This is a genomic window from Actinomadura sp. DC4, assembly GCF_030406325.1.
Classification (GTDB): Bacteria; Actinomycetota; Actinomycetes; order Streptosporangiales; family Streptosporangiaceae; genus Actinoallomurus.
On sequence record NZ_JAUEQY010000004.1, the window covers coordinates 113,014 to 170,684 of the forward strand.

Here is a 57,671-nt window from a genome sequence, read left to right on the forward strand (position 1 = left end):
GCAGGAGACCGGGGACAGCTGGGGCCGGCCGTCGCCGCGTGTGGTCGACAGTAGGCCGTGGTGGCGTGGGCGGAGGAAGTCGAGCAGCTCGGCGCGCTCGACGTGGTCGGCGGTTGCGATCTTCGGAGCCATCTCTGTCGCCCTCCTAAAAGGTCAAAAGTGACGTATGTCTCGATAGTGTCACGTCGGGAAGCCGCCCCGGTCCACCGGGGGCCGGGACGGCTCCACCCGTCAGCGGAGCGGGCGGAAGAACGTCCGCAGGTCGGTCGCCAGCATCTCGGGCTCCTCCAGCGGCATGAAGTGGCCGCCCTTCGTCGGGCCGCGCCACTGGCGGATGTCGCTGAAGGAGCGTTCGGCCAGTGACCGGGGGAAGTCCCGGTACACCGGCTCGGCGCTCATCGTGACCCCCACCGGCACCGTGACGAGCGGCCGTGCCGGACCCGGGGTCCAGTCGTAGTACTGCCGGAACGACGAGCCGATCGTGCCGGTCGCCCAGTAGAGCGTGAAGACGGTCAGCAGGTCGTCGCGGTCGAACCGGCTCTCCAGGTCGCCGTCGCACCAGTCGTGGTACTTGTCCACCAGCCACGCGGCCAGCCCGGCGGGGGAGTCCTGCAGGGCGGCGGCGATCGTGTCCGGCCGGGTGCACATGATCTCGCTGTAGCCCCGGTCACGCTCGTCGAAGGCGTCCAGCGCCGCAAGGAAGGCGCGTTCGGTGTCCGAGAGGGGCGGGTCGTCCACGTTCGCGGGCATGCTCGGGTGGATGAGGTGGATCCCCGTGACGCTCTCGGGATAGCGGGCCGCCAGCCAGCCCGTCACCCCGGCGCCGATGTCACCGCCGAAGGCCCCGTACGCCGAATAACCCAGAACCTCGGTCATGAGCGTGTGCCAGATGTCGGCGGTGACGTCCCTGGTCATCGGGCGGCCCGCCGGCAGGTCGGAGTAGAGGAACCCCGGCAGCGACGGGATGACCACGTCGAACGCGTCGTCGGGGTCACCGCCGAACCGCGCGGGATCGGTGAGCAGGGGCACCAGCGGAAGCATCTCGACGAAGCTGCTCGGCCAGCCGTGCGTGAGGATGAGCGGCAGGCGCGGGCGCCCGGCGGCGCGTACGTGGATGAAGTGGATGCGCTGCCCGGCCACGTCGGCCAGGTGATGGGGCAGCAGGTTGAGGTCGTCCTGGGCCTTGTGCCAGTCGAACCCGTCGGCCCAGTAGTTCAGCAGGGACCGCAGGTAGGCCGGGTCGGTGCCCGCCTTCCACGGCTCGGTGGCGGAGGCCGGGGTGAAGCGTGTACGGCGGATGCGCGTACGAAGGTCGGTCAGGACGTCGTCGGAGACGTCGAGGCGGAACGGTGAAACAGACATGAGTCCTCCGGATGGAGGGTGCCTCTCCGGCCGCGCGGTCAGCGAAGGAAGACGGCGAGAGGGGACACCCGGATGTCACGAATGGCGATCATCGGGGTCACCTCCTCTGCGGGCTCTTGCTGACGAGCCCGATCCTGCCATGATCCACCCGGCCACGCGACCGGATAACGAGGCGGCTCAGAACTGAGACGGATCCTGCGGGCCCGGAGCCGGGCCGGGACCCGGACCGGGGCCAGGGCCGGGCCCAGGACCGCCCGGGCCGGGGGCGGGACCGGGCGCGGGCGGCGTGCCCTGCTTGCGGCGCCGCCGTACGAACAGGCCCACGACCGCCAGGACGGCCACGACCACGACGCCGACGATGCCGTAGAGCAGGCCGTTGCCGCCGCCCGAGTCCTTGTTCGCCGCCGTGACCGGGGCGGCGCTGGGCGCGTCGGTGGTCGCGTCCGCCGTGGGCTCGGTGTTGGGGACGCCGGAGGTCGACGGCTTGGCGCCGGTCGCGACCGGGTGCTTGCCGCTCATCAGGTCGAGGAAGGAGATCACCTCGGACGGCGGGCTGCCGGCCTGCTTGGCCTTGGAGAGCAGGCCGTTGACCTTCGAGCCGGACAGGTTGTTCGAGACCGCCTGCAGGCGGCTGCCGCTCAGGATCAGGTAGGTGGCCCGGCGGTTCGGTTCGTGCAGCAGCCGGGTGATCACGGGCTGGGTCGGCACGCCGGCGGGCAGGACGACGACGCCCGCGCGGCCCGCGTCCTCGATGGCCTCGCGCAGCTTGTCGAGGCTGGCGTCGGACTTGAGGTAGGACGCGCTGGAGTCGACGTAGTAGCCGTCCTCGGAGACGGACTCCGCGACGAGCTCGGGGTCGACGCTCGCGGCCCGGGCAGGTACGGCGTGCCAGCCGAGCAGCAGCATCAACGCGGCTGCCAGGAAGGCCGGTACCAAGGCGCGGCGTACGCGCATGTCCATGGGGGGTCTCCTCGTCAGTCTCTCAGGTAGGCGAGCCTATCCATTCCGTGGCCGACTCGCCGGGCAATACGCCCTAACCGGCCTTCCGGTGACGATGGATGCCGAAGGCGATCAGGCCGGTCAGGATCACAGCGGCGGGGGCGCCGCCGGCCAGCAGGGGAAGGCGGGAGCGGCGATGGGGACGCTTGGCGCAGTCGCCCAGGTCACAGGCCGTACGGGCGGCCAGGGCCGGGGCGGTCGCGATCGAACGCCAGGCGTTCAGCGCGTCCGGCGACGTGCGGTAGTCGAAGTTACAGGCCGAGTTGACCTTCTGGCCGGTGTGCCGGTCGTCCCAGTAGAGGGCGGCGCGGAACTGCCGGTACGGCGATGAGGCCAGCAGCCGGGCCATGTCGCGCAGCCACTGCGCCTTGCGCCCCGGGCGCGAGGGATCCTCGACCGAGCCCCATTCGAGCAGCATGAGGCCCTTGCCGGGATGCCGCAGCCCGAACCTGCGCTCCGGGTCGACCAGCTGGGACGGGCTCTGCCACGTGCCGGACGCCGAATGACAGGTGTTCCAGTTGTAGCTGTCGGCGGCGATGTCGTCGACGTAGGCGTCACCCGGGTAGTACTGGTCGGCGCGGGTCAGCCCGCCACCGGCCTTCGCGGTGAACGCCCAGCCGGTCATGGTCCACACGAAGCGGGCGTTGCGGACCCCGGCGGCGCGGTAGGTGCCGACGACGTGCCGCCAGGCCGCGACGAAGTCGGCCGGCCCGCCCATCGGTGCGGAGGTCCTGGCGTCGGGCTCGTGGTTGAACACGACGTACACCAGCGCGCCAAACTGCTTGATCTCGTTCGCCTGCCGCTGCATGTCCGACCACAGCGGGCTGCCCGGCCGGGCCGTGGCGATGTCGTGCCACTTGAGCTTGGCGCCGTTCAGCCGCCGTGACTTGATCGACAGGTACACGGTGTGGCCGGTCTTCTTGGCCCACTGCTGGTTGCCGTCGAAGAGCCGTTCGTCCCAGCGCCGGAAGACGCGTACGCCGTCGAGCCGGTGGCCGGTCTCGATCTCGCGCTGCTGGGTCTCCTGCCGGGTCTGTCCTGTGGCGCCCAGCATGAGGCGATGGTCAGGCGAAGGTGAGCCGGAGACGACGCCGCCCGCGAGTACCAGCAGCGCCGCGACCATCCTCATGTGCGGATACAGGCGAACAGGTGCCGTCCATAGTTGTCGGCGTACGGCGGGCGGGCGTCGTCGTCGGGGCCGAGGTCGATGATCTCGCCGAACGTCGTGTGCCGCCGCAGGAAGTCCGCGATCGTGCCTGCGTTCCAGCCCTCCAGGGACGTACGGAACCAGGCCTCGTTCTCCTGGCCGGTGTCGAGGAACAGCACCTTGCCGGTCGCCCGGTCGAGCAGCTTCACGAGCGCCTCGGGGCCGACCGAGCCCCGGCCGAGGACGAAGTGGTGCAGCAGGCTGAAGCAGGACACGACGTCGTACACGCGGTCGCTGTAGGCGAGCAACTCCACCGCGTCACCGGTGCCGATCTGCCCCTCCCGCAGGCCGTAGGTCGCGCGGCCGAGCGGGACCGCGAGCGGGTCGCGCTCCAGCCCCTGCGCGTCGAGACCCGTCCTGCCCATCTCCGCCACGAACCAGCCGTAACAGCTCGCCACGTCGAGGTAGGAGCCGGTGATGCCGCGCTCGGCGAGGAGTTTGGTCATCTTCTCGAGCCGGTCGGTGCAGCGGCGTACGGTCGTCCAGCTCTGCTCCAGCTCCGGGGCCTCGATCGGCTGGTAGAGCTCCTTGGTGCCATCCAGCCAGCTCATCCGCAGCAGCAGGTCCTGCAGGGGCGTGGTGACCGGCAGCCACTTGGTCACGACGCGCGCGGTGGTCTCCCCGCGTACGGCCGCGTGGGCGAGCCGGTGGTGGCCGTCGAGCACCTGGTAGTGGTCGGAGCCGCGGATCGGCGCGACGAGGATCGGGTCGAGCCGCCCGCTCTGCTGCGGGCGCCGCTCGCGCGGCTCGCCGGACAGCAGGCTCCGTGCCCCCGCGACGATCCCGGCGTCGTCGCGGGCGCCGAAGTAGTGGCCGCCCGCGTCGATGCAGCGACGGGCCAGCCGGCCGTACGGGGAGGCCAGAATCTCCTCGTCGGACGGGTCGGTGCGCCGGAGCAGGTCGACGTGCGGTCCGTCGATCAGCCGCGTCGAGGGCCAGAGCAGGTCGTCGGTGCGCTCGGCGAACTCCCGCGCGGTCCAGCCGCCCTGGGCGCCGAGCAGCAGCCGGTCGATCGGAACGGTGATGTGGCCGGGACGCCGGAGCAGGACCGTGGACAGCAGGACGCGCGCCTTGGGGGGAATGGGCACCGCGCGACCGGCGTCGGCCAGCCGGCCGTAGACCGGGCCGGCGGGCGCCAGGCCCGCCTTGCGGAGCGCCTGCTTGGCCCGCCTGCCGGTGCTCCGCAACCGTCGGGGATGCAGACGCCGGCGTACCTCATCAAGCATTGTTGACCATTCCTTCAGTGGCTCTGCGCCCGGGGAGCAGAGCGGCGAACGCGGTGAGTGCGAGGCGGGCACGCCCGGCCCACAGTAGCCCGGCGTAGCAGCCCGCGCCGAGAACCAGGCCTGCCAGCGTGGCGGTCGTGCCGAACGTCAGCCGGGCCAGCAGGGGGAGCGCGCCGAAACAGGCGAGCGCCGCGCCGGAGGCGAAGCCGAGCCCGGCCCCCGCGGGGGTCATGCCGAAGATCCGGTGAACCTGCACGAGCGGGAGGACGTTGCGGATGGCCAGGGCGGCGGCCCACGCGATCGCGGCGCCGGTGATGCCGAGCCACGGGATGAGCACGGCGTTCAGCGCGAGGTCCACGATCAGCGCGGCGGCGTTGTTGGCCAGGCTCAGCCCGCTCCGGCCGCCCATCAGCAACATCACGTCGACCGGGCCGGTGCCGCTGGCGAGCAGCATGGCCAGGGCGAGGATGATCGTGGCGGACTGCCCGGAGCCGTAGCCGTGCCCGAACAGGGACAGGTAGAGCGGCGCCGCGACCGCGACCGACAGGTGGACCGGCCAGGTGAGCGCGACCGTCCACGTCGTGCAGCCGGCGAAGACCCGCGCGGTGCCCTCGCGGTCCTCCAGCGCGATCAGCCGGCTGACCGCGGGCTGCATCGCCTGCTGGACCGCCTGCGTGCCGAGCTGGCCGATGACCATGAACCGGGTGGCCGCGGTGTAGATCGCGGCCTCGCGCGGCGAGGCCAGCGCGGCGATGAGGACGATGTCCGCGCGCTGCAGCGCGGTCTGGCAGATCTGCGCCACCGAACGCGGCGCGGTGTAGCGCCAGAACTCCCCGGCGAGCGCCCGGGTGTCGGCGGGCCCGGTCGTCAGCCGTCCGGCGATGCCGAGGTACCAGGCGACGGCGACGACCAATCCGATGAGGTACGGCAGCGCCCAGGCGAGCGCCAGCGCGACCGGGCTGGTGCTGACGACCGACACGGCGAGCACGCCGGCGACCTGCGCCACCTGGCGGAAGATCTTCTCGATCGCGACGGTGGGCCGCATCGTGCCGTGCCCGCGCGTGGCGGCCAGGAGCGCGTCGTGCGCGGCCGCGACCGGGAGGAAGACCGCGAGCACCCGCAGCATCGGCGCGACCTGCCCGCCGCCGATGCCGCCCGCGAGCGCGGGCGCGGCGACGAACAGCGTGAGGGCGCCTGCGCACGCCACCGCCACGACGGGCACGAGCGCCACCGGCACCGTACGCCGGGCCGCGCCGTGGTCGCCGAGGGCGAGGTGGCGCGGCAGCCAGCGCAGCAGTCCCGCGTCGCTGCCCAGCCCGGCGACCGCGTTGAGGATGACGAACAGCGAGGTGGCGGCGAAGAACGCGCCCGCGACCTTCTGCGGGTAGGCGTGCGCGACCGCGAACACCAGCGCGAACCCCATGAGGCCGGCCGAGGCCGCACCGGCCAGGTTGAGGGCGCCGCCCCGGGCGAGCCGGGACAGATGAGGCTCAGACGTCATGCCTCAATCGCTTTGTGGACGGCGGTCTCCGTCGAGTCGGAGGTGTCGGAGGGCGGCTGCGCCGGTGCCTGCGGCTGAGCCGGTTGCGACTGCGGCTGCGGCTGTGATTGCGACTGCACCTCGTCACCGCTTGAGAACCGGGACCAGTCGGGCGACGTGGAGGTCACGCTGGCGTTGCCCGTGGCGGGCGGCGTCGGGGCGCCCTGCGGCTGGTCGCGCGAGCGCCGCGCCACGGCTGTGCCGGGGGAGTAGTCGGGCTCACGCTGTTCGCGCGGCTGCGGAGTGGAGCCCGAGGCGTGGTCACCCCGGCGCGAGGAGGACCGCGGCGTGCTGTCGCGGCCGGTGCCGGCCCGGCGTACGCGGCTGTCCTCGATGACCGTGCCGATCACGATGGCGCCGGCGCGCTCGGCCTCGGTGTAGGCCTGCTCGATGTCCTGCCGCGTCGTCTGGCCGAGCGTGACCACGATGAGGACCGCGTCGGCCAGGGTACAGAGCGCCTGGGCGTTGGCGTCGTGCACGCTCGGGGCGTTGATCAGGATGTACTCGGCCTTGTCGCGCAGCAGGCGTACGGTCTCGCGCATGCGCGGGCCGCTGAAGCGCTCGGCGGCGGCGCCCGCGCCGGGACCACGCGGCAGCAGCCGGAGCTGGGAGTCGGCGTGGACGAGCAACTGTGTCGGGTCGGTGCCCCGCATCAGCACGTCGGACAGGCCCTTGGACTGGCCCAGGCCGAACAGCGCCGACGGGCTCGTCTCGGAGAAGCTCGCGTCCACCATGATCGTGGCCGAGCCGGCGTGCGCGAGCGCGACGGCGAGGTTGGAGCTGGTCAGCGTCGCGGAGGCCGCCGGGGTCGCGCTCGTCACGAGCAGCGTGACCGGGCGTTCGGAGACCGAGGCGACCACGGCGGCGCGCAGCCGCCGGTACGCCTCTCCGGCCCGGCTCTTGGGCGCGGTCACCAGGACCAGGCCGCCCGCCGAGGAGACCGTGCTGAGCACCGGGACGCCGAGGCGCTGGACCGTGCGCACGTCGCGCAGCCGCCGGTCGGAGCGTTCGAGGGCGAGGGCGATGAGCAGACCGGCGAACAGGCCGACCGCGAGCCCCGCCCCGCCGAACATCGCGGCACGCGTGGTCAGCGAGCCGTTGGGCGGCTGGGCCGGCGTGATGACCGAACCGGAGGTGACGGGCGTCGCGGCGATGTCGTTGTTCTGCTCGTCGATGACGCCGATCTGGTTGTTGTAGGCCGAGATCCGCTGCCGCAGGAAGGTCTTCTGCCCCGGCGTGGCGGTGGCCAGCCGCTTGGTCGTGGTGGCGAGCTCCTGCTGGACCTTCTTCTCCTGCTCGCGGAGCTTGTTGGCGCGGTCGGTCAGCACGCTCTGCGCCCGCTGCGAGCGGTAGGTGAGGTAGCCGTTGGCGAAGGCCTGGGCGCCGTCGCGCGCCGCGGTGGCGCTCGACCCCGTGTAGGTGATCAGCAGCACCTGCGTGTTGGGCGGCACGGTCACGGTCACGCGCGAGCGGTCGGCGGTGCGCAGCTTCTGGCGTACGACCTGCTGGACCGCGTCGGCGCGGACGAGCTGCGCCTCCGACTCGAGGTTGGTCAGGTCGTCGCCGCGGCCGTTGGGGGAGTACGGGTTGCCGTCGAGTGGGCTGATCAGCACCGTCGCCGTCGCCTTGGCGCTGGCCGGCAGCAGCAGGCCGCCCAGAACCCCGATGACCGTGGCCGCGGCGGCGAGCGAGCAGATGAGTTTGAGGTGGCGTCGCGCCACCCCCGTCAATCGGCCTTGTGCGTCCTGATCAGCCGCCATGCGCTGGTCTCTCCCTCGAATAGCACCCCTGCCCAGGGTCATCTGCTCGGCACGACACTATCCTCAGTTCCCAAATCGGTCGTCAGGTCTTGAAGTTCCGTTTACATTGATCGGCATGTCGGCAGACCGGGAGCACATTCTCCTCGTGGCCTCCAGCGGAGGCCACCTCGCCCAGCTCCTCGCGCTGCGGCCGTGGTGGAACGAGCGCGAACGCACCTGGGTGACGTTCGGCACCGAGGACGCCCGTTCCCAGCTCGACGGCGAGAACGCCGTGTGGGCGCATCACCCGACGACGCGAAATGTGCGCAACCTCATTCGCAACTTCTCCCTCGCCGTGCGCGTCATGCGCCGCGACCGCCCGGACGTCGTCGTCTCGACCGGGGCCGCCGTCGCGTTCCCCTTCTTCGTCGTCGCCAAGGTGATGCGCGTGCCGACCGTCTACATCGAGGTGTACGACCGGCTCGACTCGCCGACGCTGACCGGCCGGCTCTGCCGCCCCATCACCGACCTGTTCTGCGTGCAGTGGGAAGAGCAGACCCGGTTCTACCCCCACGCCCAGGTCATCGGGAGCCTTCTTTGAGCTCGCTCGTCTTCGTCTCGGTCGGCACCGACCACCACCCGTTCGACCGGCTCGTCCAGTGGGTCGACGCGTGGCTGCCGGAGGGCGTGCAGTGCGTCGTGCAGCACGGCACCTCGGCGCCGCCGCGCCGCGCCGAGGGCGTCGCCTACCTCGACCACGGCGCGCTGACCTCCCTGCTGGACGAGGCCGCCGTCGTCGTCTGCCACGGCGGGCCGACCACGATCACCGAGAGCCGCCGGCACGGCCGCCGGCCGATCGTCGTCCCGCGCTCCCCGGCACTGGGCGAGCACGTGGACGACCACCAGCTGCGCTTCTGCGCCCGCATGGAGGCCAAGGGCCTGATCAGCACCGCCGTCGACGAGGACGCCTTCCGCAGGATCCTGGACCGGGCGCTGGAGGCCCCCGACGACTTCGCGGTGGTCGCCGACGGCGGCGACGTCGCCGCGTCGGTCGCGAGGTTCGGCGGCCTCGTCGCGGACCTGCTGGCGCGCAGGAGCTGATCAGATCCCGCGGCCGGTCGCGTGCGCGAGCCGGAGCACGCGGTCCGCGCTGAGCAGCCGGAACGACACCAGCAGGGCGAGGTACGCGCGGCGCTCACGCCAGGAGTTGCGGAGCGTGCGCACCGCCCAGGAGCGGGCCGCCGGGCGTTCGCCCAGGGCCGCGTGGGCGAAGGCGATCTGGCCCTGCACCCGGGCCAGGCCGCGCGGGTCGTCGGCGAACCCCGGGTGCTTGCGCAGGAGATACTGCAGCGCGTCGCTGATCGTGCGCCACTTGCGGTTGAAGTGCGACGTCCGTCCCCACAGGACGGTGACGAGCGGCTCGGCCACGACCGCGATCGGGCCGGCCTCGGCGGCCCGCAGCATCCAGTCGTAGTCCTCGGCGTAGCTGCCGGGGATCTCCTCGTCGACCAGGCCGATCTTGTCGAGGAACGCCGCGCGGCGGACCACGACGGTGGACGGATGGGCCTCCATCACCCGGCGGCGCAGCAGCTCGGTGTGCGTCACGTCCTCCGGGCGCGGCACTCGCGTGATCGTCTTGTCTCCGTAGCTGACGTGGATGCCCGACACGGCGACGTCGGCGCCGGTCTCGGCGAGCCGCGCGGCCTGGAGCCGCAGCTTGGCCGGCAGCCACTCGTCATCGTCGTCGCAGAACGCCAGGAGCTCGCCCGAGGCGGCCGCCGCGCCGGCGTTGCGCGCGCCGGCCAGGCCCGGGGTACGGGAGTTCGTGACGACGGTGACCGGGCGATCGGAGTCGTCCCGGGCCAGCGCCGGATCCGGCTCGGCCTGGTCGAAGACCACGACGCACTGGACGGACGCGGGGTAGTCCTGGGCGCGTACGGCCGCGATCGCCCGCGCGAGCAGCTCCGGGCGGTCGTGCGTGGCGACGATGACGGAGACGGACGGGAACTCGGGGCTCACGACGCTTCCTTCGACTGAGTGATCACGATCCCGCGCGGGGGAGCGCCGGCGCTGATGAGGTGGGCGATGGCCGCGGTGAGCGGCCGGTCGGTGACCTTCTTGAGCGCGATGGTCACCACGGTGATGTCGGACAGGGCGGCCAGCGTGACCGCCTCGGCGGTGTCGAGCGGCGGGCCCGAGATGACGACCACGCCCGCGCCCTGGTGCGCCTGTTCCACCGCGTCGGCCAGGCCGCGGTCGCCGTAGTTGACCGCCAGCGCGACCACGCGGAAGGACCCGAGCCCGTCGTCCTGCTCGCCCTCCCACGGGTCCTCGGGGGGATGGACGGGCAACTGGTCGTCCGCCACCCGCAGGAGGGTCGTCGGCGCGCCGCCGTGCGCGAACGCCGCGGCCACGCTGACCGCGACGGCGTCGGCGGTGTCGCCGGGCATGCCGGTGAGGAGCACGGTCCGCGCGTCCTCGGCGAAGGCCAGGTTACGCAGCCGCCGTCCGGAGTCGGCGAGGTCCTCCCGGCCCGTGTCGGTCAGGATCGGCACCGGGATCCGCCGTCGTACGTCACGGGCGAAGCTCAGGCGGCGCGGGCGCCGGTCGCGGACCAGGCCGACGACGATCCCGGCGAGCAGCCCGATCCCCATCCCGGACGTGCGGTTGACGTCCGAGCCCGGGTCGTCCGGGTGGGTCGGCTTCTTCGCGGTGCTCACGACCTCGGCGAACTGGTCGGTGAAGCGCAGCTGCTTCTTCGCGTCCATGATCTGCCGCTGGATCGCCTGGCGGCGGGTGCGCGCGGTGATGCGGCTCATCTCGTACTTGTTGGCCGGTAGCACCTTCAGCTCGGCCTCCAGGACGGTGAGCCGCCGGTTGACCGTCTGGCGGTCGCGGGTCTGGTACTGCCCGATGACGCGGTCGCGCAGCTTGATGAAGCCCCGCGCCAGCGTGCGGGCGCCCTGCCGCGCGTTGCTGGGCCGGTTGGCGCGGACGCCGATGACCAGGACGCGGGAGTACGCCGAGGCGGTGACGGTCACGCGCTCGGCGAGCTCGTCGCCCGAGACCTTGAAGCCCGGCACGCGCTTGAGCTGTTCGAGCACCGAGCCCGACTTCACCAGCTGCGCCTCGGTGTCCATGGTGTCGAGGATGGGCTTCTGGTCGATCGCGGCGTACGGCCCGTCCGCCAGGGGCGGCAGCCCGGACTCGATCGCCACCGGCGGGCACAGCACGCTCACCGTCGCGGTGTAGGCGTGGTGCGAGGTCGCCGAGCGGACCATGCCGCCGACGGCCCCGAGCGCGAGCGCGAGGAGCAGGACCGGCCACTGCCGGCGTACGAAACCGGAGTAGCGGCCCAGGCGCACGGCGTCGACCGGCGCCGGCTCGTCGGCGGGGGTGACGAGCGGCGTCTCGCGTACGGGCGTCAGCGACGCCACGGGGGGACCTCGCCCAGCAGGGCAGTGAGCCGTGCGTCGTGTGGCGCGAAGTAGTCGGCCAGGCGCGTCTGCAGCGCTTCGGAGAGCGGCGAGCCCGGCCGCGCGTTGTGCCGCTCGAACGTGGCCGGCCGCCAGCGCGGAAGGTCCAGGAAGTCGACGATCCCGTCGAAGCAGGGCTCGGGCTCGGAGAAGAAGTCCTCGGCGAACGCCACGTGCACCCGGTCGCGGCCGAACAGGTCGAACAGCACCTGGAGCTGGTCGGCGTAGTGACCGCGGTCGAGGTAGGAGTGGTGGCGGTGGCTGTAGCTCACGTAGCCGGGCTCGGCCTTGATCCGCTCGACCTCGCCGGCGAGGCGCTCGGGCTCGAGGTCGAGGGCGCGCTCGAACGAGGTCTCGGTCTCGAAGCCGCGGGCCACCTCGTGCTTGTGCGCGGAGTAGGCGCGCTCGACGGGCTCGCGGAGCAGGACGAGGAGCTTCACCCCGGGCAGGTCGGCGGCGATGCGGTCCGGGGCCAGCGGGTGGTGCATGTAGTAGCCGGCCGACTCGAACGCCAGCCGCGAGCCGCGGCGCACCGGGAAGTGCCCGCGATACCACTCCTGCCCGCGCCCGTAGTTGACGTCGAAGTAGTGCACGCCCTTGTGGAGGTTGGGCTGGGCGACGTCGGGGTGCCCGGCGAGCGCGCGGAACAGCGAGGTCGTGCCGCCGCGCTGCGTGCCGACCAGCAGGAACTCCGGCAGCATGCGGATCCCGGAGCTGAGCCGCCCGGCCGTACGGGTGAGCGTACGGCCGCCCTCCTTCATCCACTGCGGTGCGTCGCGTCGCGAGATCATGCCGTCCTCCCGGCGTTGGCGTACAGCAGGTCGAGGAGCGCGGCCGCCTGGGCCCGCAGCGGCTCGCCCAGGTCGCCCTGGGCGGCGCGGAGGTAGCGGCGCGTGAGTTCGAGGACGTAGAGCTCGGTGGTGATCGCGGCGGTCCGCCCCCGCTGGCCGAGCGGGGCGAGCAGGCCCGCGTCGGGCCAGGCGTCGTACCCGCCGCCGGTCTGCGACCGGTAGTGCAGCAGGTCGAGGCCGGCCGGGACGTCGGGGTCGTACCGCTCCCAGTCCCAGAGCTGGAGGCGGCCACCGTGCCAGGCCATGTTCCACGGGGTCCAGTCGCCGTGCCAGGCGCCGAAGTCCACCTCGTCGCCGCCGTACGCCTCGCCGATGCGCCCGGCCGCGTCGGCGAGCCGTTTGCGCTGGTCGGGATCGTCGAGTGGCACGTCGGCGAACCGCGGCCAGAAGGAGCTCGAGGCCAGGGGCACGCGGCGCGTCGCGCCGGTCAGCTCGCGCATCGCCGCGACCGGGGCGCCGGGGCGCGGCCGGAGCGACAGCGCGCGGGTCGGCAGGGGAGTGAGGACCAGCAGGCTCATGTCGCGCCACTCGCCGTGGTGCAGGACGCGCGGCACGCGGAGGCGCTCGAAGGAGCGCCCGGCGAGCCGGGCGAGCGCCGCGGCCTCGCCCGCGATCAGGTCGCGCGCCATCTCCGTGTCGCCGACCTTCACGAACGCGACCGGCTCGCCGCGCGGCGTCAGCGCGTGCAGGATCGGCTTGCGGTTGGCCCGCGCGGAGCCGAGCCCGACGCTGATGACGACCGGCCGGCCGAGCAGCTCGCCGAGGCGGTCCTCGATCGACGCGCCGGCGCCGGTGACGAACAGCCGGTCGCGCAGCATCCGGTCGGCGAGGCCGGCGCGCACCGCCGTCGCGGTCGCCGCGCGCGTCACCCGCGCACGCGGGCCGAGGTCGTGGCTGTACCGGCGCAGCGCGCCCGCGGCGGCGGCGGGGAGCCCGGCGGGCAGCAGCAGCCGGGGCCGGTCGGCGCTGGGCAGGAAGACGAACGCGCGTACGGCCTCCGGATCGGGTCCCTCGCCGACCTCGGCGTCCGGCCACAGGCGTGCCACGGTCTCGGCCCACGGACCCGCCGTCGTACGGCCGCTCACGCGGTGACCTCCACGCCGTCGGCCTCCCGCCGGGCGCGCCACATCAGCGCGACCGCGATCATCACCGTGTACAGCGGGACCTCCACCAGGTCGTAGATGAACAGGAACAAGCCGAACGCGAGGAGCACACAGCAGCCCGCGACGCCGTATGCCGAGCGTTCTCGCCAGTGCCGGGCGAACCGGGTGATGAAGAAGACGCCGAACGCCACCGTGCCGACGAGCCCGTTGGCGAACAGGAGCAGCCAGAGGTGGCCCTGCGTGCCGAGCGGCGGCGCGCCACAGGCCTTGCAGCCCGGCCGGTCGCCGCCGGTGAGTGAGCTGAGGTTGCCCTGCACCGCGCGGGTCGTGCCGAAGCCGACGACGGGGGAGCCGGTCAGCGAGCTGCGGACGCTCTGCTCGGCGAGGAGCGTACGGCGGTTGTTGCTGTGGGGGTTCTGGATCCGCGCCTCGATCATGCTGGGCAGCGGGGAGACCACGAACACGAGCACGCCGACGGCGAGGCCGCTGACCGCGAGCCGCAGCGCGCGCCGGCCGCCCCGGGCGACCATCTTGAGGCCGGCGAAGCACATGATCATGCCGAGCGCGATCCACAGGCCGCGGTCGAGGGAGTAGACCACCGGCCACAGCGAGGCGAGCAGGACGGCGATGCCGGCGACGCGACGCCACCGGTCGGCCCGCCAGATCCAGGTGATGACGAAGAACGGCAGGAAGAAGGCGTACGCGGCGCCCCAGGTGTTGGCGTACGCGAACGGCGCCATCGGGCGCGCCTGTTCGTACCCGAGGATCGTCGCGACGTCGGCGGTCTTGGGGTGGATCGCGTCCAGCAGGAAGGTGTTGTTGGTGTGCAGCAGCATCTCGACCGGAGAGGTCAGCTGCAGGTGCGGGGCGAACGTGCCGAGCAGGCCGCCGGCGGTCGTGACGATGAACATGGAGCCGAGCAGCCGGCCGACGCGGTCGGCGGGAAGCTCCTCGTCGCTGAGGTTGGCGATGTAGAGCAGGACGATCGTCGCGGCGGCGTACCAGGCGATGCGCCAGGCGAAGGGCAGCAGGCGTCCCATGCTCCCGCCGGGCACGGCGCCGGGGGCGTTCGCCCACAGCACCCCCGCACCGAGGAGCACCCAGCAGCAGAACAGGATCCAGGCGCCGAACCCGCGCGGGGCGAGCAGCCGGGAGCGGCGCTTGTAGAGATGGACGGCCATCGGCACGCTCATGATCAGGAAGATCAGCATGCCCAGGCCGAGCAGCCACCAGACCGGGAAGCCGAGGAAGATCACGGCGAGCGGCCAGCCGGGTCGCGGACGCCATACGGCCGGCCGTGCCATCACCTGGGGAGGGATGACCCTCGTTGTGCCCAACCTGACGCCCTGTTCTCGTGTCGCCTGCGGAAGTCCGAGACTAACCCGCGACCGCCGGTGCTCAGCGCCTAACGTTGAACTCCGGCGACTTGCCGAGCGTGCGGAAGGCCTTCAGCGCGGACGGCGTCGCGTCGATGCTCGTGTTGCCGCCGTCCGGCATGTTCACCGCGTGCGTCGTGTTGTAGTAGGCCAGCGCCTTGACGCGGGGGAAGTTCGCGAACTCCTTGGCGACGTTGCGGAAGAAGGCGGGCTTGCGGCCCGGGTCGCCCGGGGTCTCGAGCACGGCCCACTCCGAGAGCATGAGCGGCTTGTCGGGGAAGTACTTGTTCGAGTAGTCGTAGAAGCCCGGGAAGCCGAGGCTCTGCTGGGGCGCGGCGACCTTGTTCAGCAGGCCGGGGAAGTCCTTGATGTTGGACTTGGCGAACGGGTCGAAGCCCACCCAGTCGACGTAGGAGTCGCCGGGGTACAGGTCCTTGAACCACGGCTTGACCATGTAGCCGCTGTAACCCATGTAGACCATCGTGAACAGGATGTTGCGCGCGCCCTGGGAGCGGAACTCCGTGACGACGTGGCGGAACATCTTGCGGTAGTCCTCGGCGGTGTATCCGGAGTTCAGCCCGGTCTTGACCTCTTCTTCCGGCTCGTGGTGGATGACCAGCCAGAACTTCTTGGTGAAGTGCGACTTGAGGTAGGCCGCCTCGCGGTCGATCTGCGCGTCCGCCGCGCCCGCGGCCACCTGCCGCCAGGTCTTCCCGCTGTCGGGCTTCCAGTTGAGGACGAGCATGCGGTGCCTGCCGGACTCGCGGGTGAGCGCGATCTCGCTCGCGGTCGGGAACAGGTCGTTGGTCGAGTGGTAGCCGTGGTAGATGTCCACGGGACGCCCGATCTGACGCTCGTAGGCGTGGACGATCGAGGAGGGGTCCTGCCGGGCGCCGACGGCCGGGGTGACACCCCACCAGGCACCGCAGGAGGGGACGAGCTTCGCCGACACGGTGCACTTGTCCGGTGTGGCGGACGCGCCGCCGCTGCGGTCGGAGAGCCCTGGGAGGTCGTCACCGCCCGGGCCGCCGCCACACGCCACGAGCGATGTCGCCGTCGCCAAAGCCAGGAAGGCGCGCCAGGGCATACGTCTGTCCATGGTTGCGCACTATAACGACCGCCGCCCACTGCAGGCGTAGAAGGTGCGTAACGGATATAAGAGACCACAAGGTGGCTCAAGTGATGACATCGCAGCGTGTGGTGCCGTTACATTGCCTTGAACACGTGAAACAGCTCCCTCGGCGGCCGCCCCCGCTTGGCCGGGTTGAGGGCGCGCGGAAGAGGAGTGCCACGTGCGCCTTCGCAGTCTCATCGTCAGTGGGGCCGCTCTGTTGCTGACGGCCGGGCTCGTCACGACGACGGCCGGTACGTCCGCGCGGGCGGACCCGCCCCAGACCGGCATCGTCAATGCCGATCCGGCCGGCTTCACCCCCGACCTCGTGGACGGCGACGTCCAGTCGGTCGTGCAGATCGGCGACCGGATCTTCCTCGGCGGCAACTTCACCCAGGTGAAGGAGGCCGGGTCGTCGACGGTGATCACCCGCAACCGGGTGCTCGCCTTCAACGCGACGACCGGCAAGATCGACGAGAACTTCCATCCGTCCGCCGACGGCGAGGTCAGCGTCCTGCTGCCCGCGGCCGACGGACACTCGATCTACCTGGGCGGCCTGTTCACCCACATCGACGGCGTCGCGCACAAGGTCCTCGCGCGCCTGGACGTCGACACCGGCCAGCCGGTCGCCGGGTTCACGCCCAACGTGGACGCCCGGGTCAAGGACCTGCGGCTGGCCGGCGGGCGGCTGTGGGTCGGCGGCAACTTCGACCTGGTGGACGGGGTCGCGCAGAACGCCCTGGCCACGCTGAACCCGGACACCGGCCGGCGGGACGCGTTCCAGAGCCTGCCGTTCGCCGGCACCCAGAACGACGGCACGACGCTCGTCTACAAGATGGACGTCACGCCGGACGGGTCCAAGCTCGTCGCGGTCGGCAACTTCACCTCGGTCGGCGGCCAGTCCCGGCCACAGATCGTCATGCTCGACCTGACCGGCACCTCGGCGAGCCTCGCGGACTGGCAGACGAGCCGGTACGCCGCCCAGTGCTCGGCCTCGTTCGACTCGTACATGCGCGACGTGGACATGTCGCCGGACGGCAGCTTCTTCGTGGTCTCCACGACGGGCGCGGCGGGCGGCACCTCGAAGATGTGCGACTCGCAGTCACGCTGGGAGACCTCCGCGACCGGATCGAGCCTCTCGCCGACCTGGATCACCTACACCGGCGGCGACACGACGTACGCGGTCGAGGTCACCGGCTCGGCGGTCTACATCGGCGGTCACTTCCGCTGGTCGAACAACCCGTTCGGCTCGGACGCGCCGGGGCAGGGCGCCGTGGAGCGCTCGGGCATCGCCGCGCTCGACCCGGCGAGCGGCATGCCGTTCCAGTGGAACCCCGGGCGCACCCGGGGGGTCGGCGTCTTCGACCTGCTCGCCACGCAGCAGGGACTGTGGATGGCCAGCGACACCGACGAGACCGGCGGCGAGACCCACCAGAAGATCGCGCTGTTCCCGACCTCCGGCGGCGAGACGCTGCCCGCGCAGTACACCGGGACGCTGCCGGGCGACGTCTACTCCGGCGGCACGGCGACGGTGAACCAGCTCCAGCACCGCTCCTTCGACGGGACCACCGCGGGCTCGGTCACCAGCGACGGCACGGGCGGGATCGACTGGCGCACCATCCGCGGCGCCTTCATGATCAACGACAGGCTGTACACCGGAACCTCGGACGGCAGCCTCAACCGGCGCACCTTCGACGGCTCCACCTTCGGCTCGCCGAGCGTGGTCAACGGCGCGGACGCCCTGGTCAGCGAGACCGACTGGCACAACCAGGTCAAGTCGATCAAGGGCATGTTCTACGCGAACGGCCGCATCTACTACACGCGCGGCACGTCGGCGCTGTACTACCGCGGCTTCAACCCCGAGAGCGACGTCGTCGGCGCGCTGGAGACCAGCGCCACCGGCAACCTGCCGGGCGTCGACTGGAGCACGGTCGGCGGCATGTTCACCGCGGGCGGCAAGCTGTACTACGTCAGCACCGCGGACGGAAAGCTGCGGAGCCTGGACTTCACCGGCGGCGTGCCCTCCGGCACTCCGGCGGTCGTCGACTCCGGCGACTGGCGCGGCCAGGGCGTCTTCCTGTACGCGGGCGTGCCCAACAGCCCGCCGACCGCCGCGTTCACCTCCAACTGCGACCACCTCGCCTGCGCTTTCGACGGCACCGGGTCCAGCGACAGCGACGGCACCATCGCGTCGTACGCCTGGGACTTCGGCGACGGCGCGACCGGCACCGGCGCGACGCCGCAGCACACCTACACCGGTGCGGGCACCTACACGGCCAAGCTGACCGTCACCGACAACCGGGGCGGCACCGCCACGGTGTCGCAGCAGGTGCACCCGGCCGCGGCGAACATCGCCTACGTCGGCACTGACGTCTACAACGGGAACACGACGAACGCGACGGTGACGGTGCCCGCCTCGGTGCAGGCCGGCGACGGGCTCCTGCTGGAGTTCACCGACAACGACACGACCCGTACGGTCACGCCGCCCAGCGGCTGGCAGCAGGTCGGCACCCAGACCAGCGGCACGGCCGTCTCCACGATCTGGCAACGGGTCGCGACGACCGGGGACGCCGGGCACACGGTGTCGGTGGGTCTCAGCGACTACGCGAAGGCCAACCTGCGTGTTCTCGCGTACCAGGGGACCAGCGCAACGGCCCCGGTGGCGGTCGCCGCCAAGACCACCGACGCGGCGACGTCGACGTCGCACACGTCGCCGACGGCCACGGTCACGGCGGCGGGAAGCTGGGCGGTGACGTACTGGTCGGACAAGTCCTCGACGACGGGGGCATGGACGGCGCCGGCCGGCGTGACGTCGCGCGGCAGCTCGGTGGGCAGCGGCAGCGGCCGGGTCACGTCACTGACGGCGGACAGTGGCGGGACGGTACCGACCGGGACGTACGGCGGGCTGACGGCGACCACGGACGCGGCCAGCAAGGCGCTGACGTGGACGATCGTCCTGGCGCCGACCTCGTGACGCGCTAACGGTCCGAAGGGGGCCGGGTGGTGGGGCGACGCCCCACCACCCGGCCTTCGTCTTCGCCGGGGGCTCTCGGCGGTGCAGGCCGGGCGGCTTGCCGGCGGTGTCGCGCGGGGACGTGGTGAGGTGTCGTGGTCGCGGATACCGGTGGGGACCGTCCGTACCTGACAGGCGGGGGGACCACATTCCTGCGGACGGAAAGAAGCCGCTGGACCTTAAGGTCCAGCGGCTTCGATCGGGTACGAGGCGAGGCTACGGAAGCGGGAACATCCCGACGCGGCCGTGGTACTCGTGGCCGAGCTCGTCGGTGTCGCTGCCGACGAACAGGCCCTTGGAGGTGGCGACGAGGGTTTCGACGCCGTGACCGCGGGTTCGGGTCGGGTTCCAGGACAGGGCCTTGCCGCCGGTCGGGTTCAGCGCCGCGATGCCCGGGCGGGACACGGCGCCGGGGCCGGCGCTGTCGTGGCCCTGCGGGTTGTCCTGCCAGCGCTGGTGGCCGCCGACGTAGATCGCCTTGCCGGTCACCGAGACGGACAGGAGCGTGTCACCGCCGGTCCAGTTCACCCAGGTGGGGTTCTGGCCCGTGCCGGTCTTGCTGCTCTCCCAGCGCGCCGCCGAGTCGCACAGCTGCGTCGTGCCGTGCGGCGCGCCCGTGGTGACGACCACGAAGTAGGAGCCGTCCGGGGCGAAGTCGATGCCGCGCATGTAGGTGTCGAAGGAGGAGCTGCACGGCGTGGCGTAGCGCTCCGTCGCCCAGGTGGACAGCTTCGGCGTGCCCGAGGTGGTGATCATCGCGATCTGGTAGCGGCGCTGGCCGCCCACCTTGGTGAACGTGCCGTCGATGACCAGCTTGGTGTCGCTCGGGTCGACCGCCAGCTTGTAGATCTTGAGCGCGCCCTGGCGCGGCGTGGTGACCGAGATGTTGAGCTTGGCGTCGGCCTTGCCGGTCGTGGCGTCCACGCGGGCCAGGGGCGCGTGGGTCGCGCCGGCGATCGTGGTGAACTCGCCGCCGATGTAGACGTGGCTGCCGCGGCGGATCATCGCGAAGATCAGGCCGTGGCCGACGCGGGCGTTGAAGCCCTTGACCGCCTTGCCGGTGGCGACGCTCAGCTTGGTCAGGCTGCCGAGGCCGGCACCGTTGGTGTTGGTGAACGAACCGGCGACGTAGACGCTGCCCGAGGTGCCCGGCTGCAGCGCGTAGACGGTGCCGTCGATCTTGGGCACGAACTTCGTGTCGACCTTCCCGGTGGAAGAGTCGAAGGAGAAGATGTTGTGTCGCGCGATGGACGTACTCGACCCGGCGTTCTTGACGTGCTCGAAGTTGCCCGCGACGACGACCTTCGTGCCGACGACGGCGATCGCACGGACGGTGCCGTCGGTCACGTTCGGCGTCGTGTTGACCGGGTTCGTAGAAACGACCGCGCTCTGACTGATGTCGGCTTCGGCCGCGGGCACGACGGCCCCTGCGGTGACGGCTGCGGTGGCGACAGCCACACTTAGCACGCGTCGGCGCATGGTTTTTGCTCCCAATTTTCTTCACCCGTGAACCGAGCTTGTCTATCACAGGGCAATGGCGGGGTCTGGCGTGAGGATGGGGATCGAGACCTCATTGTTGCCGGTGATCGTCATCCTCGTCCGGAAGTACGAAAAATGGTTCGGACGGGTTCACTTCGGTCAACCCGAAAGAGCGGTCAGGGCCGGGCCGCCGGATCGCGTCGCGGAGCGTTCTCGCCGGGTCCGTCCGCGGCCGGCCGGTCGAGCAGGGCGATCGGGCGCAGGCCGTGCGCGACGCGGAGCAGCATCCATGCCGCCGCGACGCCGGCCACGGCGGCGACCATGGTCCAGACCATCGCGATATTTCCGACGCCGAACATCTTCAGCGCGGACGCCAGCAGGACGAACGCCAGGATCCGGCGGATCAGCCCGCCCGGCGCGCGGGCGGAGATCAGGGAGCCGATGATGACGCCCGGCACGGAGCCGACGAGCAGCGCCGCCGTCACCTCCAGCCGGAAGTCCCCGAACAGGATGTGCCCCAGCGCCGCGGCCCACACCAGCGGCACGGCCTGCAGCAGGTCCGTGCCGACGAGCTGGTTGGCCTTCAGCGCCGGGTAGAGCGCCAGCAGGGTCACAATGATCAGCGAACCGGAGCCGACCGAGGTCATGCCGACGCTCAGCCCGCCGACGATCCCGACCAGCACCGTGGGCACCGGCCGTACGGCGATGACCGGGGGCGGCTCCGAGGCGGGCGAGCCGGGCTCGGCCGTACGGCGGTCGGGGCGGCGCGAGGCCCGGTCCTTCATGGCGAGGTATCCGCGGACGGCCAGGCCCGCGGCGGCCATCAGCAGGGCCACGCCCATCGCCTTGCCGATGACGTTCTGGACCTGGTCGCCGTCGCCCAGGGCGCGGGCGATGAGGACGCCGCAGAACGCCGATGGCACCGACCCGGCGCAGAGCCACCCGACGAGACGGAGGTTCACCGTGCCGTGCCGCAGATGCACGAGGCTGCCGATCGGCTTCATGATCGCGGCGGCGACGAGGTCGCTCGACACCGCGGTCAGCGGCGGCACGCCGAAGAAGACGGTGAGCATGGGGGTCATCAGGGCGCCGCCCCCCATGCCGGTCAGGCCGACGATGACCGAGACCAGCAACGCCCCCGCCGCCAGCGTCAGATCGAAGTGCATCGCTATGTCCTACCGGTAAACCGGGTAATTTACCCAGAGTCTATCTACCGGCGAACGTGAGCCCTCGAATCACACCTCGCGCACCCAGCCGCCCTCGGCGAGGTACTCGAAGACCCGAGCGACGGCGTCCTCCTGGCTGAGCCGTGAGGTGTCGATGGTCAGGTCGGCGTCCTCGGGGGCCTCGTACGGGTCCGAGATGCCGGTGAACTCCGGGATGATCCCTGCTCTGGCCTTGGCGTACAGGCCCTTGCGGTCGCGGCGCTCGCACTCCTCCAGCGGCGTGGAGACGTGGACCAGCACGAAGTCGCCGGCCGCCGTCACCATGCGGCGGACCTCGGCCCGCGTGCGGGCGTACGGCGCGATGGGCGCGCAGATCGCCACGCCGCCATGCCGGGTGATCTCCGCGGCGACGAAGCCGATGCGGCGGATGTTGAGGTCGCGGTCCTCGCGGGAGAACGTCAGCCCGGCCGACAGCATGCGGCGTACGACGTCGCCGTCGAGCAGGGTGACGGTGCGTCCGCCGCGCTCGACCAGCGCGTCCGCCAGACCGCGGGCGATCGTGGACTTTCCCGAGCCGGACAGGCCGGTGAAGAAGACCGTGACGCCCCGGCCGTGCCTCGGCGGGTGGGCGCGCTGGAGCTCCTCCGCGACGGCGGGCGTGGTGTACCAGTCGGGGATCGGCTCGCCGCGGTGGAGCAGGCCGGCCAGCTCCTCCTCGGTCGGCTCCTCACGCACGTGGTCGGGGTCGATCTTGGAGGTGGGCCGCCACACCTCGAGGCTCTCGTCGTAGGCCCACGGTTCGGGCTCGGCGAGGGTCAGCGGCGCGGCCTCCTCGTCGGCCGCGGTGAACGAGGGCGTGAACAGGTGCGTGGCGCCGTAGGCGGCGGCGACGTGCGCGCTGAGCAGCAGGTCGCGGCCCGGCCGCTCGGCGAGCGGGACCGGCACGACCAGCGTGCCGGGCGGCAGCTCCCTGCGGACGCTCAGCACCGCGCGTACGAGCGAGTCGTGGTGCCCCTCGCCGAGCAGCGGCAGGATCAGGACGCGGGCGGCGAGCTTTTCGGCGAGCCGCCGGACCTGGCCGAGGTGACGGCGGTGCAGCGGCGTACGGGTCGCGACGGCGAGCGTCGTGGCGCCGCCGAGCTCCGCGCGTACGGCCTCGGGCGGCAGGCGCAGGCTACGGAACGCGCCATGCTCGGGCGCGCTCAGCGGCGTGACGGGGCCGGCCACCCGCCAGCCGGCCGCGGCCGCGTCGCCCTGCGGGTCGGGGAGCTCGCCCGGGGACTGCCACGCCTCGGCCGCCCGCATGACGGCCAGCGGCACGCCCTCGGGGTCGGTCAGGACGAGGCGCTCTTCCTTGACGAGGTCTTCGGGGACGGTGAGCGTCACCGGCACGGGCCAGGGCGTCCCGTCCGCGAGCCGTCCGGCCGCGGCCACGGTCGCCGAGTCCACCGCGCCGAGGAACCCGGTGAGCGGATGGAACGCGCCGTTGAGCAGCAGCTCGAGATCGGCCAGCTCGGCCGGGCCCGGCGTATGGGTCGGCAGATCGCGCAGATCGCCGTCTTCGGTGGTCAACGCGGACTCCGATCGTTTTCGACCGCCTGTCCATTGCACTGTACGCGTTGCACGTGACACCTCAGATAATGCGCGCGAAGCGGTTTTCCGGCTTGCGGATCACGAGCGTGACCTCGCTGTACGCCGACGTCAGCCGGTTGCGGCTGAGCAGTGAGAGCGCGCGGACCACGACGCCCATGAACCGGCCGAAGCCGGTCATCGTGTCGCGCGAGGTGTATTCCTCGGCGATGACGAGCCCGCGCATCATGCAGTACCAGCGCATTCCCTCCATCGAGACGATCCGGTCGTAGACCGCCGGGGGCGCCTGCTCGTGATGCCACAGCAGGTGGCGTGGCCAGTGGGGCAGGCTCCGGTCGAGATAGCCGAAGGCGGTTTCGCGGTCGCGGAACCGCACCACCATCAGGCCGCCGGGCTTCAGCGCGGCGACGAACCGGTCGAGCACGAGCTCGGCGTGCGGGATCCGCTCGATCAGGTGCAACGCGCGGACCACGTCGTACACCCGTGGCGGCATCGGGACGGTGCGCAGGTCGCCGAGCTGCCAGGTGTCGAGGTCGCGCCGGATCCGCGTGTGCTCGCACAGCGCCGGGAGGTCGTCGTCGACCCCGGTGATGACGCACTCGACGGAATCCAGCTCGATCTCCTCGGCCCAGCCGCAGCCGGCGTCGAGGATCGACAGCCGCTGCAGCGGCCGCTCGCGGGCGTACTCCTGGACTCGTGCTGGGAACAGGCCACCGTCGTGAATCGGCGGTGTTCGCAGGTCGGTCACAACTCCGGAGCGTAGTCGCATGGTGGTGGATCGTGTTCGCAATCAGCTTTGTCCGTGTGGTGCGTTTCGTCTTACCCCAGTGGATAGGCCTGCCCGCACTGTGGTAGCCGCTCCGGTATCCGGGGGCGCGTAGGGTGGTAACCCCCGGGGTGCCACCGCTCCCGGGCACATCGTGCTGCCATACCTTTGATGAGCTCATGACCCTTTCCGGACTGCTTGACGTAGCCGCCGCCGACCCCGCGCTGGTCCAGGCCCTCGCGGGCGGCGGTCCACGGCTCGACCTGGTCGCCCCGCCCGCGCTGCGGCCGCTCCTGGGCGCCGCCTTCGCGCGCGACCGGGGGCGGACCGTCTTGATGGTCACCGCGACCGAGCGGGAGGCCGAGGACCTCACGGCCGCCCTGACGAGCCTGCTCGACCCCGCGGGGGTCGCGGCCTTCCCGGCCTGGGAGACCCTGCCGCACGAACGGCTGTCCCCGCGCTCGGACACCGTGGGCCAGCGCCTCGCCGTGCTCCGGCGGCTCGCCCACGGCGACCCCGACGACCCGGCGGCCGGGCTGCTGCAGGTCGTCGTCGCCCCGGTCCGCGCCCTCCTGCAGCCGATCGTCTCCGGCCTCGGCGACCTGGAGCCCGTACGCCTGCGGCCCCAGGACGAGGCCGAGCTGGACGACATCGTGCGCCGCCTGGTCGAGGCCGGCTACGACCGCGTGGACCTGGTGGAGAAGCGCGGGGAGATCGCCGTACGCGGCGGCATCCTGGACGTCTTCCCCTCCACCGAGGAACACCCGCTGCGCGTGGAGTTCTGGGGCGACCAGGTCGAGGAGATCCGCTACTTCAAGGCCGCCGACCAGCGCTCTCTCGAAGTCGCCGCCGACGGCCTGTGGGCGCCGCCCTGCCGTGAGCTGCCGCTGACCGAGTCCGTCCGCGAGCGGGCCAAGGACCTCGCCGGCGAGCACCCGGCGCTCGCCGAGGTCCTCGACCAGATCGCCGACGGCGCCGCGGTGGAGGGCATGGAGGCGTTCGCGCCCGTGCTCGCCGACGACATGGAGCTGCTGCTCGACGTGCTGCCCGAGGGGGCCTCGGTGGTCATCTGCGACCCCGAGCGCATCCGTACGCGCGCCGCCGAGCTGGTCAGCACCGGCCAGGAGTTCCTGGAGGCGTCCTGGGTGAACGCCGCCGCCGGCGGCGAGGCCCCGATCGACCTCGGGGGCGCCGCCTACCGGTCCCTGGAGGAGGTCCGCGACCACGCGACCGGCCTCGGCCTCCCGTGGCGGACGATCACGCCCTTCATCAGCGGGCTGGGGGTGGGAGTCGAAGGCGGGGTCGGAGGCGGCACAGTGACGCGCACCCGCCGGGAGTACTCCGACGCGACCGGCGAGATGTCCGAGGTGACCGAGGTCCTCGACGAGCAGGACGCCGACGCGCTGCGCATCGGGGCGCGCGCGGCCGAGGCCTACCGCGGCGACACCCAGCGCGTGATGGCCGACGTCAAGGGCTGGATCCACGACGGATGGCGCGTCGTGCTGGTCACCGAGGGCCACGGCCCGGCCGAGCGGCTCGCCGAGGTCGTCCGCGAGGAGGGGCTCGGCGCGAAGGTCGCCGACCTGGACGGGCCGCCCGAACCCTCGCTCGTGCACGTCTCCTGCGGGCGCCTGGACCACGGGTTCGTCTGGGACGCGGTCAAGCTGGCGGTCCTCACCGAGACCGATCTTTCGGGGCAGAAGTCCTCGACCAAGGACATGCGGCGCATGCCCTCGCGCCGGCGCGGCGGCATCGACCCGCTGCGCCTCACCGTCGGCGACTACATCGTGCACGAGCAGCACGGCGTCGGCCGCTACGTCGAGATGGCGAGCCGTACGGTCCAGGGCGCCACGCGTGAATACCTCATCATCGAGTACGCCAAGGGCGACCGGCTGTTCGTGCCGACCGACCAGCTCGAGGAGGTCACGCGCTACGTCGGCGGCGAGGCGCCCAGCCTCCACCGGCTCGGCGGCGCCGAGTGGCAGAAGCAGAAGGGCCGCGCGCGCAAGGCCGTACGGCAGATCGCGGGCGAGCTGATCCGGCTCTACTCCGCCCGTCAGGCCTCGCCCGGCCACGCGTTCGCCGCGGACACGCCCTGGCAGCGCGAGCTGGAGGACGCCTTCCCCTACGTCGAGACGCCCGACCAGCTCGGCGCGATCGACGAGGTCAAGTCCGACATGGAAAAGCCGGTGCCGATGGACCGGCTGATCTGCGGCGACGTCGGTTACGGCAAGACCGAGATCGCCGTACGCGCGGCGTTCAAGGCGGTGCAGGACGGCCGGCAGGTGGCCGTGCTGGTGCCGACCACGCTGCTCGTTCAGCAGCACCTGTCGACGTTCGCCGAGCGGTTCGCGGCGTTCCCGGTGGTCATCAAGCCGATCAGCCGGTTCCAGACCGCGGGCGAGGTCGCCGAGACGCTGCGCGGCCTCGTCGACGGCACCGTCGACCTCGTCATCGGCACGCACCGCCTGCTGTCGCCCGAGACCCGGTTCAAGGAGCTCGGCCTGGTCATCATCGACGAGGAGCAGCGGTTCGGCGTCGAGCACAAGGAGCGCCTCAAGGAGATGCGCACCCAGGTCGACGTGCTGGCCATGTCCGCCACGCCGATCCCGCGCAGCCTGGAGATGGGACTGTCCGGCATCCGGGAGATGTCGACCATCCTCACCCCGCCCGAGGAGCGGCACCCGGTCCTGACCTTCGTCGGCCCGTACGACGACAAGCAGATCGCCGCGGCGATCCGCCGCGAGATGCTCCGCGAGGGCCAGGTCTTCTTCGTCCACAACCGCGTGCGCTCGATCGACAAGGTGGCCAAGCACCTGGCCGAGCTGGTGCCGGAGGCGAAGGTCGGCGTCGCGCACGGCCAGATGAACGAACACCAGCTCGAGAAGATCATGGTCGACTTCTGGGAGAAGGAGTACGACGTCCTGGTCGCGACGACGATCGTCGAGAGCGGGCTGGACATCCCGAACGCCAACACGCTGATCGTCGACCGGGCCGACATGTACGGCCTGTCGCAGCTGCACCAGCTGCGCGGCCGGGTCGGCCGGGGGCGCGAGCGGGCGTACTCCTATTTCCTCTATCCGCCCGAGGCGCCGCTGACCGAGACGGCGCACGAGCGGCTGGCCACGATCGCCCAGCACACCGAGATGGGCGCCGGCATGTTCGTCGCCATGAAGGACCTGGAGATCCGGGGCTCGGGCAACGTCCTGGGCGCCGAGCAGTCCGGCCACATCGCCGGGGTCGGCTTCGACCTTTATGTCCGCATGGTCGGCGAGGCCGTACGCGAGCTGCGCGAGGACGGTCCGGCCGAGACCCCCGAGGTCAAGGTCGAGCTGCCGGTCGACGCGCACATCCCGCACGAGTACGTCCCGGGGGAGCGGCTGCGGCTGGAGGCGTACCGCCGCATCGCGGGCATCCAGGACGGCAGCGAGATCGAGGCCGTCCGCGAGGAGCTCACCGACCGCTTCGGGCCCCTGCCGGTGCCGGTGCTCAACCTCCTGGAGGTGGCGCGCTTCCGCGCCCTCGCGCGTAGAGGCGGGCTGACGGACGTTACCCTGCAGGGCAACCACATCCGGTTCTCGCCCGTACGCCTTCCGGAGTCGCGCACGGTCCGGCTGCAACGGCTGTACCCCAAGAGCATCATCAAAGCCGCGACCAATACGCTGCTGGTGCCGGTGCCCAAGACGGCTCCGCTGGGCGGCCGGCCGCTGCGCGACCAGGAGCTGCTGAAATGGTCCACCGGCCTCGTCGAGGCGCTGCTGCTTCCCGAGCCGGTGGCCGGCTAGCCGGCCAAGAATGAGCCATGAACGAGAAGGACGCTCGTGTTCCGTAAGTCGCTGAAGGCCGCCGTGTCCGTACTGGCCGCCGGTACCGCCCTGGCCGCCTGCGGCCCCGCCAAGCCGGGTGCCGCCGCGGTGATCGGCAATGACCGCATCACCGTCGCCACGCTCGACTCCGCCGTCTCGCGGTGGAGCAAGGAGCTCCCGAAGTATCCGGAGGCGCAGCAGATCGTCGAGCAGGCCCAGGGCCAGCAGTCGGGCCAGCAGGTGCCCTTCGATCCGTCCTCGCCGCGCCGCAGCGCGCTCTTCCAGCTGATCGAGATCCGGGCCTGGGACCAGGTGGCCCGTGAGAAGAGCATCCCGGCCTCCCAGGGGCAGGTGGACGCCTTCATCGCCTCCCAGGGCGGGAGCAAGGATCTCGACGCGTACGTGCTGGCCGAGGGGCTGCCGACGTCTTACGCCGACGACTTCGCGCGCACCCTGCTGATCCAGCAGACGATGCTGCAGCGCTACGGCATCAACCCCAACCAGCCGGCGGACCCGTCCAAGCAGGCGCAGATCGAGCAGCTCAGGTCGGACTACACCGGCGCCCTGCGGCACCTCGACATCACCGTCAACCCGCGCCTGGGCACGTTCAGCCACAAGACGCTGAACCTCGGCCCGGTCTGCCCGCGCCTGTCCACCCCCGACTCCGGCACGCCCGACGGTGCCTCCGGCGGGGTCAAGTGCCAGGTCTGATCTTTCTCGCGACCTCGCCGCGGGTCGCGCCGGGCCAGCTCACCTGGCCCGCGTGGGAGACGCTGCGGTCGGCCGGCCGCGTGCTCGCCGGCGCCGCCGACCACCCGCAGCTGCCCTACCTCCGCGCCGCCGGCATCGAGGTCGAGGTGACCGCGCCGGACGCGGCCGCGCTGGTCCGCGCCGCGGCGGGTGGCTCTGTCGTCTGGCTGGCCGGTGCGGACGGCGACGAGGCGCTGATGCGCCAGGTCGGCAGCATCCTCGTGAACACCGCCGACCCGCCGGAGATCGAGGCGCTGCACGGGACGTACGACCTGCCGGGCGCGCGCGTCCTCGACCTGATCACGGTGACCGAGACGCTGCGCCGCGAGTGCCCGTGGGATCGCGAGCAGACCCACGAGTCGCTCGCGCCCTACCTCCTCGAAGAGGCCTACGAGGTCGTGGACACGATCGAGGGCGGTGACCTCGACGCGCTGCGCGAGGAGCTCGGCGACGTCCTGATGCAGGTGACCTTTCACGCCGAGATCGCCGAGGACTTCAGCGTGGACGACGTGGCCGAGGGCATCGTGGCCAAGCTCGTACGCCGGCATCCGCACGTGTTCGGCGAGGTCACGGTCGCCGACGCCGAGGAGGTCAACGCCAACTGGGACGCGATCAAGTCGGCCGAGCGCGGCGAGGAGGCCTCGATCTTCACCGGGGTGCCGATGGGGCAGCCGGCCCTGTCTCTCGCGGCCAAGCTGCAGAGGCGGGCCGAGAAGGCGGGCGCGCCCGAGGGGCTGTTCGCCGACGACGGCACGGGCGCGGAGCTGTTCGCTGTGGTCGCCCGGCTGCGTGAGGAGGGCCGCGACCCCGAGGCCGAACTGAGGGCCGCCGCCCGGCGTTTCCGTGATCGCGTACGCGCTTGGGAGGACTCCGGCGAAGAGGGCTGATCTGCCGGAAGGCCGTCACAGCGCCTCTAACCGACGAATCGCTGCCTAAGGTTTCCGGTTACCGCCCGTGTGGGGATGACCGCGAACTGTGGGGGTGAAAGCGGAAGATACGCTCGTCCGGATCCGCGAACTGGCGACCGTTGCCTTCATCGCGGGTGTGCTGACGGGTCTCCTCGTACTCCCGTACGCACTCATGGGCGGGCTGAGCGTCCGGGCGGCCAACCGCGGCTTCCAGTCGCTGCCCGCCGACATGGTGACGCCCACGCTGCCGCAGGGGTCGGTGATCCTGGCGGCCGACGGCTCCAAGCTCGCCACGTTCTACTACGAGAACCGCGTCGAGGTCCCCATCACCCAGGTCGCGCCGATCATGCGGCGGGCGATCGTGGCGATCGAGGACAGCCGCTTCTACGAACACGGCGCGCTCGACGTCAAGGGCACCGTCCGCGCGGTGATCGCGAACCTGCGGGCCGGCGAGGTCATCCAGGGCGGGTCGACGCTCAGCCAGCAGTACGTCAAGAACGCCCTCGCCGAGATGGCCGACACCCCCGCGGAGCGCCGCAGCGCGCTCGAACCGACCGCGGGCCGCAAGCTGCGCGAACTGCGCTACGCCGTCGGCCTGGAGAAGCGGCTCACGAAGGACCAGATCCTGGAGCGCTACCTCAACATCGCCTACTTCGGCGACGGCGCGTACGGCATCGAGGCGGCGGCCCGGCACTACTTCGGCGTCCACGCGGCGGCGCTCAGCCTCCCGCAGTCCGCGGCGCTGGCCGGGATCGTCCGCTCACCGCAGACCTACAACCCGCACCTGCATCCCAAGCGCGGGCGGCAGCGGCGTGACCTCGTGCTCAACCGGATGGCCGAGCTCAAGGTGATCACGCTCCCCGAGGCCACGACGGCGCGCACCGGGCCGATCCACCTGCACGTCACCAAAACGCCGAACGGCTGTGTGACCAGCTCGGCGCCGTTCTTCTGCGACTACGTCCAGCGTGACATCCTCGGCAACGCGGTCTTCGGCGCCACCCTGCGGCAGCGGCGCGCGCTGCTGCAGCGCGGCGGGCTGGAGATCCATACGACGCTCGAACCCAAGATGCAGAAGGCCGCCCAGCAGGCCGTCGACCGCTTCGTGCCGCCGAAGAACAGCTCGGGCAAGGCCGCCGCGGAGGTCCTGGTCCGGCCGGGCACCGGCGCGATCACCGCGATGGCGATCGACCGCAAGCTGGGCGACAGCGGCAAGCGCGGCAAGATGTGGGTGAACCTCGCCGCCGACTCCGACCACGGCTCCAGCCTCGGCATGCAGGCGGGTTCGACGTTCAAGGTGTTCACGCTGGCCGAGGCGCTGCGGCAGGAGATGCCGTTCGGGCAGAAGCTGAACGCGCCCAAGGAGTTCGTGCCCACCGGGTTCCGCGACTGCGCCGGTCACCGGGTGGGCGACACGACGGCGCTCGGCAACGCCGGCGACGGTGAGGGAGGCCGCGACTTCACCCTGGTGACGGGCACTTGGCACTCGGTGAACACCTTCTTCCTCAACCTGGAGCGCCGGGTCGGCCTCTGCGAGACGTACAAGATGGCCACGCGGCTCGGGATGCGGAAGGCGACGGGCGGCAAGCTCGAGCAGTACCCCTCCTTCACTCTCGGCTTCAACACCGTCTCGCCGGAGCGTCTCGCGGCGGCGTACGCGGCGTTCGGCGCCCGCGGCAAGTACTGCTCGCCGATCGCGATCACGAGCATCGGCTCGCCGCGCGGCCCGGTCAAGGTGCCGAGCGCCGGCTGCCATCAGGTCATCGACACCGACGTCGCCGACGCGGTCAACCACGTGCTGGGCGGCGTGCTGACCAAGGGCACGGCCAAGGGCAACGAGATCGGCCGCCCGGCGGCGGGCAAGACGGGCACCGTCGACAACTTCTCCTCGGCCTGGTTCGCGGGCTACACACCGGACATGGCGAGCGCCGTGTGGGTCGGGGACCCGCGCGGCGGCTACAAGCACCCGCTGCGCGATGTGTGCCTGGGGGAGGGCTGCTTCGCGCAGGTGTACGGCGCGGACGTCCCGGCGCCGATCTGGCGGGAGACCATGACCGAGGCGCTGCGCGGCGTGCCGGAGCACGGCTTCACCGAGCCGGGTGGCGGCTTCTTCCGTCAGGGCAGCGGTGAGGAGGAGGACGACAAGGACAAGGACAAGAAGGACAAGGACAAGGAGAAGGGCGGCGACAAGCCCGGCCACGACGACGAGGCGGCCGACGGCCCGCCCGAGACCGACTGGCTCTTCCCGCCGTAAACCCCCTCATGCGTCGGATGACCAAAACCAGGGTTAAGGGCGCTCTGTCAAGCATGCGAGTTGCGGCTGTTGAGGATGATTTCGGTCTTTTTGGCGGTACTAGTGGGGGTTTTTGTTAGACGAGCGAGATCCAAACGGGCAAAGTTCGACGTATCCTAAGCCGGTGTCGTCTGAGGAGGCCCCTCGAAGTCGTGTCCTCCGAACGGTCTGGCGCCTCGCAGGCACGGGGGTGGTCGCTGGTGTGCTGGCGGCCCTAATCGCGTTTTCCACACTCGGGATGCTGGGTGTGAGCGCCCGTAATGGCGCCAACTGGTTCCAGTCCGTGCCTGTGGACCTGAGTACGCCGCCGGTCCCGCAGCGGTCGGTCATCCTGGCCGAGGACGGATCCAAGATCGCGACGTTCTACTACGAGAACCGCGTGGACGTCCCGCTGAAGAAGGTCGCCCCGATCATGCGGAAGGCGATCCTCGCGATCGAGGACAACCGGTTCTACGAGCACGGCGGCCTGGACTTCAAGGCGACGATCCGCGCGCTGGCCAGCAACCTCGCGGCCGGCGAGGTGACGCAGGGCGGCTCGGGCATCACCCAGCAGTACGTCAAGAACCTCCTCGTCGAGACCGCCAGCAACTCCGAGGAGCGCAGCTCCGCCCTCGCCGAGACGCCGGCCCGCAAGGTGAAGGAACTGCGGCTCGCGGTGGCGATGGAGAAGAAGTACACCAAGGACGAGATCCTGGAGCGGTACCTCAACATCGCCTACTTCGGCGACGGCGCGTACGGCATCGAGGCGGCGGCCCGGCACTACTTCGGCAAGTCCGCCGCGAGCCTGACGCTGCCGCAGGCGGCGCTGCTGGCCGGGATCGTCCGCTACCCCTACGCCTACGACCCGACGGTGAGCCCGCAGCGCGCCACCGAGCGCCGCAACACCGTGCTGGCGCGCATGGCCCAGATCCACTGGGCCGACCCGGCCGAGGCGGCCGCCGCCGAGCGCACCTCGCTGGGCCTGGACGTCAAGTCGACGCCGAACGGCTGCGTGGAGAGTTCCGCGCCGTTCTTCTGCGACTACGTGCAGCGGGAGATCCTCACGAACCCGATCTTCGGGGCGACGGACAAGGCGCGGAAGGCACTCCTGCAGCGCGGCGGGCTGACCATCCGTACGACGGTCGACCCGAAGATGCAGCGCGCGGCGCAGAAGGCGGTCGACCGCTACGTGCCGCAGAAGAACTCCAGCCACAAGGCCTCCGCCGAGGTCCTCGTGCAGCCGGGCACCGGCGCGGTCCGCGCGATGGTCGTCGACCGCTCCCTCGGCCCGTCGGAGAAGATCGGCAAGACCTGGGTCAACTTCGCCGCCGACGGCGACCACGGCACCAGCCTCGGCATGCAGGCGGGTTCGACGTTCAAGGTCTTCACGCTCGCCGCCGCGCTCGACCAGGACATGGCCTTCGGTCACCGGCTGTACGCCCCGGACCACTACTCGCCGACGGGCCTGCACGACTGCGACGGCAAGTACGCGGGTTCGTCCACGTCGCTGAGCAACGCCGGCGACGGTGAGGGCGGTCGCACGTTCAGCCTGGTCACCGGCACGTGGAACTCCGTCAACACCTTCTTCCTCAACCTGGAGAAGCAGGTCGGGCTCTGTGACACGGTGAAGATGGCGGAAAAGCTCGGCATGCGCCGCGCGGACGGCAAGCCGCTGCAGCAGGTCGCGTCCTTCACCCTCGGCCCGAACACGGTCTCCCCGATCCGCCTCGCGGCGGCGTACGCGGCCTTCGCCGCCCGCGGCCGGTACTGCGACCCGGTGGTCCTCGCCAAGATCACGGACGCGACCGGCCACGAGATGAAGGTCCCGGACGCCAAGTGCCACCAGGCCGTCCGCAAGGGCGTGGCCGACGGCGTCAACCATGTTCTGCGCGGCGTGCTCACCCAGGGCACCGCCGCCGGGATGGGGATCGGGCGTCCGGCGGCAGGCAAGACGGGCACGGTCGACAATTTCACGTCGGCGTGGTTCGCCGGGTACACGCCGGATATGGCCAGCGCGGTGTGGGTCGGTGACCCGCGCGGCGGCTACGCCCATCCGATGCAGAACGTCTGCCTGGCCGGCCGCTGCTACGGCGAGGTGTTCGGCGCGGACATCCCGGCGCCGATCTGGCGGCAGACGATGCTGGGCGCGCTCAAGGGCGTACCCGCGCACGACTTCCACAGCCCGCCGGGCGAGTACTACCGCGAGGGATCCGGCGAGGACCGCGTCCAGGTGCCGAACGTGGTCGGCCTGAGTGTCTCGGCCGCCCGATCGCGGCTGGCCGCCGCGGGCTTCGACGTGAACACCGGCGGGAGCGTCGCGTCGGACACCTACCCACGGGGCACCGTGGCCCGTACGAGCCCGGGCGGCGGCTCGCGCGTCGAGCCCGGGGCGACGGTGACCATCTACGTGAGCAGGGGCCGTCCGAACCGGCCCAACCCCCCGGGCAACCCGCCCGGCGGACCGCCGACCCAGGGCCCGCCGACGTTCCCGCCCCCGACCTTCCCGCCGATCGGCGACACGACGGGCGCTCGCCCGAACAACGACTGACCTCTGCGGCGGCCCGCTTCCAGCGGCGTTACCCAATCGTGGCAGACATTCCCGATCGATTCAGTTGACTATGTCGTGGCCAGCTTGATCTACTTTTCGTACCAAATTGATCGGAAATATGGAGCAAGGACGATGGGTCACAGCACAAGAACCATCGCCGCGGTGGCGGCACTGGGCATCAGTATGTCCCTCGCGGCCTGCGGAGGCTCGTCCTCGGACGACTCCGGGAGCGGCGGCGGTAAGAAGGTGCAGTTGGCCTTGGTGGCCTACTCCACCCCTCAGGCCGCGTTCCAGGATCTCATCAAGGCGTTCCAGAAGACGCCCGCGGGCAAGAACATCACCTTCACCCAGTCCTACGGCGCCTCCGGCGACCAGAGCCGGTCGGTCGCGGCCGGGCTCAAGGCCGACGTCGTCGACTTCTCGCTGGAGCCGGACGTCACCCGGCTGGTGAAGGCCGGGCTGGTCGCCTCCGACTGGAACAGCAACCCCCAGCACGGGTTCATCACCGACTCGGTGGTCACCATCACCACCCGCAAGGGCAACCCGAAGAACCTCAAGGACTGGCCGGACCTCATCAAGCCCGGCATCCAGGTGATCACGCCCAACCCGTCCACCTCGGGCGGCGCGCGCTGGAACATCCTGGCCGGTTACGGCGCCGCGTCCGCCAAGGGCACCAACCAGCCCGCCGGAGTGGACTACATCAAGAGCCTGCTGAAGAACGTCCCGGTGCAGGACGACAGCGGCCGCAAGGCGCTGCAGACCTTCGTCGGCGGCAAGGGCGACGCGGTCATCACCTACGAGAACGAGGCGATCTTCGCGCAGCAGAAGGGCCAGCCGGTCGACTACACGGTCCCGAACTCCACGATCCTCATCGAGAACCCGATCGCGGTGACCAAGAACAGCGCCCACCCGGCCGAGGCCAAGGCGTTCGTGGACTTCCTCTACAGCCCGGCGGGCCAGGCGCTGTGGGTCAAGAACGGCTACCGGCCGACGGTCGCGGGAGTGGCGGGAGCCGACAAGTTCCCCAAGCCGGCCGGCCTGTTCACCATCAAGGACCTGGGCGGCTGGGACAAGGTCACCACGGACTTCTTCGACCCGCAGAAGGGCATCGTGACCGGTATCGAGAAGAGCCTCGGCGTCTCGACCGGGAAGTGACTTCTTGACCTCCGAGATTCTGGACACGGACTCCGCCGGGCCCGGCACCGCGCCGGGCCCGGCGCGGCCCGTCACGCGGCGCAGACGGCCCAGCGCACCGACGGCGCTGGGCCTCGGCTCGGCGATGATCTTCCTCAGCCTGATCGTGCTGATCCCGCTGGCCGCCGTCCTCTGGAAGTCCGCGGGAGAGGGGCCGGGCTTCTTCTGGAAGTCGGTCACCACCCCGGACGCCTGGGCGGCGTTGAAGCTGACCATCGTCGTCTCGGTCATCGTGGCCCTGATCAACCTGGTGATGGGCACGCTGATCGCCTGGGTGCTGGTGCGCGACTCCTTCCCCGGCAAGGCCGTGCTGGACACCCTCATCGACCTGCCGTTCGCGCTGCCGACGATCGTCGCCGGACTGGTGCTGCTGGAGCTGTACGGGTCGGACAGCCCGCTCGGCGTCAGCCTGGCGTACACGAGGGCCGGCGTCGCGGTGGCGCTGCTGTTCGTCACGCTGCCGTTCGTCGTGCGCACCGTGCAGCCGGTCCTCATGGAACTCGACCGGGACATGGAGCAGGCGGCGGCCTCGCTGGGTGCCGGCAACGGGACCATCTTCCGGCGGATCATCCTGCCCAACCTGGTGCCCGCGATGGTCTCCGGGACCGCGCTGGCCTTCACCCGGTCGATCGCCGAGTTCGGCTCCACCGTGCTGATCTCGGGCAACCTGCCGTTCAAGACGCAGGTGGCCGCGGTGCAGATCTTCGGGCAGATCGAGAACGACAACACCGCCTCGGCGGCCGCCGTGTCGACCGTCCTGCTGGCGGTCGCGTTCGTGGTGCTGGTGGCCCTGGACCTGGTGCAGAGGTGGGGGTCCCGCCGTGGCTGATCGTTCGAGCGTCCCGAAGCCGAAGAGAACGGTGAGCAGGTACGCGCTGCGGGCCGTCGCACTGGCGTACCTGCTGTTCCTGCTGGTCCTGCCGGTGGTGCTGATCGGCTGGAAGACCTTCCACCAGGGGCTCGGCCCGTTCTTCGACGCGCTCACCACCCACGAGGCACTGCACGCCTTCCAGGTGACGTTCATCGTCGCGCTGTGGGCGGTCGCGCTGAACACCGTCTTCGGGATCGGCGCCGCGATCCTGCTGGTCCGCCACCACTTCCCCGGCAAGCGGGTCCTCAACGCGGTGATCGACCTGCCGCTGGCGGTCTCCCCGGTCGTGGTCGGCCTGGCGCTGATCCTGGTGTACGGGAAGTTCTCCTCGTTCGGCGGCTGGCTGGAGGACCACGGCATTCAGATCATCTTCTCGACGCCCGGCATGGTCCTGGCCACCGTGTTCGTGTCGCTGCCGCTGGTCGTGCGCGCCGTCGTCCCGGTCCTGGAAGAGCTGGGCGACGAGCAGGAACAGGCCGCCCAGACGCTGGGGGCGGGCCGGTGGCAGACCTTCCGGCGCATCACCATCCCCGGCATCCGCTCGGCCCTGGCCTACGGCATCGTGCTCTGCCTGGCACGGGCCCTCGGAGAGTACGGCGCGGTCGCGGTCGTGTCGGGCCGCCTGGTCGGCCAGACCCAGACCCTCACGCTGTACGTCGAGGAACGCTTCGACAACTTCGAGCAGCCCGCCGCGTTCGCCGCCGCCACCGCGCTCGCGCTGATCGCCATCATCAGCCTGCTCGTCATCAAACTGCTCCAGCGAAAGGCTGACTGATGGCCATCGAGGCCCGTCACATCAACAAGGCGTTCGGCGCCACCCCGGTGCTGCAGGACGTGTCGGTGGAGGTCGCCTCCGGCTCTCTCACCGCGCTGCTCGGGCCCTCCGGCGGCGGCAAGTCGACGCTGCTGCGGGTGATCGCCGGGCTCGAGCAACCGGACTCGGGAACCGTACTGATCTCCAGCAACGACGTCACCCGGCTGGCTCCGCAGCGGCGCAACGTCGGCTTCGTGTTCCAGCACTACGCGGCGTTCAAGCACATGACCGTCTTCGACAACATCGCGTTCGGCCTGCAGATCCGCAAACGCCCCAAGGCCGAGATCCACAAGCGGGTGCACGAACTGCTGGAGCTCGTCCATCTCGACCAGTTCGCCAAGCGCTACCCGGCACAGCTGTCCGGCGGCCAGCGGCAGCGGATGGCGCTGGCCAGGGCGCTGGCGGTCGAGCCCGAGGTGCTGCTGCTGGATGAGCCCTTCGGGGCGCTGGACGCCCAGGTCCGCAAGGAGCTGCGGGCCTGGCTGCGCCGCCTGCACGACGAGGTGCACGTGACGACCGTGTTCGTCACCCACGACCAGGAGGAGGCGATCGAGGTCGCCGACACCATCGTGGTGCTGGCCGGTGGCCGGGTGGAGCAGTCCGGCAGCCCGCACGACGTGTACGACAACCCGGCCAACCAGTTCGTTATGCGCTTCCTCGGCCCGGTGACCGAGCTGGACGGCCGCCTGGTCCGCCCGCATGACATCGAGCTGACCACCGAACCCGAGCCCGGCAGCGCCGAGGCGACGGTCGAACGCGTGGTCCGGCTGGGCTTCGAGGTCCGGGTGGAGATGAGGCTCGGAGAACAGGACGCGTGGGCCCAGGTCACCAGGGGGCTGGCCGAACGGCTCCGGCTGGCGCCGGGTGAGACCGTCCATGTCCGGCCCAGCCCCGACGCTCGGACCCTGGCCGTCGCCTGAGCCGTGCACATCACCGCACGTACCGACTACGCGCTCCGGGCCGTGCTCGCCCTGGCCGCCGCCGACCCCGCCACCGTCACCGCCGGTGCGCTGGCGGCCGGGGAGGGCATGCCACTGTCCTTCCTGAAGACCATTCTGGGCGAACTGCGCGGCGCCGACCTGATCGTCACCCAGCGCGGCCCGGAGCGCGGCTACCGGCTGACCCGCCCGGCCGCCGACATCTCGGTCGGCGAGGTCATCCGGGTGGTCGACGGTTTACTGACCGACATCCGCGGCGAGCCGGCCGCCGACACCTCCTACGAAGGCACGGCGGTCCACCTGCGGCACGTCTGGCTGGCCGCCGACACCGCGGTGCAGAACATCGTCGACCAGGTGAGCCTCGCCGACGTCGTCACCGGCAACCTGCCTCCTCACGTGCGCGACCTCACCGGCTGACGGCTCAGGAGAGGTCTCTCGCCCTCCGGCGAACGGGAAACGGGGGTGGCGTTGCGTCGTGCCCATCCCCGGGGCGGCTAGGCTCGGGGGTCGAAACGTCCCGTAGTAATCACAAGGAGCTCAAGTGTCGTCGATCGACGCCGTACACGCTCGGGAGATCCTCGACTCCCGTGGTAATCCGACCGTCGAGGTCGAGGTGCTGCTCGACGACGGCAGCGAGGCACGCGCCGCGGTGCCGAGCGGCGCCTCGACCGGCCAGTTCGAGGCCGTCGAGCTGCGCGACGGAGGCGAGCGCTACAAGGGCAAGGGCGTCGAGAAGGCCGTCCTCGGCGTGCTCGACGAGATCGCGCCCGAGCTGCTCGGCTACGACGCCGACGACCAGCGCCTGGTCGACCAGGCGCTCATCGACCTGGACGGCACGCCGGACAAGTCCCGCCTCGGCGCCAACGCCATCCTCGGCGTCAGCCTCGCGGTGGCCAAGGCCGCCGCCAAGACCGCCGACCTCCCGCTGTTCCGTTACGTCGGCGGCCCCAACGCGCACATGCTGCCGGTGCCGATGATGAACATCCTCAACGGCGGCGCGCACGCCGACACCAACGTCGACGTCCAGGAGTTCATGATCGCGCCGATCGGCGCGCCGACCTTCGGCGAGGCGGTCCGCTGGGGCGCGGAGACCTACCACGCGCTCAAGGCCGTGCTGAAGGGCCGTGGCCTGGCGACCGGCCTCGGCGACGAGGGCGGCTTCGCCCCCGAGCTGCCGAGCAACCGCGACGCGCTCGACCTCATCCTCGAGGCGATCAAGAGCGCCGGCTTCCGGCCGGGCACCGACATCGGGCTCGCCCTCGACGTCGCCGCGACCGAGTTCTACAACGACGGCACCTACGCCTTCGAGGGCGGCAAGCGGTCCGCCGAGGAGATGGCCGCCTACTACGGCGAGCTGCTCGACGCGTACCCGCTCGTCTCCATCGAGGACCCGCTCTCGGAGGAGGACTGGGCCGGCTGGAAGGCGCTCACCGACGCCGTCGGCGGCCGGGTACAGGTCGTCGGTGACGACCTGTTCGTCACCAACCCCGAGCGCCTGCAGCGCGGCATCGACGAGGGCTCGGCCAACGCCCTGCTCGTCAAGGTCAACCAGATCGGCACGCTGACCGAGACCCTCGACGCGGTGTCGCTCGCCCAGACCAACGGCTTCCGCTGCATGATGAGCCACCGTTCGGGCGAGACCGAGGACACCACGATCGCCGACCTGGCCGTCGCGACCAACTGCGGCCAGATCAAGACGGGCGCCCCGGCGCGCAGCGACCGCGTGGCCAAGTACAACCAGCTGCTCCGCATCGAGGAGCTGCTCGACGACGCCGCCCGCTACGCCGGCGCGGCGGCCTTCCCCCGGTTCTCCTGGTCATAGAGTGCCGGAGGGCAAGAAGAGCCCGGACGAGGTGGACGCGCGCGAACTCCGCCGCGCCCACCTCACCGGGCGTGCCGCGATCCTCGCGGTCGTCGCCTGCGCGATCGCGCTGAGCCTGGCCTATCCCGTACGCGAGTACATCGCCCAGCGCCGCGAGATCGCCCAGCTCCGGGTCCAGCAGCGGCAGGCCCAGCAGCAGGTCGAGCAGCTCGCCGCGCAGAAGCAGCGGCTCGGCGACGAGTCCTACGTACGGCGCGAGGCCCGGCGCCGTCTGCACATGTGCGACCCGGGCGCCAAGTGCTACGTGGTGCTCGGCGGCGACGAGGGCGGCGACCCGGCCGCGGCCCGCAAGACCACCCCGCCGACGCCGCCCTGGTATGTCACCTTGTGGCGTTCGGTGGATGCGGCCGACCGGCGCCGCTGACCGCATAACCTTGCAGCTGACGCTCGGCTCGTAGGCTCGAAGGGGACACCGGTGATCGACCAACGCGACGCGGCGGCCGTCGCAGCCCAGCTCGGCCGTGAGCCGCGCGGGTTGCGGGCGGTGGCCCATCGCTGCCCCTGCGGGCTGCCCGACGTGGTGGAGACCGCGCCGCGGCTGTCCGACGGCGCTCCGTTCCCCACGCTCTTCTATCTGACCTGCCCGCGGGCGGCATCGGCCATCGGCACTCTGGAGGCGAGCGGGCTGATGCGGGAGATGACCGCCCGGCTGGAGACCGATCCGGCGCTGGCCGAGGCGTACGAGGCCGCGCACCAGGACTACCTCGACCGCCGCGACGACGCGGCGCGGGCGCAGGGCGTCGAGCCGCTGGCCGCCGGCACGCAGAGCTCCGGCGGCATGCCGCAGCGGGTCAAGTGCCTGCACGCGCTCGTCGCGCATGAGCTGGCCGTACCGGGAGCCAACCCCTTCGGCCGTGAGGCACTCGACGCACTGCCGGACTGGTGGCGCGCCGGGGAATGTGTCACGCTCGAACCGTCTCCACCCGTCGACTGTCACGTCAGTCAGGAAGCTGTCATGATCGCAGGTGCGAGCGTGGGCGAGCACGTCCGTGACGGCCGCAACAGCTGGGAGGAGAGCGAATGAGCGCAGTGACGCGCGTGGCCGCGATCGACTGCGGCACCAACTCGGTCCGCCTGCTCATCGCCGACATCTCCGGCACGGAGCTGACCGATCTCGAACGGCGGATGGAGATCGTCCGGCTCGGCCAGGGCGTGGACAAGACCGGGCGCCTCGCACCCGAGGCGCTCGAACGCACCTTCACCGCGATGCGCGGCTACGGCAAGCTCCTCGAGAGCCACGGAGTCGAGCGCGTACGCGTCGTGGCCACCAGCGCCACCCGTGACGCCGCCAACCGCGACGAGTTCGTACGCGGCGTCGTGGAGATCTTCGGGGTCGAGCCCGAGGTGATCTCCGGCGAGGAGGAGGCCCGCCTCTCCTTCACCGGGGCGACCAGGGACCTCGCGGCGCTCCGCCCGATGCGGCCCTACCTCGTCGTGGACATCGGTGGCGGGTCGACCGAGTTCGTCCTCGGCACCGGCGACGTCGAGGTCTCACGGTCGGTCGACATCGGCTGCGTACGCATGACCGAGCGCCACCTGCACTCCGACCCGCCCTCGCCCGAGCAGGTCGCGGCGGCCGTCGCCGACATCGACGCGGCCCTCGCCGCCGTACGCTCCGGAGCGGCCGAGATCGAGGTGACGCGCAACGGTGAGGCGCCCGCCCTCGTCGACGCGGACGGCGTGCCGCTCCCGCCGACCGCGCCGCCGCCTCCGGCCGCACCGCCCGTGCCGGGCGTGCCGATCGAACGCGCGCGTACGCTCGTCGGCCTGGCCGGTTCGGTCACGACCGTGGCCGGCATCGCGCTCGACCTGCCCGAATACGACTCCGAGCGCATCCACCTGTCGCGGCTCAAGGCCCGCCAGGTGCACGACGTCACGCGCATGCTGCTGCATTCCACCCGCGACGAGCGCGCCAAGCTCGGCGTCATGCACCCGGGCCGCGTCGACGTCATCGGCGCGGGCGCGCTGATCCTCGACCGCATCATGCGGGAGTACGGCTTCGCCGACCTCGTCGTCAGCGAGCACGACATCCTCGACGGCATCGCGTGGTCGCTGGCCTGAGATGAACGCCCCGTTCGTCCCCCCGGGCTCGGGCTGGCCGGGCGACCCGGCCACGCCGGACACCCCGGTCGCGGAGTCACCGGCCGACGTCGCGCGGCTGGCGGCCTCGGCCGGCTCGCTGTCCTCCCTCGTCGCGTGCCAGTCGGTGTGCCGCGCGTGCCCGCGCCTCGTGGAGTGGCGGGAGGAGGTGGCGGTCGCCCGCCGGCGCGCGTTCGCCACCGAGGAGTACTGGGGCCGTCCGGTACCGGGCTGGGGTGCCCCGGACCCGCGCGTCCTGATCATCGGCCTGGCCCCGGCGGCACACGGCGGCAACCGTACGGGCCGGATCTTCACCGGCGACCGGAGCGGCGACTGGCTGTTCGCCTCGTTGCACCGGGTGGGGCTGGCCGCCCGGCCGACGAGCGTCCACGCGGCCGACGGCCAGCGCCTGCTTCACACGCGGGTGGCCGCGCCGGTCCGCTGCGCGCCACCGGCCAACAAGCCGACCCCGTCCGAACGCGCGGCGTGCGCGCCGTGGCTGGTGCGGGAGCTGGTCCTCGTCGCGGGGAGCGTCCGCTCGATCGTGGTGCTGGGAGGGTACGGCTGGCAGGCGCTGTGGCCGTCGCTGGGGGAGGCGGGCTATGAGATGCCGAAGCCTCGTACGGTCTTCGGGCACGGGGTCGAGGTGCCGCTGGAGAGCCCGGCCGGCGAGACGGCGCTGCTGATCGGCTGCTACCACCCGAGTCAGCAGAACACCTTCACGGGACGCGTGACGGAACCGATGCTGGATGAGATCTTCACCCGGGCCCGCACGTACGCGGGCGTCCCCGCCTGAGGCGTCGCTTGGGCGGCTTGACCCGCGACACGTTCTCGAGATCGCGGCGCGCGACTCACGGACGACTTCGACGCGGCGTTCTTCGAGATCTTCCCGCGCGAGGCCCTGGCGACGGACCCCCAGCAGCGGCCGCTGCTGGAGGTGGCTGCCGAGCCCGGCCCGGCCGCGGCTTCGGGCCGGGCCTCTTCCGTGACCTCCAGGTCCGGTCCGGCTCGGGCAGGGAACCGGCGATCACGCCGAAGTGCCGCTCGTGCTCCAGCGCGGAGCCCTCCGGGCGTGGGATGCCTGCGAGCCCCGTCTCGTCCGCAGCCTCCGGGCCTGGCCCACCTGCCGATTCGCGCGGCCTCCAGACCTGGATCTCTGGTTCCGGCGCCACCCGGCTCTCCGGCCGGGCTCCGCTCAGACCTTCAGCCCTGCGCGGCCTTCGGCGCCGGGCCCGCCCACGGCCGGCCGTACACGCCGGCCCTGGCATGGGTAGGGCCGGGGCCCAGGGGAGCCCCCGCTTCCCCTGGACGTTCCGGCCCTTGCCCATCGCTTCTTCTTTCGCCATCTATGACGCGGCGAGGGCGGCAGGAGTTCGGACCCGACCCGAGGGACCGCGCGCAGGTTTCGGCGTGACCTGAATCACAAGGTTCGGGGTGCTCCGTCCGGGTGCCGCGGAGTACGGTAAAGCCGTAGCTCGTGAAAACTTTCACAAGCTCAGGAATCGGTTCTCGGAGAGTGCCATGGGTACCGCATCGAACATGTCCAAACACGTACTGATCGTCGGTGGCGGCTATGTCGGCATGTACACCGCCCTCCAGCTACGGCGGAAGATGCGCCGGCAGCTCAGGTCCGGCGAGCTCTCGATCACCCTCGTGGATCCCCAGTCGTACATGACGTATCAGCCGTTCCTGCCGGAGGCGGCGGCCGGCAACCTGGAGCCCCGGCACGTGGTCGTCTCGCTGCGCCGCGTCCTGCCCGGCGTGAAGATCCTCAACGGCCGGGTCACGCAGGTCGACCACGCCAAAGGTCAGGCGACGGTCCAGGTCGTGGAAAGCGGCGACGCCGAGCCCAAGGAGACGCGGACGGTCTCCTATGACCTCCTGGTGTTCTGTCCGGGGTCGATCTCGCGGACCCTGCCCATTCCCGGGCTGGCCGAGAACGGCATCGGGTTCAAGACCGTGGCCGAGGCGATCTTCCTGCGCAACCATGTGCTGCGCCAGCTCGACATCGCCGCCTCGACGACGAACCAGGAGGCACGGAGGCAGGCGCTCACCTTCGTCTTCGTCGGCGGAGGGTACGCGGGCGTCGAGGCGCTCGCGGAGCTGGAGGACATGGCGCGCGACGCCTGCGAGTACTACCCCGATCTCGAGGCCTCTGAGATGCGCTGGGTGCTGGTGGAGGCCAGCGACCGCATCCTGCCCGAGGTGGGCGTCGACATGGGCCAGTGGACGGTGGAGGCGCTGCGGGGCCGCGGCATCGACGTACGGCTGAAGACGATGCTCAAGTCCGCGGAGGACCGCGACATCGTGCTGAGTGACGGCGAGGAGTTCCCGGCGGGCACTCTCGTGTGGACGGCGGGCGTCAAACCGAACCCTCTTGTCAAGAAGACGGATCTGCCGCTGGATGACAAGGACCGTGTGAAGGCGACCGCCGAACTGACCGTTCAGGGACTCGGCAACGCATTTACCGCAGGTGATATAGCTGCGGTTCCGGATCTGACCAAACCCGGCGAGTTCTGCGCGCCGAACGCCCAGCACGCGGTACGCCAGGCCAAGGTTCTGGGCGGGAACGTTGTGGCCGCCTTGCGAGGCCAGGAACTAAAGGCGTACAAACATGCCTATGCCGGATCAGTGGCCAGTCTCGGACTGCACAAGGGGGTTGCCCAGATCTATGGCGTCAAGCTACGTGGGATCGTCGCATGGTTCATGCACCGTACCTATCACCTGTCCCGTCTGCCGACGCTGAACCGCAAGGCCCGAGTCACCGCAGACTGGACACTTGCCCTGTTCTTCAAGCGTGAGGTCGTTTCGCTGGGGACCCTCCAGCGCCCGCGCGAAGAGTTCGAGCAGGCGACCAAAAGATACTGAACAGTATTCGGTCAGAATTTCGTTGCAGCAGTAATAGGAATTCTTGACCGCATTTACTCGGTGGTCCGCTATTGGCGTTTCCCCGGTATGATTGCCGCTGCCCCCGTAGCCCAACAGGCAGAGGCAGACTCCCTAAAAGAGTTGTTCGTGTCGGTTCGACTCCGACCGGGGGCACCGGTCATTGACAGCAGTTGAGCCCTCGTTCGACCCCTTTGGTCCAACTCGTCCTAACACGCACGTTGCTCCCCCAATGCGCCGATCGCCCGCCCTCGCGGAAGATCGTCCAGCTAGAAGCGGCGCGCGGAGTGAAGGGCGAGCAGGGCCCCGGAGGCGGCGTGCCGGCCGCATGACGTGCAGGGTTCCGTCCAGAACTCTCATGAATCGGGTCGTTACTCACGGTAGGGAACATCAGGGACGCGGTCGGTCGTTAGGCTGGGCGCAGAGATACATCCGGAGGCTTCCATGGAGAGCAGGAACCCAGTCTTCTCCCGGCGTGGTGCCTTCGGGCAGCAGTCGGGCTACGCGCCCAGTCCGCAGCATCTCCAGAACATGTACGACGCGCCCGCCTACACGCCTCAGCGGTCGATGACCATTGACGACGTCGTCGTGCGCTCGTTCCTCACCCTTGCCACGCTCACCGTCGCCGGGGCGCTCGCCTGGATCTTCGTGCCCGATCGGGTGGCCAACGCCGTCGCGCTCGTGGCGGTGATCATCGGGGTCGTCCTCTGGGCGATCGTGACCTTCGGCCGGAAGGTCAACGGGCCGCTCGTGCTCGGGTTCGCCGCCTCGTACGGCGTCGCGGTCGGGGTGATCAGCCACGCCTACAACGACGTCTACAACGGGGTCGTGCTCCAGGCGGTGATCGGCACGGCCCTGGCGTTCGGCGCGATGCTCACCGTCTACTCGCTGCGGATCATCAGGGTGACGCCCAAGTTCACCCGGTTCGTCATCGCAGCGGCGATGGCGCTGGTCGGCCTGATGATCCTCAACCTGCTCGTGTCGATCTTCCACGTCGGCGGCATCGGCATCCGGGGCAACGGGGCGCTCGGGTTCGTCTTCAGCATCGCGGCGATCCTCATCGGCTGCCTCTTCCTGCTGCTCGACTTCGACTCGATCGAGCAGGGCGTACGCTCCGGTGCGCCGCGCAAGGCGTCGTGGCTGGCGGCGTTCGGGCTCACGCTCAGCCTCGTGTGGATCTACCTCGAGATGCTGCGCTTCCTGTCCCGCTTCTACAGCCGTAACTGAACGAGCGGACGCCCCCGCGACCGGACACGGTCGGCGGGGGCGTCGTCTGTCTCAGCCGCTGACGTCGGGGCCGGCGCGGGTGATCGTCGTGCGCACCAGCACGCGACGGTCGCGCTTCATGGCCTCGCGGTATTCGTCCCAGTCCGGATGTTCACCAGAGATCATCCGGTAGTAGTCGACCAGCGGTTCGATCGCCTCGGGCAGGTGCAGCACCTCGGCCTCGCCGTCGACCTGGACCCAGTCACCGAAGAACGCGTCGGTGAACAGGCAGAACGTCACGTGTGGGTCGCGGAGCAGGTTGCGGGTCTTGGCCGCGGTCTCGCGCGTGCTGACGATGATCCGTCCTGCGGCGTCGACGGCGCAGATGACGGGTGAGGTCTGCGGGCGGCCATCGGCATGACGCGTGATCATGACCGCCCGGTGGTGTTCACGGGCGAAGTCGCGGGCCCGGCTCGGCTCCACGGAAAGCTAGAAGCGTACGGCGCGCCGGTGCAGCTCGTGCTCGTGCACGAGGGCGACCGCGTAGCCGTGGGAGAGTCCGTGCTCGTCCGCCAGCCAGTTGACCCTCTCGTCACATCGGAGGAAGGAAGGGCCGGATTCTATGGCTTCGAACCACTCGGGGAGGTCACGTCCTGTGACTTTCGGGATGCGTGCGATGAGATTCTTGTGCGTCTCCGGTGAGTGGTTCAAAGACATAGGCACCTCCTGGCTAGGCGTGCTTGCTTTGTGACGACTCTGCAACAGGGAGGCTCATCGCACAACCCCCCTGGGGCGACCTTTCTGTCACGGCAAGTAGATCGTCGATAACGTAGCGTGCTCGTTTCATTACGAGCCGCTAACGCCCTGGTTGCGGGATGCTTAAGCGACCCCGCTCACCAGGGCGGACGAAGCAAAAACGGGCTCAGCTGAGGCGCTCGAAGACCATCGCCATGCCCTGGCCGCCACCGACGCACATGGTCTCCAGACCGAGCGTCTTGTCGCGCGTCCGAAGGCCGTTCATCAGGGTGCCGGCGATGCGCGCTCCGGTCATCCCGAACGGGTGGCCGACCGCGATCGCACCCCCGTTGACGTTGAGCTTGTCGATGTCGACGCCGAGCTGACGGTAGGACGGGATCACCTGTGCGGCGAACGCCTCGTTGATCTCCACGAGGTCGATGTCGTCGATGGTGAGGCCGGCGAGCTTGAGCGCCCGCCGGGACGCCTCCACGGGCCCGAGGCCCATGATCTCCGGGGAGAGTGCGGAGACCCCTGAGGACACGATGCGGGCGAGCGGAGTCAGGCCCAGTTCGGCGGCCTTGGTGTCGCTCATGATGACGAGCGCGGCGGCGCCGTCGTTGAGGGGGCAGCAGTTACCCGCCGTGATCGTGCCGTCGGGGCGGAACGAGGGCTTCAGCCCCGAGACCTTTTCCAGAGTGGTGCCGGCGCGCGGGCCGTCGTCCTTGGAGACCACGGTGCCGTCCGGTAGTTCGACCGGGATGATCTCGCGCTCGAAGAAGCCGTTCTTGATCGCCTCTTCGGCGTTGTTCTGCGACCGTACGCCGAACTCGTCCTGCTCGGCCCGCGTGATGCCGTGCAGTTCGGCGACGTTCTCCGCCGTCTGCCCCATCGCGATGTAGACGTCGGGGAGCTCGCCGTCCTCGCGCGGGTCGTGCCAGGCGTCCTCGCCGCCCTCCGCGCGCTTGGCCGTACGGGTCTGCGCCCCGGTGTACTGGGGGTTCATGGTGTCGGGGAGGCCGTCGCTGCTGCCCTTGGCGAAGCGGCTCACCATCTCGACGCCGGCCGAGACGATCACGTCGGCCTCGCCCGCCTTGATGGCGTGGAAGGCCATGCGCGTCGTCTGGAGCGAGGAGGAGCAGTAGCGCGTGACGGTCGCGCCCGGCACGGTGTCGTGACCGAGCAGCACGGCCACCACACGCGCCATGTTGTAACCCTGCTCGCCGCCGGGCAGGCCGCAGCCGAGGAGCAGGTCGTCGATGTCGGCGGGGTCGAGCTCGGGGACCTTGTCGAGCGCCGCGCGCACGATGCGGGCGGTGAGGTCGTCGGGACGAAGATCCTTCAGCGATCCCTTGAACGCCCGACCGATCGGGGAACGCGCGGTCGCGACGATGACAGCCTCAGGCATTACGGGTCTCCCTCATCTCGGCCTCGCACGGCCCCGCCGGGCATTCGTTGCTGGATGCCCGTTTCGCAGGCTACTGCGTGCGGGAGCCGATTCCTACTGGAGGGTAGCAAAGCTATTGGTACATTCCCGGACTCGTGCCGTCGCCGTCGTGGACGCCGTGAATGCCGCCGTGCTCGTCCCGCCAGACGCGCCAGCCGCCGACCGCGCCGGTGTACCAGCTCGGCGGCGCCGTGCTCGCCGCGTCGAGCCGCCGCCCGGTCTTCAGGTCGTAGGGGCACAGCGCGGCGATGGGATAGAAGCCGTTCTGTCCGGTGATCTTCAGCGGGGTCGGGGTCGTCGTGCAGAACGACCAGCCGGGCTCGTGCCCGCCCCGCGCCTTGCCGGTGTGCAGGTCGTACATGTATCCGGGCTTGTCGTGGGCGAGGAAGCCGACCGCCGACAGGTCGCGCGGGAAGGCCAGCCACCAGTTGGCCTGCGGCGCGCCTGTGGCGCCCAGCCGGTGGACCGCGCGGCCGGTGCGGGGGTCGAGCTGGGTGAAGCCGCCGTAGCGGTCGGCGTTGTCGACCTCGCGGGTGATCAGCGCGACCGCCGGGTTGGCGCTGGGGTACACCCGGAGCAGGCGCTTGCGGGCCCACTGCTGCTTTCCGTCGGACAGCCGCAGCGAGAAGAACCCGAAGGCGGACAGCGGGCCGTTGTTGCGTGTCTGGTAGGGCGCGACATAGCCGACGAGCGTGTCACCGGACGCGCCGAACGCCCAGCCGCCGGACAGGTCGGCCCCGCGGCCGAGCGCGCTCTCCACCGGGAACGCCCAGGCGGCCTTGCCGGTCGCCAGGTCGTGGGCCTCGACCGAGGGGTGGGCGGACATGCGGAACAGCACGACGCGTCCCGGCCCGGCCCACTCGACCTCGGCCACGCCCGGCAGATGCCAGACCTGCTTGCCGGTGGCCGGGTTGAGCACGGCGAAGGCTGCGGACTTGCGCGCGGTGGCCTCGGACACGCACAGCAGGTCACCGCAGGCGGCCGGGCCGAACGTCGTGCCGACCGCGCGCGTCCAGCGCTGCGCGCCCGTACGGGCGTCGCGGGCGACCAGGGCCGCGCCGCGTCCGCGTGCCTCGACGCTCGCCACGATCGGACGAGCGGCCGGGCCGGCGACGGCCGGCGGTGCGACGCCCATGGCGGCCGGCCGGCCGGAGATCACCGACGGCCTGGCCCACAGCCGCTTTCCGTCGCGTACGTCGCTGACGACCGTCCGGAGACGGCCGTCCGGGCGCAGCCCGGTGACGGCCGTGACACCGGATCCGATCACGGGCCGGCTGACCGCGTTGACGGCCGTGTCGCTCCAGGCGGGTCTGGTGGCGGCGGCACCGCCGGACGTCGCGTGGGAGCCCCCGCACGCGACCGCGCCGAGGAGCAGCATGCCGATATGTGCTGGAATGAAAGCGGAACGTAGTCGTCGATGCGTCGCCACGGCCGGGTCTCCTTCGAGGGTTTGAGCGCCGGTCGAGGCTAGCAGCGAAGGGTGACCGTTCGCAGACGGAACGTGACCATGAGTGTGGGGTACCTTCTGAGCGAAACTGTTACGACCGACAAGGACGTCGTGGTGCGAGTTCACAACTCACTGACCGAGCTCATGGGGGACACCCCCCTGTTGCGGCTCCGCAAGGTCACGGCCGGAGCACCGGCACAGGTGCTGGCCAAGGTCGAGTACTTCAATCCGGGCGGGTCGGTCAAAGACCGGATCGCCGTACGGATGATCGAGGCCGCCGAGGCCTCCGGCGCGCTGCGCCCCGGTGGCACGATCGTCGAGCCGACCTCGGGCAACACCGGTGTCGGCCTGGCCATCGTCGCCCAGGAGAAGGGCTACCGGTGCGTCTTCGTCTGCCCCGACAAGGTGGCCGGCGACAAGATCGCGGTGCTGCGGGCGTACGGGGCCGAGGTCGTCGTCTGCCCCTCGGCCGTCGCGCCGGAGCACCCGGAGTCCTACTACTCCGTCTCCGACCGTCTCGCCGCGGACACCCCGGGCGGATGGAAGCCGGACCAGTACGCCAACCCGAACAACCCGCGCTCACACTACGAGACCACCGGCCCGGAGATCTGGGAGCAGACCGAGGGCCGGATCACGCACTTCGTCGCCGGCATCGGCACCGGGGGCACGATCACCGGCACCGGGCGCTACCTCAAGGAGGTCTCGGACGGCCGGGTGCAGATCATCGGCGCCGACCCCGAGGGCTCGGTCTACTCCGGTGGCAGCGGCCGTCCCTACCTCGTCGAGGGCGTCGGTGAGGACATCTGGCCCGAGACCTATGACCGGGGCATCTGCGACCGGGTCATCGCGGTGAGCGACAAGGACTCCTTCACCATGACGCGGCGGCTCGCCCGGGAGGAGGCGCTGCTCGTCGGCGGCTCGTGCGGGCTCGCCGCCGTCGCGGCGATCCAGGTCGCGGCCGAGGCCGGGCCCGACGACGTGGTCGTCGTGCTGCTGCCCGACGGCGGGCGCGGCTACCTGTCGAAGATCTTCAACGACGACTGGATGGCCGACTACGGCTTCCTGACCTCCGAGACCGAGGAGCCGCGCATCTGCGACGTCTTGTCGCGGAAGGGCACGGGGCTGCCGGAGTTCGTGCACGTCCACCCGCACGAGTCGGTCGGCACCGCCGTCGCGATCCTGCGGGAGTACGACGTGTCGCAGCTTCCGGTCATGAAGGAGGAGCCGCCGGTCATGGCGGCCGAGGTCATCGGCTCGGTCGGCGAGCGCGACCTGCTCGAGGCCCTGGTCACCGGCCGGGCCGGCGCGGACGACCCGCTCGAGGAGCACATGTCGCCGCCGCTGCCGATGGTGGGCTCGGGCGAGCCGGTGAGCGAGGCCGTCGGTGTGCTGGAGAAGGCCGGTGCGGCCGTCGTCCTGGTCGACGGAAAGCCGGCCGGCCTCATCACCCGCCAGGACCTCCTCGCCTTCCTCGCCGGCGGCTGACCCTGAGACGAAGAACGCCCGGCGGCGCGAATCGCGCCGCCGGGCGTTCCCCTGACGAGTCCGGCCCGGTCAGTTAGGCCGGCCTGCCAGCTCGTACGGCTCTTCCGAGGGGTCGACGCCGTTCTTCGCACGGTCCGCGTGGCCCGGCCACCAGGCCGCGTGCCCGACCAGCGCGGTGATCGAGGGTACGAAGAAGGTAGAGACCACGAAGGCCGACAGCAGGATGCCGATCGCCACGCCGAACCCGATCTGGGCCAGGAACGACATCGGCGACAGCACGAGCACGGCGAACGTGCCGGCGAGGATGACGCCCGCCGCTGCCACGGTCGGCCCGGCGTGCTGGATGCCGACGGCGGCGGCGCGCCGCGGCTCGTGTCCCTCGCGCGCCTCCTCGCGGAGTCGCGCGATCATCAGGATGTTGTAGTCGGTCCCGATGGCCAGCACGAACAGGTACAAGATGATGGGCATCTGGAACATCAGCCCGTCCTTGCCCTCCGCGCCCTGGAACAGCGCCACGGTCGCGCCGAGCGTCGCGGTGAACCCGAGGAGCACCGCCACCACCAGGTAGACCGGGGCGACCAGCGCGCGCAGCAGCAGGGCCAGGATGATCGCGATCAGCGCCACGGCCACCGGCAGGATCACCGACAGGTCGCGGGTGTTCACCTTGTTGATGTCACCGAAGATCGCCGTCGTGCCGCCCACCAGCACCTTCGTGCCGGGAGGGGCGTTCTGGTGCACGTAGTCCTTCAGCGGCCCCTTGACCAGGTCGATGGCCTCGTTGGAGTTGGGGTTGAGCTTCAGGACGACGCCGATCTTGGCGACGGTCTTGTCCGGGTTGAGCTGGGCCGGCTGTGCCTGGCCGACGCCGTCGGCCTTGGCGATCTTCTGCCGGAACTGCTCCAGTACCTGGGGGTCGAGCCGGCCGTTGCCCTGCACGTAGACCTCGGTCGGGTCCGTCAGACCCGGCGGGAGGCTGCTGCGTAGGTCGTTCAGCGCCTTGGCGGACTCGGTGTTCTGCGGCTGTCCGGCGCTGAAGTCGTAGTCGGCCTTGAACCCGAGCGCCGCGCTGGCCAGGACGATCAGCACGAAGCCGGAGGCGACCGCGGTCACGAGCGGACGGCGGCCCACCGCGTTGCCGAGCCGCGTGTACATGCTGGCCTTCGGCTCGGTCTTCCAGGACTTCGAGGGCCAGAAGACCGCGCGTCCCATCAGCGACACGACCGCCGGCACGAGCGTGAGCGCCGTGATCAGCATGACGCCGACCGCGATCGCGAGCTGCGGGCCGAGGGCGCCGAAGGACTTGAACTTGGCGAGCAGCAGCACCAGGAAGGCGATGATGACCGCTCCCGCGGCCGACGCGATGGCCTCGCCGACGCGCTCGACCGTGACCATCATCGCGGTCTTCTTGTCCTCACCGAGGCGCAGGCGCTCCCGGTAGCGGAAGAGAAGGAACAGGATGTAGTCGGTGCCGATGCCGTACAGCACGATGAGGATCAGCTGACTGAAACTCGCGTCGAACTTCAGGTCGAACGCCTTGCCGATGATCGCGGAGACCGCGTTCGAGACCTCCAGCACGATGCCGATCACGAAGATCGGCAGGAGGGCCGCGATCGGGGCGCGGAAGATGATCAGGATCAATGCGATGATCAGGACGACCGTCGCGATGCCGATCAGCGCCATCGTCTTGTTGTCGGACTCGGCGTTGTCGATCGTGCTGGAGACGTTGCCGCTCACGCCATAGTGCAGGCCGGTGCCCTGGAACGCCGGAGTGGCGGCCAGGCGCAGCTTCTTGACGGCGGTCTCGTTCGCCTTCTCCAGCTTCTCGTCGGCCCAGCTGGTCGGCAGCGGGACGGCGACGATCTGGATCTTGTGGTTCTGCGACAGGGTCTGCGGGCCGGTCACCAGCGTGGTCACGCCGGGAACGTGCTTCGCCTGAAGATCCTTGGCGATCTGGCCGATCTTCTGGGTGTCCGCGGCGGTGAGGGCCTGGCCGTCACTCCGCTTGACGACCATGAGTTCGTTGCTGACCTTCGTGCTGCCGCTGGGGAAGGCCCGGTCCGCCAGCTTCCCCGCCTGGACCGACTCGTACTTGGTGGGCAGGAAGTCCTGCTGGTCAGAATGCGTATCGAGCTTCGGTGCGAGCGCGACGGCGGCGGCGGCAGCCACCAGCCAGATCACGATCGTCCACCATGGGTGTCGTACGACGGTACGCCCCAGCCATCCGAACACGGGTGGCTTCCTCTCATGAGATCTGATTGTCCATACGAAGGTAAGGGACCCGGGGGACTGTTACCTCCCCACTTGAGGCGAGATCGGCGCTCGTACCTGTGGGGGAGAAGTCTCATCCCTGGGTATGGCTCACTGTTGGTGCGGCTGTGTCTATGGACGTACTAGCCTCACGTGCATGGACGGTTTCAACGACGTGACCGGCTTCGACACACTTGCCATTCACGCTGGCCAGGAGCCCGACCCCGCCACCGGGGCGGTCGTTCCGCCGATATATCAGGTGTCCACCTACAAACAGGACGGCATCGGGGGGCTGCGCGGCGGCTTCGAGTACAGCCGTACCGCCAACCCGACCCGGGCGGCGCTGGAGGAGTGTCTCGCGGCACTCGAGGGTGGCGTACGCGGGCTGGCGTTCGCCTCCGGCATGGCCGCCGAGGACACGCTGCTGCGCGCGATCTGCAAGCCGGGCGACCACGTGATCATTCCGGACGACGCGTACGGCGGCACGTACCGGCTGGTCGCCAAGGTCCTGGCGCCGTGGGGCCTGGAGTACGACCCGGTGCCGGTGAGCAGCGTGGACGCCGTACGAGCCGCCGTCCGGCCCGAGACCAAGGTCATCTGGGTGGAGACGCCGACCAACCCGCTGCTCGGCATCGCCGACATCGCGGCGCTGGCGCAGGTCGCGCACGACGCCGGCGCGCTGCTCGTCGTCGACAACACGTTCGCCTCGCCGTACCTCCAGCGGCCGCTCGCGCTCGGCGCCGACGTGGTCGTGCACTCGACGACGAAGTACCTCGGCGGCCACTCCGACGTGCTCGGCGGCGCGCTGGTGGTCGGCGACGTCGGCCTCGGCGCCGAGCTGGCCTTCCACCAGAACTCCATGGGTGCCGTCGGCGGCCCGTTCGACGCCTGGCTGACCCTGCGCGGCGTCAAGACGCTCGGCGTGCGCATGGACCGGCACTGCGCCAACGCCTCGCGGATCGCCGAGTTCCTGCTCCGGCACCCGAAGGTCGCCTCGGTCCGCTATCCGGGACTGCCCGACCACCCGGGCCACGAGGTCGCGGCCAAGCAGATGCGGGGGTTCGGCGGCATCGTGTCCTTCCAGCTCACCGGCGGCGAGGAGGAGGCCGTACGCGTGTGCGAGAGCGCCCGGCTGTTCATCCTCGGCGAGTCGCTCGGCGGCGTCGAGTCGCTGATCGAGCACCCGGCGCGCATGACCCACGCCTCGGTGGCGGGGTCTCCGCTGGAGGTGCCGGCCGACCTCGTACGCCTGTCGGTGGGCATCGAGGACGCCGACGACCTGCTGGCCGACCTGGAGCGCGCGCTCGGCTGAGCCGGGAGGTCAGCCGTTCCAGACCATCAGCACGAGGATGACGATCCAGATCAGCGCGACGACGCCGGAGATCGTGGCGATGCGGCCCGTCTCCACGCGCGCGAGCTCGCGGTCCGCCGGGGCCGGCTTCGGCTCCGGCGGCTCGGGGGCCTTCGACGGCTCGGTCCCGGCCTCGTCGGCCGGGACTCCGGCGACGGGCTTGTCGGTCGGCGCTGTCGTCTCGGGCGCGCGCGGGGCCTCGGCCGCCGCCGGGCGGCGCTCCGCGGCGGCCAGCTCGATCTTGTGCAGCGCCTTGCGCTGGTCGCGCTCGACGATGAACAGCAGCACGAACGCCACGATGAACAGCGTCATCGACGCCGACAGCCAGACGTGGTTGAACTTTCCGTGCGCCAGGAGCAGGCCGAACAGGAAGATGCCCAGCGTCGCGAGCCCGTAGATGCGGGTCAGCCGGTTGAGGTAGCGCACGACCGAGGCGTCGGCGCGCCGGATGTAGCGCGGCGTCGCCATCGTCGCGGCGGTTATCGGCCCCAGTGCGAAGATCGCGAAGCCGATGTGCAAGATCAGGAGCAGGCGATCACCACTGGACATGGGTAGACCCTAGCGGTCGCCACCCGTCGCGACCAGTGCACCCTCCGGTCACTCCGCGTGAGGGCGGCCCGGGGCCGGGCCGCCCTCGGCGTCAGCGGTTGCCGCCGCGGCGTACGCGCAGGTAGTCGCGGACGACGTACTCGCCCAGGCGCTCGGGCGTCGGAGCGAAGACGCGGCCCCCGTTGCGGCGGGCCACCTCCTCGACGAAGGACACCAGCCGCTCGTCGTCGGCGAGCATGAAGATGTTGAGCGTCGCCCGCCGCCGGGTCATCTTGTCCACCTCGGCGAGGGTGAGCTGCAACGTCTCCGGGGACGGCGGCCAGTCGAAGGAGGACCGCCCGTCGCGCAGCAGGTGCGCGGTCGGCTCGCCGTCGGTGACCACCAGGATGATCGGGTCGTGCTCGGGGTGCTTGTCCAGGTGCCGGCCCGCGATCATGAGCGCGTGGTGGAGGTTCGTGCCCTGCACCATGTCCCAGTCCAGGGCCGCCAGCTCCGTCGGCCGCAGCTCCCGCGCGTAGTTGGAGAACCCGATGATCTGGACCGCGTCCTGCGGGTACTTGCTCGCGACCAGCGTGTGCAGGGCGAGCGCGGTCTGCTTGGCCGACCCCCACGTGCCCCGCAACGCCATGGAGTAGGACAGGTCGACCAGCAGGCACACCGCCGCCGCCGTACGGCGCTCGGTCTCCAGCACCTCGAAGTCGTCGACCTCCAGGCGTACGCGGGGCCCCGACGACGTGGTCACCGCACCGCCGCGCCGCATCGCGTTGGACAGCGTGCGGATGACGTCGATCGGCTGCTCGTCGCCGGTCCGCCACGGGCGGCTGGCGCCGGTCAGCTCGCCGGCCTGACCGGCGTCGACCTGGTCGTGGTCGCCCTTGCGCGAGGACTCCAGCTGGGCGAACACCCGCCGCAGCGCGGTCTCGCCCAGCCGCCGCACCGCCTTGGGCGTGAGGTCGAGCGCGCCGCCGCGGCGTTTGAGGTAGCCCTGGCGTTCGAGCTCGGCCTCGATGCGCCGCAGCGCGGCCAGGTCGTCGACCGCCTGCCGGCCGAGTGCCCGGCGTACGGCCTCCTCGTCGATGTCGTCCATCCGCGCGCCGGGGTAGTCCTGGCGCAGCGCGCCCTCCAGCTCGGCGAGGTCGCCCAGCTCCTCCAGCGCGGTCGTGGCGTCGCCCAGCGACATCGGGTCGTCGCCGTTCATCCGCTCCGACCCCGACCAGTCCAGGTCGGGCCGGCGCTGCCGCAGCGACGAGCCGAGCCGCTGCATCTCCATGGCCAGCCCGGCGTCCTCCATCGTCTGGGCCATGAGCGCGGCGAGCTCCTCGCGCTGCTCGGGCGTCATCGAGTTGAGCAGCCGTTCCGTCGCGGCGGCACGGCGCGCCAGGGAGTCGACGAGCTCTTCCAGGTTGCGCGGGTTTTCGGGGAAGAAGTCCCCGTACTCCCGCATGAAGTTCTCGAACTCCTCCTCGGTGTGCTCGCCCCGCGCGTCCTTCTCCAACATGTCGTTGAGGGCGGCCATCATGTTCTTGACCCGCTCCATCGCGGCCGGGTCGGGATTGGACATGGCCTGCTTCATGCCGCGGAACTGCGCGTCCAGCACGTCGCGGCGCAGCAGGTCCTTCAGCTGCTCGAACGTCTGCCGCGCCTCCGGCGAACGCCACTCGTAGTCCGACAGCCGCCGTACGGCCTGCGCGGTGTCGTCCGGCAGCGTGTCGAGCTCGGTCTCCCTCAGCCGCGCGTCGTCGCTCGGGTCGGGGAAGAGCGCGGCGCGCTCCTGGCCCACGGCGGTGTCGAGCAGGGCGCGCGCCTCTTCGAGCGTGCCGTCGAGCCGCCCGCTGCTGCGCAGCTGCTGGCGCCGGGCGCGTACCTGCCGCAGCAGGTCGTCCAGGCCGCGCCTGCGCTGCGCGCCGGGAAGCCCGCGGCGCAGCAGCTCGCGCAGCGCCTCGGCCGGACCGGTGCCCTCGAGCATGGACTCGCCCATGGCGTCGAGGGCCGCCCGGATGTCGTACGGCGGGGCGAGGGGATCCGGTCCATCGTGATAGGGCCCGTACCGGTATCCGGCCACGGTGACCTCTTTCCTTGCCTGAGATTCCGGCTTACGTGCGATAGGTCGACGTGCCGTCGGAGGTGTCCTTGGACAGGCGCCGCATGAGGTAGAGCCCCTCAAGGGCGAACTCCAGGGCCGCCGCGGCGTGCCCGGGAGACTCACCCTCCATGCCGAGGCCCTCCAGGATCTTCGACAGGCCGGTGACCGGGCC

General features: G+C 70.8%; 48 protein-coding genes and 1 tRNA gene (2 of these 49 only partly in view). 24 read left to right on the forward strand and 25 right to left on the reverse strand.

What is annotated here, in order from left to right:
• The 7 genes from QWU11_RS07860 to QWU11_RS07890 form a co-directional block, all read right to left on the reverse strand.
• Nucleotides 1-132: the start of a PPOX class F420-dependent oxidoreductase gene (locus QWU11_RS07860; protein WP_290104378.1), read on the reverse strand. Its footprint begins 333 nt before the window's first position; the window shows 132 of its 465 coding nt (coding positions 1-132); the start codon lies at nt 130-132; the stop codon falls past the left edge of the window.
• 99 nt (nt 133-231) lie between these two features.
• Nucleotides 232-1,362, reverse strand: a complete 1,131-nt coding sequence (locus tag QWU11_RS07865) for an epoxide hydrolase family protein (RefSeq protein ID WP_290104379.1) — start codon at nt 1,360-1,362, stop codon at nt 232-234.
• Nucleotides 1,363-1,539: 177 nt separating this feature from the next.
• Nucleotides 1,540-2,322, reverse strand: coding sequence for a hypothetical protein (locus tag QWU11_RS07870; protein ID WP_290104380.1), 783 nt, complete (start codon nt 2,320-2,322; stop codon nt 1,540-1,542).
• A gap of 73 nt (nt 2,323-2,395) precedes the next feature.
• Complete coding sequence (locus tag QWU11_RS07875; protein ID WP_290104381.1) at nt 2,396-3,490, reverse strand: hypothetical protein; 1,095 nt, start codon at nt 3,488-3,490, stop codon at nt 2,396-2,398.
• Nucleotides 3,487-4,794 carry a hypothetical protein gene (locus QWU11_RS07880; RefSeq protein WP_290104382.1) on the reverse strand — a complete coding sequence of 436 codons (1,308 nt, stop codon included), beginning with the start codon at nt 4,792-4,794 and terminating at the stop codon, nt 3,487-3,489. The genes QWU11_RS07875 and QWU11_RS07880 overlap by 4 nt, the downstream gene beginning before the upstream one ends.
• Nucleotides 4,787-6,295 (reverse strand): oligosaccharide flippase family protein, encoded by a 1,509-nt coding sequence (locus tag QWU11_RS07885; RefSeq protein ID WP_290104383.1) that lies wholly within the window; start codon nt 6,293-6,295, stop codon nt 4,787-4,789. The genes QWU11_RS07880 and QWU11_RS07885 overlap by 8 nt, the downstream gene beginning before the upstream one ends.
• Nucleotides 6,292-8,094, reverse strand: coding sequence for a tyrosine-protein kinase domain-containing protein (locus QWU11_RS07890; RefSeq protein ID WP_290104384.1), 1,803 nt, complete (start codon nt 8,092-8,094; stop codon nt 6,292-6,294). Before QWU11_RS07890 ends, QWU11_RS07885 begins: the two co-directional genes overlap by 4 nt.
• 115 nt (nt 8,095-8,209) lie before the next feature.
• Between QWU11_RS07890 and pssD the strand changes: the two genes are divergently transcribed.
• A complete protein-coding gene (pssD, locus tag QWU11_RS07895) occupies nt 8,210-8,674 on the forward strand; it encodes a PssD/Cps14F family polysaccharide biosynthesis glycosyltransferase (RefSeq protein WP_290104385.1) in 465 nt (154 codons plus the stop codon).
• On the forward strand, nt 8,671-9,174 hold the full coding sequence (locus QWU11_RS07900; RefSeq protein WP_290104386.1) for a glycosyltransferase: 504 nt from the start codon (nt 8,671-8,673) through the stop codon (nt 9,172-9,174). Before pssD ends, QWU11_RS07900 begins: the two co-directional genes overlap by 4 nt.
• Here the strand turns inward: QWU11_RS07900 and QWU11_RS07905 are convergent, their stop codons facing one another.
• The 6 genes from QWU11_RS07905 to QWU11_RS07930 all read right to left on the reverse strand — a co-directional run bounded on the left by QWU11_RS07905 (nt 9,175) and on the right by QWU11_RS07930 (nt 15,978).
• Nucleotides 9,175-10,092: a glycosyltransferase gene (locus tag QWU11_RS07905; RefSeq protein WP_290104387.1), complete on the reverse strand. Its 918-nt coding sequence runs from the start codon at nt 10,090-10,092 to the stop codon at nt 9,175-9,177. It lies immediately after the preceding gene.
• Nucleotides 10,089-11,510 carry a hypothetical protein gene (locus tag QWU11_RS07910; RefSeq protein ID WP_290104388.1) on the reverse strand — a complete coding sequence of 474 codons (1,422 nt, stop codon included), beginning with the start codon at nt 11,508-11,510 and terminating at the stop codon, nt 10,089-10,091. The genes QWU11_RS07905 and QWU11_RS07910 overlap by 4 nt, the downstream gene beginning before the upstream one ends.
• Nucleotides 11,498-12,340 (reverse strand): sulfotransferase domain-containing protein, encoded by an 843-nt coding sequence (locus QWU11_RS07915; RefSeq protein ID WP_290104389.1) that lies wholly within the window; start codon nt 12,338-12,340, stop codon nt 11,498-11,500. The genes QWU11_RS07910 and QWU11_RS07915 overlap by 13 nt, the downstream gene beginning before the upstream one ends.
• Nucleotides 12,337-13,485: a hypothetical protein gene (locus QWU11_RS07920; RefSeq protein ID WP_290104390.1), complete on the reverse strand. Its 1,149-nt coding sequence runs from the start codon at nt 13,483-13,485 to the stop codon at nt 12,337-12,339. Before QWU11_RS07920 ends, QWU11_RS07915 begins: the two co-directional genes overlap by 4 nt.
• The gene (locus tag QWU11_RS07925) at nt 13,482-14,807 is read right to left on the reverse strand and encodes a hypothetical protein (protein ID WP_290104681.1); all 1,326 of its coding nucleotides are present in this window, start codon (nt 14,805-14,807) and stop codon (nt 13,482-13,484) included. The genes QWU11_RS07920 and QWU11_RS07925 overlap by 4 nt, the downstream gene beginning before the upstream one ends.
• Before the next feature lie 94 nt (nt 14,808-14,901).
• The gene (locus QWU11_RS07930; protein ID WP_290104391.1) at nt 14,902-15,978 is read right to left on the reverse strand and encodes a glycosyl hydrolase; all 1,077 of its coding nucleotides are present in this window, start codon (nt 15,976-15,978) and stop codon (nt 14,902-14,904) included.
• A gap of 193 nt (nt 15,979-16,171) precedes the next feature.
• On the opposite strand from QWU11_RS07930, the gene QWU11_RS07935 reads away from it, so the two are divergent.
• Nucleotides 16,172-18,964 (forward strand): PKD domain-containing protein, encoded by a 2,793-nt coding sequence (locus QWU11_RS07935; RefSeq protein WP_290104392.1) that lies wholly within the window; start codon nt 16,172-16,174, stop codon nt 18,962-18,964.
• A gap of 255 nt (nt 18,965-19,219) precedes the next feature.
• Here QWU11_RS07935 and QWU11_RS07940 read toward each other — a convergent pair whose 3' ends face one another.
• The 4 genes from QWU11_RS07940 to QWU11_RS07955 form a co-directional block, all read right to left on the reverse strand.
• Nucleotides 19,220-20,422 (reverse strand): hypothetical protein, encoded by a 1,203-nt coding sequence (locus tag QWU11_RS07940; RefSeq protein ID WP_290104393.1) that lies wholly within the window; start codon nt 20,420-20,422, stop codon nt 19,220-19,222.
• Between the two features lie 236 nt (nt 20,423-20,658).
• The gene (locus QWU11_RS07945; protein ID WP_290104394.1) at nt 20,659-21,648 is read right to left on the reverse strand and encodes a sulfite exporter TauE/SafE family protein; all 990 of its coding nucleotides are present in this window, start codon (nt 21,646-21,648) and stop codon (nt 20,659-20,661) included.
• 69 nt (nt 21,649-21,717) lie between these two features.
• Nucleotides 21,718-23,220, reverse strand: a complete 1,503-nt coding sequence (cysC, locus tag QWU11_RS07950) for an adenylyl-sulfate kinase (protein ID WP_290104395.1) — start codon at nt 23,218-23,220, stop codon at nt 21,718-21,720.
• A gap of 61 nt (nt 23,221-23,281) precedes the next feature.
• On the reverse strand, nt 23,282-23,986 hold the full coding sequence (locus QWU11_RS07955) for a class I SAM-dependent methyltransferase (protein ID WP_290104396.1): 705 nt from the start codon (nt 23,984-23,986) through the stop codon (nt 23,282-23,284).
• Between the two features lie 197 nt (nt 23,987-24,183).
• On the opposite strand from QWU11_RS07955, the gene mfd reads away from it, so the two are divergent.
• From mfd to QWU11_RS08050, 19 genes are all read left to right on the forward strand, one after another.
• On the forward strand, nt 24,184-27,789 hold the full coding sequence (mfd, locus tag QWU11_RS07960; protein ID WP_290104398.1) for a transcription-repair coupling factor: 3,606 nt from the start codon (nt 24,184-24,186) through the stop codon (nt 27,787-27,789).
• Nucleotides 27,790-27,825: 36 nt separating this feature from the next.
• Nucleotides 27,826-28,521: a hypothetical protein gene (locus QWU11_RS07965; RefSeq protein WP_290104399.1), complete on the forward strand. Its 696-nt coding sequence runs from the start codon at nt 27,826-27,828 to the stop codon at nt 28,519-28,521.
• The gene (locus QWU11_RS07970; protein ID WP_290104400.1) at nt 28,509-29,447 is read left to right on the forward strand and encodes a MazG family protein; all 939 of its coding nucleotides are present in this window, start codon (nt 28,509-28,511) and stop codon (nt 29,445-29,447) included. Before QWU11_RS07965 ends, QWU11_RS07970 begins: the two co-directional genes overlap by 13 nt.
• Nucleotides 29,448-29,541: 94 nt before the next feature.
• Nucleotides 29,542-31,719, forward strand: coding sequence for a transglycosylase domain-containing protein (locus tag QWU11_RS07975; RefSeq protein WP_290104401.1), 2,178 nt, complete (start codon nt 29,542-29,544; stop codon nt 31,717-31,719).
• 286 nt (nt 31,720-32,005) lie between these two features.
• Entirely contained in the window at nt 32,006-34,285 is a 2,280-nt protein-coding gene (locus QWU11_RS07980) for a penicillin-binding protein (protein ID WP_290104402.1), read from the forward strand.
• A 132-nt stretch (nt 34,286-34,417) separates the two neighbouring features.
• Nucleotides 34,418-35,440, forward strand: coding sequence for a sulfate ABC transporter substrate-binding protein (locus QWU11_RS07985; RefSeq protein ID WP_290104403.1), 1,023 nt, complete (start codon nt 34,418-34,420; stop codon nt 35,438-35,440).
• A 4-nt stretch (nt 35,441-35,444) separates the two neighbouring features.
• Nucleotides 35,445-36,308, forward strand: a complete 864-nt coding sequence (gene cysT / locus QWU11_RS07990) for a sulfate ABC transporter permease subunit CysT (RefSeq protein WP_290104404.1) — start codon at nt 35,445-35,447, stop codon at nt 36,306-36,308.
• Nucleotides 36,301-37,125 carry a sulfate ABC transporter permease subunit gene (locus QWU11_RS07995; protein ID WP_290104405.1) on the forward strand — a complete coding sequence of 275 codons (825 nt, stop codon included), beginning with the start codon at nt 36,301-36,303 and terminating at the stop codon, nt 37,123-37,125. Before cysT ends, QWU11_RS07995 begins: the two co-directional genes overlap by 8 nt.
• On the forward strand, nt 37,125-38,084 hold the full coding sequence (locus QWU11_RS08000; protein ID WP_290104406.1) for a TOBE-like domain-containing protein: 960 nt from the start codon (nt 37,125-37,127) through the stop codon (nt 38,082-38,084). Before QWU11_RS07995 ends, QWU11_RS08000 begins: the two co-directional genes overlap by 1 nt.
• A gap of 3 nt (nt 38,085-38,087) precedes the next feature.
• The gene (locus tag QWU11_RS08005; protein WP_290104407.1) at nt 38,088-38,519 is read left to right on the forward strand and encodes an Rrf2 family transcriptional regulator; all 432 of its coding nucleotides are present in this window, start codon (nt 38,088-38,090) and stop codon (nt 38,517-38,519) included.
• 124 nt (nt 38,520-38,643) lie between these two features.
• Nucleotides 38,644-39,924, forward strand: a complete 1,281-nt coding sequence (gene eno, locus QWU11_RS08010; protein WP_290104408.1) for a phosphopyruvate hydratase — start codon at nt 38,644-38,646, stop codon at nt 39,922-39,924.
• Between the two features lies 1 nt (nt 39,925).
• Entirely contained in the window at nt 39,926-40,348 is a 423-nt protein-coding gene (locus tag QWU11_RS08015; protein ID WP_290104409.1) for a septum formation initiator family protein, read from the forward strand.
• Nucleotides 40,349-40,399: 51 nt separating this feature from the next.
• Nucleotides 40,400-41,008, forward strand: a complete 609-nt coding sequence (locus QWU11_RS08020) for a DUF501 domain-containing protein (protein ID WP_290104410.1) — start codon at nt 40,400-40,402, stop codon at nt 41,006-41,008.
• Between the two features lie 5 nt (nt 41,009-41,013).
• A complete protein-coding gene (locus QWU11_RS08025; RefSeq protein ID WP_290104682.1) occupies nt 41,014-42,045 on the forward strand; it encodes a Ppx/GppA phosphatase family protein in 1,032 nt (343 codons plus the stop codon).
• Between the two features lies 1 nt (nt 42,046).
• Complete coding sequence (locus QWU11_RS08030) at nt 42,047-42,859, forward strand: uracil-DNA glycosylase (protein WP_290104411.1); 813 nt, start codon at nt 42,047-42,049, stop codon at nt 42,857-42,859.
• Nucleotides 42,860-42,946: 87 nt separating this feature from the next.
• Complete coding sequence (locus QWU11_RS08035) at nt 42,947-43,477, forward strand: hypothetical protein (RefSeq protein ID WP_290104683.1); 531 nt, start codon at nt 42,947-42,949, stop codon at nt 43,475-43,477.
• Nucleotides 43,478-43,602: 125 nt separating this feature from the next.
• Nucleotides 43,603-44,931, forward strand: a complete 1,329-nt coding sequence (locus tag QWU11_RS08040; protein ID WP_290104684.1) for an NAD(P)/FAD-dependent oxidoreductase — start codon at nt 43,603-43,605, stop codon at nt 44,929-44,931.
• 99 nt (nt 44,932-45,030) lie between these two features.
• A tRNA-Leu gene (locus QWU11_RS08045) sits at nt 45,031-45,105 on the forward strand.
• 288 nt (nt 45,106-45,393) lie between these two features.
• Entirely contained in the window at nt 45,394-46,176 is a 783-nt protein-coding gene (locus tag QWU11_RS08050; RefSeq protein WP_290104412.1) for a Bax inhibitor-1/YccA family protein, read from the forward strand.
• Nucleotides 46,177-46,227: 51 nt separating this feature from the next.
• Here the strand turns inward: QWU11_RS08050 and QWU11_RS08055 are convergent, their stop codons facing one another.
• From QWU11_RS08055 to QWU11_RS08070, 4 genes are all read right to left on the reverse strand, one after another.
• Nucleotides 46,228-46,638 (reverse strand): PPOX class F420-dependent oxidoreductase, encoded by a 411-nt coding sequence (locus QWU11_RS08055; RefSeq protein ID WP_290104413.1) that lies wholly within the window; start codon nt 46,636-46,638, stop codon nt 46,228-46,230.
• A gap of 6 nt (nt 46,639-46,644) precedes the next feature.
• A complete protein-coding gene (locus tag QWU11_RS08060; RefSeq protein ID WP_290104414.1) occupies nt 46,645-46,872 on the reverse strand; it encodes a DUF4287 domain-containing protein in 228 nt (75 codons plus the stop codon).
• A gap of 205 nt (nt 46,873-47,077) precedes the next feature.
• Nucleotides 47,078-48,298 (reverse strand): acetyl-CoA C-acetyltransferase, encoded by a 1,221-nt coding sequence (locus tag QWU11_RS08065; RefSeq protein WP_290104415.1) that lies wholly within the window; start codon nt 48,296-48,298, stop codon nt 47,078-47,080.
• Between the two features lie 112 nt (nt 48,299-48,410).
• The gene (locus QWU11_RS08070) at nt 48,411-49,766 is read right to left on the reverse strand and encodes a PQQ-binding-like beta-propeller repeat protein (protein WP_290104416.1); all 1,356 of its coding nucleotides are present in this window, start codon (nt 49,764-49,766) and stop codon (nt 48,411-48,413) included.
• A 132-nt stretch (nt 49,767-49,898) separates the two neighbouring features.
• Between QWU11_RS08070 and QWU11_RS08075 the strand changes: the two genes are divergently transcribed.
• Nucleotides 49,899-51,269 carry a cystathionine beta-synthase gene (locus tag QWU11_RS08075; protein WP_290104417.1) on the forward strand — a complete coding sequence of 457 codons (1,371 nt, stop codon included), beginning with the start codon at nt 49,899-49,901 and terminating at the stop codon, nt 51,267-51,269.
• A gap of 69 nt (nt 51,270-51,338) precedes the next feature.
• On the opposite strand, the gene QWU11_RS08080 is transcribed toward QWU11_RS08075, so the two are convergent.
• Nucleotides 51,339-53,498: an MMPL family transporter gene (locus tag QWU11_RS08080; protein WP_290104418.1), complete on the reverse strand. Its 2,160-nt coding sequence runs from the start codon at nt 53,496-53,498 to the stop codon at nt 51,339-51,341.
• A 175-nt stretch (nt 53,499-53,673) separates the two neighbouring features.
• On the opposite strand from QWU11_RS08080, the gene QWU11_RS08085 reads away from it, so the two are divergent.
• A complete protein-coding gene (locus QWU11_RS08085) occupies nt 53,674-54,828 on the forward strand; it encodes a cystathionine gamma-synthase (protein ID WP_290104419.1) in 1,155 nt (384 codons plus the stop codon).
• Between the two features lie 9 nt (nt 54,829-54,837).
• Here QWU11_RS08085 and QWU11_RS08090 read toward each other — a convergent pair whose 3' ends face one another.
• The 3 genes from QWU11_RS08090 to QWU11_RS08100 all read right to left on the reverse strand — a co-directional run.
• Nucleotides 54,838-55,416, reverse strand: a complete 579-nt coding sequence (locus tag QWU11_RS08090) for a hypothetical protein (RefSeq protein WP_290104421.1) — start codon at nt 55,414-55,416, stop codon at nt 54,838-54,840.
• 91 nt (nt 55,417-55,507) lie between these two features.
• Nucleotides 55,508-57,478: a hypothetical protein gene (locus QWU11_RS08095; protein ID WP_290104422.1), complete on the reverse strand. Its 1,971-nt coding sequence runs from the start codon at nt 57,476-57,478 to the stop codon at nt 55,508-55,510.
• A gap of 31 nt (nt 57,479-57,509) precedes the next feature.
• On the reverse strand, nt 57,510-57,671 hold the 3' portion of the coding sequence (locus QWU11_RS08100) for a sigma 54-interacting transcriptional regulator (RefSeq protein WP_290104423.1). Its footprint extends 1,221 nt past the window's final position; only the last 162 of its 1,383 coding nucleotides appear in the window; its start codon lies off the right edge, out of view; its stop codon occupies nt 57,510-57,512.

Coding starts and splice junctions, on each gene's coding strand:
- QWU11_RS07865 (WP_290104379.1), bottom strand. CDS start 1,362: ATGTCTGTTTCACCGTTCCGCCTCGACGTCTCCGACGACGTCCTGACC.
- QWU11_RS07870 (WP_290104380.1), bottom strand. CDS start 2,322: ATGGACATGCGCGTACGCCGCGCCTTGGTACCGGCCTTCCTGGCAGCC.
- QWU11_RS07875 (WP_290104381.1), bottom strand. CDS start 3,490: ATGAGGATGGTCGCGGCGCTGCTGGTACTCGCGGGCGGCGTCGTCTCC.
- QWU11_RS07880 (WP_290104382.1), bottom strand. CDS start 4,794: ATGCTTGATGAGGTACGCCGGCGTCTGCATCCCCGACGGTTGCGGAGC.
- QWU11_RS07885 (WP_290104383.1), bottom strand. CDS start 6,295: ATGACGTCTGAGCCTCATCTGTCCCGGCTCGCCCGGGGCGGCGCCCTC.
- QWU11_RS07890 (WP_290104384.1), bottom strand. CDS start 8,094: ATGGCGGCTGATCAGGACGCACAAGGCCGATTGACGGGGGTGGCGCGA.
- pssD (WP_290104385.1), top strand. CDS start 8,210: ATGTCGGCAGACCGGGAGCACATTCTCCTCGTGGCCTCCAGCGGAGGC.
- QWU11_RS07915 (WP_290104389.1), bottom strand. CDS start 12,340: ATGATCTCGCGACGCGACGCACCGCAGTGGATGAAGGAGGGCGGCCGT.
- QWU11_RS07925 (WP_290104681.1), bottom strand. CDS start 14,807: ATGGCACGGCCGGCCGTATGGCGTCCGCGACCCGGCTGGCCGCTCGCC.
- QWU11_RS07930 (WP_290104391.1), bottom strand. CDS start 15,978: ATGGACAGACGTATGCCCTGGCGCGCCTTCCTGGCTTTGGCGACGGCG.
- QWU11_RS07945 (WP_290104394.1), bottom strand. CDS start 21,648: ATGCACTTCGATCTGACGCTGGCGGCGGGGGCGTTGCTGGTCTCGGTC.
- mfd (WP_290104398.1), top strand. CDS start 24,184: ATGACCCTTTCCGGACTGCTTGACGTAGCCGCCGCCGACCCCGCGCTG.
- QWU11_RS07985 (WP_290104403.1), top strand. CDS start 34,418: ATGGGTCACAGCACAAGAACCATCGCCGCGGTGGCGGCACTGGGCATC.
- QWU11_RS08000 (WP_290104406.1), top strand. CDS start 37,125: ATGGCCATCGAGGCCCGTCACATCAACAAGGCGTTCGGCGCCACCCCG.
- QWU11_RS08030 (WP_290104411.1), top strand. CDS start 42,047: ATGAACGCCCCGTTCGTCCCCCCGGGCTCGGGCTGGCCGGGCGACCCG.
- QWU11_RS08040 (WP_290104684.1), top strand. CDS start 43,603: ATGTCCAAACACGTACTGATCGTCGGTGGCGGCTATGTCGGCATGTAC.
- QWU11_RS08050 (WP_290104412.1), top strand. CDS start 45,394: ATGGAGAGCAGGAACCCAGTCTTCTCCCGGCGTGGTGCCTTCGGGCAG.
- QWU11_RS08060 (WP_290104414.1), bottom strand. CDS start 46,872: ATGTCTTTGAACCACTCACCGGAGACGCACAAGAATCTCATCGCACGC.
- QWU11_RS08065 (WP_290104415.1), bottom strand. CDS start 48,298: ATGCCTGAGGCTGTCATCGTCGCGACCGCGCGTTCCCCGATCGGTCGG.
- QWU11_RS08085 (WP_290104419.1), top strand. CDS start 53,674: ATGGACGGTTTCAACGACGTGACCGGCTTCGACACACTTGCCATTCAC.
- QWU11_RS08090 (WP_290104421.1), bottom strand. CDS start 55,416: ATGTCCAGTGGTGATCGCCTGCTCCTGATCTTGCACATCGGCTTCGCG.